Annotated in this window: 60 protein-coding genes and 1 tRNA gene (2 of these 61 only partly in view); 31 read left to right on the forward strand and 30 right to left on the reverse strand. The window is 63.2% G+C overall.

Going from position 1 to position 54726, the window contains the following annotated elements; genetic code table 11:
• On the reverse strand, nucleotides 1–68 hold the 5' portion of the coding sequence (locus tag NHF53_RS10925) for a DUF2059 domain-containing protein (RefSeq protein ID WP_114361562.1). It extends 466 nt beyond the left edge of the window; 68 of the gene's 534 nt are visible here — the first part of the coding sequence; the start codon lies at nucleotides 66–68; its stop codon lies beyond the left edge, outside the window.
• A gap of 24 nt (nucleotides 69–92) precedes the next feature.
• On the reverse strand, nucleotides 93–785 hold the full coding sequence (rpiA, locus tag NHF53_RS10930; protein ID WP_252834195.1) for a ribose-5-phosphate isomerase RpiA: 693 nt from the start codon (nucleotides 783–785) through the stop codon (nucleotides 93–95).
• 152 nt (nucleotides 786–937) lie between these two features.
• On the opposite strand from rpiA, the gene NHF53_RS10935 reads away from it, so the two are divergent.
• The gene (locus tag NHF53_RS10935) at nucleotides 938–1615 is read left to right on the forward strand and encodes an HAD family hydrolase (protein WP_252834196.1); all 678 of its coding nucleotides are present in this window, start codon (nucleotides 938–940) and stop codon (nucleotides 1613–1615) included.
• Between the two features lie 18 nt (nucleotides 1616–1633).
• On the opposite strand, the gene NHF53_RS10940 is transcribed toward NHF53_RS10935, so the two are convergent.
• On the reverse strand, nucleotides 1634–3532 hold the full coding sequence (locus NHF53_RS10940) for a murein L,D-transpeptidase (protein WP_252834197.1): 1899 nt from the start codon (nucleotides 3530–3532) through the stop codon (nucleotides 1634–1636).
• A 382-nt stretch (nucleotides 3533–3914) separates the two neighbouring features.
• On the opposite strand from NHF53_RS10940, the gene fumC reads away from it, so the two are divergent.
• The 3 genes from fumC to NHF53_RS10955 all read left to right on the forward strand — a co-directional run bounded on the left by fumC (nucleotide 3915) and on the right by NHF53_RS10955 (nucleotide 8367).
• Nucleotides 3915–5306 carry a class II fumarate hydratase gene (gene fumC / locus NHF53_RS10945; protein WP_252834198.1) on the forward strand — a complete coding sequence of 464 codons (1392 nt, stop codon included), beginning with the start codon at nucleotides 3915–3917 and terminating at the stop codon, nucleotides 5304–5306.
• Nucleotides 5307–5464: 158 nt separating this feature from the next.
• A complete protein-coding gene (locus NHF53_RS10950) occupies nucleotides 5465–7072 on the forward strand; it encodes a fumarate hydratase (RefSeq protein ID WP_252834199.1) in 1608 nt (535 codons plus the stop codon).
• Between the two features lie 224 nt (nucleotides 7073–7296).
• On the forward strand, nucleotides 7297–8367 hold the full coding sequence (locus NHF53_RS10955; RefSeq protein WP_114361557.1) for a GGDEF domain-containing protein: 1071 nt from the start codon (nucleotides 7297–7299) through the stop codon (nucleotides 8365–8367).
• A gap of 10 nt (nucleotides 8368–8377) precedes the next feature.
• On the opposite strand, the gene NHF53_RS10960 is transcribed toward NHF53_RS10955, so the two are convergent.
• Both NHF53_RS10960 and NHF53_RS10965 read right to left on the reverse strand, forming a co-directional pair.
• A complete protein-coding gene (locus NHF53_RS10960) occupies nucleotides 8378–8986 on the reverse strand; it encodes a pyridoxamine 5'-phosphate oxidase family protein (protein WP_252834200.1) in 609 nt (202 codons plus the stop codon).
• A gap of 45 nt (nucleotides 8987–9031) precedes the next feature.
• Nucleotides 9032–9964, reverse strand: a complete 933-nt coding sequence (locus tag NHF53_RS10965; protein ID WP_252834201.1) for an alpha/beta fold hydrolase — start codon at nucleotides 9962–9964, stop codon at nucleotides 9032–9034.
• A gap of 48 nt (nucleotides 9965–10012) precedes the next feature.
• On the opposite strand from NHF53_RS10965, the gene NHF53_RS10970 reads away from it, so the two are divergent.
• Entirely contained in the window at nucleotides 10013–10480 is a 468-nt protein-coding gene (locus tag NHF53_RS10970) for a MarR family winged helix-turn-helix transcriptional regulator (RefSeq protein WP_252834202.1), read from the forward strand.
• Nucleotides 10481–10520: 40 nt separating this feature from the next.
• On the opposite strand, the gene NHF53_RS10975 is transcribed toward NHF53_RS10970, so the two are convergent.
• Nucleotides 10521–10883, reverse strand: coding sequence for a gamma-butyrobetaine hydroxylase-like domain-containing protein (locus tag NHF53_RS10975; RefSeq protein WP_252834203.1), 363 nt, complete (start codon nucleotides 10881–10883; stop codon nucleotides 10521–10523).
• Nucleotides 10884–10992: 109 nt separating this feature from the next.
• On the opposite strand from NHF53_RS10975, the gene moaA reads away from it, so the two are divergent.
• The 4 genes from moaA (at nucleotide 10993) to mobB (ending at nucleotide 14316) form a co-directional block, all read left to right on the forward strand.
• Nucleotides 10993–12078 (forward strand): GTP 3',8-cyclase MoaA, encoded by a 1086-nt coding sequence (gene moaA, locus NHF53_RS10980; RefSeq protein ID WP_374591067.1) that lies wholly within the window; start codon nucleotides 10993–10995, stop codon nucleotides 12076–12078.
• Nucleotides 12079–12293: 215 nt separating this feature from the next.
• Nucleotides 12294–13169, forward strand: coding sequence for a DMT family transporter (locus NHF53_RS10985; RefSeq protein ID WP_252834205.1), 876 nt, complete (start codon nucleotides 12294–12296; stop codon nucleotides 13167–13169).
• Entirely contained in the window at nucleotides 13166–13786 is a 621-nt protein-coding gene (mobA, locus tag NHF53_RS10990) for a molybdenum cofactor guanylyltransferase MobA (RefSeq protein ID WP_252834206.1), read from the forward strand. The genes NHF53_RS10985 and mobA overlap by 4 nt, the downstream gene beginning before the upstream one ends.
• Nucleotides 13783–14316, forward strand: a complete 534-nt coding sequence (mobB, locus tag NHF53_RS10995; RefSeq protein ID WP_252834207.1) for a molybdopterin-guanine dinucleotide biosynthesis protein B — start codon at nucleotides 13783–13785, stop codon at nucleotides 14314–14316. The genes mobA and mobB overlap by 4 nt, the downstream gene beginning before the upstream one ends.
• A 62-nt stretch (nucleotides 14317–14378) precedes the next feature.
• On the opposite strand, the gene NHF53_RS11000 is transcribed toward mobB, so the two are convergent.
• Nucleotides 14379–16370, reverse strand: coding sequence for an OmpA family protein (locus NHF53_RS11000; RefSeq protein WP_252834208.1), 1992 nt, complete (start codon nucleotides 16368–16370; stop codon nucleotides 14379–14381).
• 364 nt (nucleotides 16371–16734) lie between these two features.
• Here NHF53_RS11000 and NHF53_RS11005 point away from each other — a divergent pair, with 364 nt between their 5' ends.
• The 7 genes from NHF53_RS11005 to NHF53_RS11035 all read left to right on the forward strand — a co-directional run bounded on the left by NHF53_RS11005 (nucleotide 16735) and on the right by NHF53_RS11035 (nucleotide 22553).
• Nucleotides 16735–17511: an ABC transporter substrate-binding protein gene (locus NHF53_RS11005; RefSeq protein WP_252834209.1), complete on the forward strand. Its 777-nt coding sequence runs from the start codon at nucleotides 16735–16737 to the stop codon at nucleotides 17509–17511.
• 112 nt (nucleotides 17512–17623) lie between these two features.
• Complete coding sequence (locus tag NHF53_RS11010; RefSeq protein ID WP_252834210.1) at nucleotides 17624–18424, forward strand: ABC transporter permease; 801 nt, start codon at nucleotides 17624–17626, stop codon at nucleotides 18422–18424.
• Complete coding sequence (locus NHF53_RS11015; protein WP_252834211.1) at nucleotides 18421–19251, forward strand: ABC transporter permease; 831 nt, start codon at nucleotides 18421–18423, stop codon at nucleotides 19249–19251. The genes NHF53_RS11010 and NHF53_RS11015 overlap by 4 nt, the downstream gene beginning before the upstream one ends.
• Before the next feature lie 242 nt (nucleotides 19252–19493).
• A complete protein-coding gene (locus NHF53_RS11020; protein WP_112685169.1) occupies nucleotides 19494–19760 on the forward strand; it encodes an usg protein in 267 nt (88 codons plus the stop codon).
• A gap of 324 nt (nucleotides 19761–20084) precedes the next feature.
• The gene (locus NHF53_RS11025; protein ID WP_252834212.1) at nucleotides 20085–20894 is read left to right on the forward strand and encodes a methyltransferase domain-containing protein; all 810 of its coding nucleotides are present in this window, start codon (nucleotides 20085–20087) and stop codon (nucleotides 20892–20894) included.
• Between the two features lie 103 nt (nucleotides 20895–20997).
• Nucleotides 20998–21867 (forward strand): NAD(P)-dependent oxidoreductase, encoded by an 870-nt coding sequence (locus NHF53_RS11030; RefSeq protein WP_252834213.1) that lies wholly within the window; start codon nucleotides 20998–21000, stop codon nucleotides 21865–21867.
• A complete protein-coding gene (locus NHF53_RS11035; protein WP_252834214.1) occupies nucleotides 21864–22553 on the forward strand; it encodes a DNA alkylation repair protein in 690 nt (229 codons plus the stop codon). Before NHF53_RS11030 ends, NHF53_RS11035 begins: the two co-directional genes overlap by 4 nt.
• Nucleotides 22554–22566: 13 nt before the next feature.
• Here the strand turns inward: NHF53_RS11035 and NHF53_RS11040 are convergent, their stop codons facing one another.
• Genes NHF53_RS11040 through NHF53_RS11055 form a run of 4 tightly spaced genes read right to left on the reverse strand, consistent with a single transcriptional unit; the run spans nucleotide 22567 to nucleotide 24977 of the window.
• The gene (locus NHF53_RS11040; protein WP_112685178.1) at nucleotides 22567–23055 is read right to left on the reverse strand and encodes an Lrp/AsnC family transcriptional regulator; all 489 of its coding nucleotides are present in this window, start codon (nucleotides 23053–23055) and stop codon (nucleotides 22567–22569) included.
• Between the two features lie 57 nt (nucleotides 23056–23112).
• Nucleotides 23113–23757, reverse strand: a complete 645-nt coding sequence (locus NHF53_RS11045) for a uracil-DNA glycosylase family protein (protein ID WP_252834215.1) — start codon at nucleotides 23755–23757, stop codon at nucleotides 23113–23115.
• Nucleotides 23758–23767: 10 nt separating this feature from the next.
• On the reverse strand, nucleotides 23768–24379 hold the full coding sequence (locus NHF53_RS11050; RefSeq protein ID WP_252834216.1) for a glutathione S-transferase: 612 nt from the start codon (nucleotides 24377–24379) through the stop codon (nucleotides 23768–23770).
• Nucleotides 24380–24398: 19 nt separating this feature from the next.
• Nucleotides 24399–24977 (reverse strand): thermonuclease family protein, encoded by a 579-nt coding sequence (locus NHF53_RS11055; RefSeq protein WP_252834217.1) that lies wholly within the window; start codon nucleotides 24975–24977, stop codon nucleotides 24399–24401.
• A gap of 122 nt (nucleotides 24978–25099) precedes the next feature.
• Between NHF53_RS11055 and NHF53_RS11060 the strand changes: the two genes are divergently transcribed.
• Entirely contained in the window at nucleotides 25100–26635 is a 1536-nt protein-coding gene (locus NHF53_RS11060; RefSeq protein WP_252834218.1) for a HAMP domain-containing sensor histidine kinase, read from the forward strand.
• Between the two features lie 110 nt (nucleotides 26636–26745).
• Nucleotides 26746–27720 (forward strand): endonuclease/exonuclease/phosphatase family protein, encoded by a 975-nt coding sequence (locus NHF53_RS11065; RefSeq protein WP_252834219.1) that lies wholly within the window; start codon nucleotides 26746–26748, stop codon nucleotides 27718–27720.
• A gap of 34 nt (nucleotides 27721–27754) precedes the next feature.
• Here the strand turns inward: NHF53_RS11065 and NHF53_RS11070 are convergent, their stop codons facing one another.
• Both NHF53_RS11070 and cobT read right to left on the reverse strand, forming a co-directional pair.
• Nucleotides 27755–28162, reverse strand: a complete 408-nt coding sequence (locus tag NHF53_RS11070) for a diacylglycerol kinase (protein ID WP_252834220.1) — start codon at nucleotides 28160–28162, stop codon at nucleotides 27755–27757.
• Nucleotides 28155–29177: a nicotinate-nucleotide--dimethylbenzimidazole phosphoribosyltransferase gene (gene cobT / locus NHF53_RS11075; RefSeq protein WP_252834221.1), complete on the reverse strand. Its 1023-nt coding sequence runs from the start codon at nucleotides 29175–29177 to the stop codon at nucleotides 28155–28157. The genes NHF53_RS11070 and cobT overlap by 8 nt, the downstream gene beginning before the upstream one ends.
• A gap of 128 nt (nucleotides 29178–29305) precedes the next feature.
• On the opposite strand from cobT, the gene NHF53_RS11080 reads away from it, so the two are divergent.
• The 3 genes from NHF53_RS11080 to NHF53_RS11090 are packed head-to-tail and all read left to right on the forward strand — an operon-like array spanning nucleotide 29306 to nucleotide 31044.
• Complete coding sequence (locus tag NHF53_RS11080) at nucleotides 29306–30088, forward strand: adenosylcobinamide-GDP ribazoletransferase (RefSeq protein WP_252834222.1); 783 nt, start codon at nucleotides 29306–29308, stop codon at nucleotides 30086–30088.
• Between the two features lie 36 nt (nucleotides 30089–30124).
• Nucleotides 30125–30346 (forward strand): DUF1289 domain-containing protein, encoded by a 222-nt coding sequence (locus NHF53_RS11085; protein ID WP_252834963.1) that lies wholly within the window; start codon nucleotides 30125–30127, stop codon nucleotides 30344–30346.
• Nucleotides 30343–31044: a TIGR02281 family clan AA aspartic protease gene (locus tag NHF53_RS11090; protein ID WP_252834964.1), complete on the forward strand. Its 702-nt coding sequence runs from the start codon at nucleotides 30343–30345 to the stop codon at nucleotides 31042–31044. The genes NHF53_RS11085 and NHF53_RS11090 overlap by 4 nt, the downstream gene beginning before the upstream one ends.
• A 16-nt stretch (nucleotides 31045–31060) precedes the next feature.
• On the opposite strand, the gene NHF53_RS11095 is transcribed toward NHF53_RS11090, so the two are convergent.
• The 10 genes from NHF53_RS11095 to NHF53_RS11140 form a co-directional block, all read right to left on the reverse strand.
• On the reverse strand, nucleotides 31061–31822 hold the full coding sequence (locus NHF53_RS11095; protein ID WP_252834223.1) for an ABC transporter permease: 762 nt from the start codon (nucleotides 31820–31822) through the stop codon (nucleotides 31061–31063).
• Entirely contained in the window at nucleotides 31819–32745 is a 927-nt protein-coding gene (locus tag NHF53_RS11100) for an ABC transporter ATP-binding protein (RefSeq protein ID WP_252834224.1), read from the reverse strand. The genes NHF53_RS11095 and NHF53_RS11100 overlap by 4 nt, the downstream gene beginning before the upstream one ends.
• 107 nt (nucleotides 32746–32852) lie before the next feature.
• Nucleotides 32853–34199, reverse strand: a complete 1347-nt coding sequence (locus NHF53_RS11105) for a diguanylate cyclase (protein WP_252834225.1) — start codon at nucleotides 34197–34199, stop codon at nucleotides 32853–32855.
• Between the two features lie 109 nt (nucleotides 34200–34308).
• Entirely contained in the window at nucleotides 34309–35133 is an 825-nt protein-coding gene (locus NHF53_RS11110) for a response regulator (RefSeq protein ID WP_114361532.1), read from the reverse strand.
• Between the two features lie 182 nt (nucleotides 35134–35315).
• Nucleotides 35316–35579 (reverse strand): hypothetical protein, encoded by a 264-nt coding sequence (locus tag NHF53_RS11115; RefSeq protein ID WP_252834226.1) that lies wholly within the window; start codon nucleotides 35577–35579, stop codon nucleotides 35316–35318.
• 112 nt (nucleotides 35580–35691) lie between these two features.
• On the reverse strand, nucleotides 35692–38208 hold the full coding sequence (locus NHF53_RS11120) for a mechanosensitive ion channel family protein (protein WP_252834227.1): 2517 nt from the start codon (nucleotides 38206–38208) through the stop codon (nucleotides 35692–35694).
• Between the two features lie 384 nt (nucleotides 38209–38592).
• Nucleotides 38593–38982, reverse strand: coding sequence for a hypothetical protein (locus tag NHF53_RS11125; protein WP_252834228.1), 390 nt, complete (start codon nucleotides 38980–38982; stop codon nucleotides 38593–38595).
• Nucleotides 38983–39135: 153 nt separating this feature from the next.
• Nucleotides 39136–39211 (reverse strand) — tRNA-Lys (locus NHF53_RS11130).
• A gap of 127 nt (nucleotides 39212–39338) precedes the next feature.
• Nucleotides 39339–40271, reverse strand: a complete 933-nt coding sequence (locus NHF53_RS11135) for a PhzF family phenazine biosynthesis protein (protein WP_374591070.1) — start codon at nucleotides 40269–40271, stop codon at nucleotides 39339–39341.
• Between the two features lie 50 nt (nucleotides 40272–40321).
• A complete protein-coding gene (locus NHF53_RS11140; RefSeq protein ID WP_252834230.1) occupies nucleotides 40322–41062 on the reverse strand; it encodes an NUDIX hydrolase in 741 nt (246 codons plus the stop codon).
• A 326-nt stretch (nucleotides 41063–41388) separates the two neighbouring features.
• On the opposite strand from NHF53_RS11140, the gene NHF53_RS11145 reads away from it, so the two are divergent.
• Nucleotides 41389–43290: a hypothetical protein gene (locus tag NHF53_RS11145; RefSeq protein ID WP_252834231.1), complete on the forward strand. Its 1902-nt coding sequence runs from the start codon at nucleotides 41389–41391 to the stop codon at nucleotides 43288–43290.
• A gap of 98 nt (nucleotides 43291–43388) precedes the next feature.
• Here NHF53_RS11145 and NHF53_RS11150 read toward each other — a convergent pair whose 3' ends face one another.
• Both NHF53_RS11150 and NHF53_RS11155 read right to left on the reverse strand, forming a co-directional pair.
• Entirely contained in the window at nucleotides 43389–44615 is a 1227-nt protein-coding gene (locus NHF53_RS11150; RefSeq protein ID WP_252834232.1) for a PLP-dependent aminotransferase family protein, read from the reverse strand.
• A gap of 185 nt (nucleotides 44616–44800) precedes the next feature.
• Nucleotides 44801–45439, reverse strand: coding sequence for a TetR/AcrR family transcriptional regulator (locus tag NHF53_RS11155; protein WP_252834233.1), 639 nt, complete (start codon nucleotides 45437–45439; stop codon nucleotides 44801–44803).
• 69 nt (nucleotides 45440–45508) lie between these two features.
• Between NHF53_RS11155 and NHF53_RS11160 the strand changes: the two genes are divergently transcribed.
• Both NHF53_RS11160 and NHF53_RS11165 read left to right on the forward strand, forming a co-directional pair.
• Nucleotides 45509–45994 (forward strand): cupin domain-containing protein, encoded by a 486-nt coding sequence (locus NHF53_RS11160; RefSeq protein WP_114361525.1) that lies wholly within the window; start codon nucleotides 45509–45511, stop codon nucleotides 45992–45994.
• 228 nt (nucleotides 45995–46222) lie between these two features.
• A complete protein-coding gene (locus tag NHF53_RS11165; RefSeq protein WP_252834234.1) occupies nucleotides 46223–46594 on the forward strand; it encodes a hypothetical protein in 372 nt (123 codons plus the stop codon).
• 103 nt (nucleotides 46595–46697) lie between these two features.
• Here the strand turns inward: NHF53_RS11165 and ilvC are convergent, their stop codons facing one another.
• Both ilvC and NHF53_RS11175 read right to left on the reverse strand, forming a co-directional pair.
• Nucleotides 46698–47717 carry a ketol-acid reductoisomerase gene (gene ilvC / locus NHF53_RS11170; protein ID WP_114361523.1) on the reverse strand — a complete coding sequence of 340 codons (1020 nt, stop codon included), beginning with the start codon at nucleotides 47715–47717 and terminating at the stop codon, nucleotides 46698–46700.
• Nucleotides 47718–47783: 66 nt separating this feature from the next.
• Complete coding sequence (locus NHF53_RS11175) at nucleotides 47784–48422, reverse strand: TetR/AcrR family transcriptional regulator C-terminal domain-containing protein (protein WP_114361522.1); 639 nt, start codon at nucleotides 48420–48422, stop codon at nucleotides 47784–47786.
• Nucleotides 48423–48796: 374 nt separating this feature from the next.
• Here NHF53_RS11175 and NHF53_RS11180 point away from each other — a divergent pair, with 374 nt between their 5' ends.
• The 4 genes from NHF53_RS11180 to NHF53_RS11195 all read left to right on the forward strand — a co-directional run bounded on the left by NHF53_RS11180 (nucleotide 48797) and on the right by NHF53_RS11195 (nucleotide 50227).
• Nucleotides 48797–49045, forward strand: a complete 249-nt coding sequence (locus tag NHF53_RS11180) for a hypothetical protein (protein WP_252834235.1) — start codon at nucleotides 48797–48799, stop codon at nucleotides 49043–49045.
• A 105-nt stretch (nucleotides 49046–49150) separates the two neighbouring features.
• Nucleotides 49151–49387 (forward strand): hypothetical protein, encoded by a 237-nt coding sequence (locus tag NHF53_RS11185; protein WP_252834236.1) that lies wholly within the window; start codon nucleotides 49151–49153, stop codon nucleotides 49385–49387.
• Nucleotides 49388–49445: 58 nt separating this feature from the next.
• The gene (locus NHF53_RS11190; protein WP_252834237.1) at nucleotides 49446–49685 is read left to right on the forward strand and encodes a hypothetical protein; all 240 of its coding nucleotides are present in this window, start codon (nucleotides 49446–49448) and stop codon (nucleotides 49683–49685) included.
• A gap of 152 nt (nucleotides 49686–49837) precedes the next feature.
• A complete protein-coding gene (locus NHF53_RS11195) occupies nucleotides 49838–50227 on the forward strand; it encodes a DUF4087 domain-containing protein (protein ID WP_252834238.1) in 390 nt (129 codons plus the stop codon).
• 19 nt (nucleotides 50228–50246) lie between these two features.
• Here NHF53_RS11195 and NHF53_RS11200 read toward each other — a convergent pair whose 3' ends face one another.
• Nucleotides 50247–50711 carry an Lrp/AsnC family transcriptional regulator gene (locus tag NHF53_RS11200; protein ID WP_112688210.1) on the reverse strand — a complete coding sequence of 155 codons (465 nt, stop codon included), beginning with the start codon at nucleotides 50709–50711 and terminating at the stop codon, nucleotides 50247–50249.
• Nucleotides 50712–50872: 161 nt separating this feature from the next.
• On the opposite strand from NHF53_RS11200, the gene NHF53_RS11205 reads away from it, so the two are divergent.
• Together NHF53_RS11205 and NHF53_RS11210 are read left to right on the forward strand one after the other, a co-directional pair.
• A complete protein-coding gene (locus NHF53_RS11205) occupies nucleotides 50873–51592 on the forward strand; it encodes an aspartate/glutamate racemase family protein (protein WP_252834239.1) in 720 nt (239 codons plus the stop codon).
• A gap of 61 nt (nucleotides 51593–51653) precedes the next feature.
• Entirely contained in the window at nucleotides 51654–52583 is a 930-nt protein-coding gene (locus NHF53_RS11210) for a helix-turn-helix domain-containing GNAT family N-acetyltransferase (protein ID WP_252834240.1), read from the forward strand.
• Between the two features lie 12 nt (nucleotides 52584–52595).
• Here the strand turns inward: NHF53_RS11210 and NHF53_RS11215 are convergent, their stop codons facing one another.
• On the reverse strand, nucleotides 52596–52967 hold the full coding sequence (locus NHF53_RS11215; RefSeq protein ID WP_252834965.1) for a helix-turn-helix domain-containing protein: 372 nt from the start codon (nucleotides 52965–52967) through the stop codon (nucleotides 52596–52598).
• Nucleotides 52968–53140: 173 nt separating this feature from the next.
• Between NHF53_RS11215 and NHF53_RS11220 the strand changes: the two genes are divergently transcribed.
• The gene (locus NHF53_RS11220; RefSeq protein ID WP_252834241.1) at nucleotides 53141–54022 is read left to right on the forward strand and encodes an SDR family oxidoreductase; all 882 of its coding nucleotides are present in this window, start codon (nucleotides 53141–53143) and stop codon (nucleotides 54020–54022) included.
• A 45-nt stretch (nucleotides 54023–54067) separates the two neighbouring features.
• Here NHF53_RS11220 and NHF53_RS11225 read toward each other — a convergent pair whose 3' ends face one another.
• Nucleotides 54068–54726, reverse strand: the 3' portion of a protein-coding gene (locus NHF53_RS11225; RefSeq protein WP_112688200.1) for a pyridoxine 5'-phosphate synthase. It continues 94 nt past the right edge of the window; only the last 659 of its 753 coding nucleotides appear in the window; its start codon lies beyond the right edge, outside the window; it ends in the stop codon at nucleotides 54068–54070.

Genomic DNA, 54726 nt, shown 5'->3' on the forward strand with positions numbered 1-54726 from the left:
CCGAGCATGAGCCCTCCGAGAACGACGGCGGCAGATGCAAGACGGCCGAAACCGGAATACTTGATCATGAAATTCAATGCTCCTGTCTAGTATTATGCCTCAAGCACACGCGCGCCGGCCGGACCAGCGATGATGGCGAGCGTTGCCAGATTGATGAACAACCCGTGTTCCACGACGCCGGGGATGGAATTCAATTCTCTCGCCAAGGCCTCTGCATCAGGAATGCGGCCAAAAGATGCGTCGACGATGAAGTGTCCGCCGTCCGTCTTGAAAAGTCCGTCGCCGGAAGCGCGCATCTTGAGTTCGCCGGAAAGACCGAGTCTGGACGCGGTCTTTTCGATGGCGATGAGGGTAGCGGCCTGGCCGAAAGGATTGATCTCGATCGGCAGCGGGAAGCGGCCGAGCGTGTCGACGACCTTGCTCTCGTCAGCGATCACGATCATGCGCTGCGAGGCCGCGGCGACGATCTTTTCGCGCAGAAGCGCGCCGCCGCCGCCCTTGATGAGGCGCAGCCGGCCGTCCACTTCGTCCGCGCCGTCGATGGTGAGGTCGAGTTCCGGAAGTTCGTCCAGCGACTTCAGCGGCACCCCGAGCTCAAGGCAGAGCCGTGCCGTCCGCTCGGATGTCGGAACCCCTTCGACCCGAAGGCCCGCGGAGACCTTTTCCGCAAGAAGCCGGACGAACTCTTCCGCGGTGGAACCGGTTCCGATGCCGAGACGCATCCCGTCGCGCACATGCTCCAGTGCCGCCGCCGCGGCTTTGATCTTCATTTCGCGGGCGTCCATACGCCGTCAGCTCCAGTCTGTTTCGTCGTGAAGCTGTTTACACGGCTCATGGAACAAACGAAAGCCCCCAGCATGCGGCATCGTGGTTGCAATTCGCCTGTCCATGCCATAACCGGCTCTGTGGAACACCCTCGTACCAGCGGAGACCCGGATTGACCGCCCCCATCATCGTCTTCGATCTCGACGGCACCCTGATCGACACTGCACCGGACCTGATCAGCAGCCTCAACCACACCATCGCCGCCGCCGGGCTCGCCCCCGTCGGCTATGAGGACGTCACGCACCTCGTCGGGTATGGCGCGCGCGTGATGATCGAGCGTGCCTTCCGGCTTCGCGACGTGCCGGTGACGCAGGAGGATTTGGGGCCTCTGCTGGACCGCTTCATCGCCCATTACAAATCGGAAATTCCCGGCGAGAGCCGACCTTTTCCCGGACTTGCCGAGGCTCTCGCCAGACTTGCCGAAGCGGGCTACGGGCTCGCGGTCTGCACCAACAAGATCGAGGAACTGGCGATCCCGCTGATCGAGAAGCTCGGCCTTTCCGGACATTTTTCGGTGATCGCCGGCGGCGATACCTTCGCGGTCCGCAAGCCGGACGCGGGCCACCTGACCGGCACGATCGAGAAGGCGGGCGGCGATCCACGGCGCGCCATCATGGTCGGCGACAGCATCAACGACGTGCTCGCCGCGAAAAACGCCGGCGTCCCGTCGATTGTCGTGCCCTTCGGCTATTCGGACAAGCCGGTCGAGGAGCTGGGCGCGGACCGTCTCATCAACCATTTCGACGAGCTGACGCCCGCCCTGATCGAGGACATGCTCGCGGGGAGATGACCTCCCCGCGGCGCCCGCTCAGCTGCGCGCCGAACGAGCCTCGCTCGTCACCGCAAAGGCCTTGCGGGTGTACTCGTCGCGGCCGTAGACGTCGTCGAAATATTCCACCACGCCGTCCTTGTTCGGCCATGCCGTGAAATACGAGACATAAACCGGGATCTTCTGCGGCACCTGGACCGCACGGTTCTGGCCGGCCGCGATCTGCGCGCCGATGTCCTCGACGGTCGTCCCCATCACCGCGGCAGCCATCCGGCGCGGCTCGGAGAGACGCACGCAGCCATGGCTCAGCGCCCGCATGTCACGCTTGAAGAAGCTCTTCGACGGCGTGTCGTGCATGTAGATCGAATGCGCGTTCGGGAAGAGGATCTTCAGCTCGCCGAGCGCATTGTCGCTTCCCGGCGGCTGGCGAACGTCGACATTGTGCGTGGAATTCCAGTCGACGGCGCTCGAGGAAACCTTGCGACCACCATAGCTCACCTCGTAGCCCAGACGATCGAGATAGCTCGGATCCCGGCGGAGCTTCGGCAGCATCTCGTTGATGATGATCGACTTCGGCACGCCCCAGTAGGGGTTGAACTCGACGGTCTCGATCTGGTCGTTGAAGAAGTAGGTCTGGTTCGCCTTGGAGCCGACCACGACCCGCATCGACAGTTCCGGCCGCCCCTCGTTCACGTAGTAGGCCATGAAGGCCGGCTGGTTGATGAAGACGTAGCGGGAGCCGAGATCGGCGGGCAGCCAGCGCAGCTCCTCCATCGCCACCACGAGCTTCTCGATCTTGGCGGCATTGCTGTCACCCATCAGCGTCCGGATGGTCGCCTTGCCGACGACGCCGTCGGGATGCAGGCCACTTTCCTTCTGGAAGCCTTCGACGAGCGCCACGAGTTCCGGCGTGTATTCCGGCGTCCCCGTATAGGCGGCAAGCGTCGCGGCATGCTCCGTCTTCAGTGTCTCGGAGGCCCGCAGCCTGATGGCGGCGACGACGTTCGCGAGCTCGGGATTGCTGACGCCGGGCTTCAGGAGCGTGCCCGGGGCGATCGAGATCGTCTGCGCCGGATCGTTCTGCGCGGCCTTGAGGCGGGCGAGCTCCGCCTGCAACGCCTGGAACTGCGGGTTCGCCGGCATGCGGCTCTTGAGGTAGGCGCCAACATCGGGGCTGAGCCGCATCATGTTGAGGAGCGGCTTGAAGTTGGCCGTCTTGCGCTTGATGTCGTGGTAGCCGGAGAGCTTGTTCGGATCGATGCGGCCGCGCACCGTGTCGCCGACATAGGTCAGCGCCTTGATCGACATCGAAAGCTCGAAGGCCGCGAGTTCGCGCTGGCGGGCCAGCGGGTCCGTATCCGCAGTCGCTTCGGCCGGCTCGGCGACGAGGTAGTCCTCGGGGACCAGCCCGACGAGATCCGCCTCGGCGAAGGCGGCGAGCGCCGAACGGGCACGTTCCGATATGCCGTTTTCGGTCACCCAGATCATCGGGCGGCCGGCATTGTAATAAGCCTCGGCGGCAGCGGCGATATCGTCAGGCGCACGCAACTTCGTTTCGGAGAGCAGCCGGCGCTGCTCCGACTGCGGATCGACCGGCGCGATGCTCGCGGTCGTCGAAGCCTCGGAACCGGTGACTGCAGGCTGAGCGGCGACTGTGGCTGGCGCGGCGATCGTCACAAGGCGCGTCGCTTCCGGCTTGTAGGTGTAGTAGCGCGGTCCGCTGACCTTCGGCAGCGGTTCGGGATCGGCCGTCGGATCGGAGACACCGGGAATACGCCGGCCGAAGAAGGTATCGTTGCTCCGCTGGCGATTGTCGGCGCCCGGACCACCGCGCAGCATGTCGAGCAGGGTGACTGCGGACGCGGGGCGCGGCGCGGCACTCATGGCCGTGAACGCAGCAAATGCCGCCGTCAGCGCGATGATCTTGTATCGGGTCATTCGTTCTCTCAATTTCCAGTCAGGTGCTGCGGCAAGCCGGATTCGCCCATGATCGACGTTTCGCGGACGACTAGCCCAACGGCTCTCCAATGAAAAGGTCGCGCGGGCTGGTCAGGGCCGTCGGCCCCGTAAGAATTATGTGACTGCCCGCGCGGCGTTCAGGGGAAACAGCGCGTATTCTAGTCGAATATATCGTTAATTTTTCCCAAACAACCGACCGGACCGGGTCGTCGCCGCAGGATGACGGCAACCCTGGATGGAAATTGAGAACGACCGCGGCCATGGTCACTCCTCAAATTCACGTCAGGCGATTGCGCCCGCGCGACGCCGGACTAGATTAACAACTGAAGGACGCGACAATCTCGGGCGAGAAGGTGCAGTCATGACGAAAACACGCACGGAAACCGACACTTTCGGCCCCGTCGAGGTGGCGGATGATCGTTATTGGGGCGCTCAGGCTGAGCGTTCGCGCGGCAACTTCAGGATCGGCTGGGAGAAGCAGCCAAAGTCGATCGTGCGGGCGCTCGGCATCGTCAAGCAGGCGGCGGCGCGCGCCAACATGGCCCTCGGCATCCTCGATCCGGTCCTCGGCAACGCGATCGTCGATGCGGCCCAGGAGGTGATCGAAGGAAAGCTCGACGACCATTTTCCGCTCGTCGTCTGGCAGACAGGGTCCGGCACGCAGTCCAACATGAACGCCAACGAGGTGATCTCCAACCGGGCGATCGAGATGCTCAGCGGCACGAAGGGCTCGAAGAAGCCGGTGCATCCGAACGACCACGTCAACATGAGCCAGTCGTCGAACGACACCTATCCGACAGCGATGCACATCGCCTGTGCGGAGCAGATCGTTCGCCACCTGATTCCAAATCTCAAACATCTGCACCAGGCCCTTGATGCCAAGGCGAAATCCTTCTCGCACATCATCAAGATCGGCCGCACGCACACGCAGGATGCCACCCCGCTCACCCTCGGCCAGGAATTCTCCGGCTATGCCGCACAGGTCGCCTCGGCGATCGGGCGGATCGAGCTCACGCTTCCGGGTCTCTACGAACTCGCCCAGGGCGGCACCGCCGTCGGAACCGGCCTCAACGCGCCGAAAGGCTTCGCCGAGAAGGTTGCGGAGGAGATCGCCACGATCACCGCCCTGCCCTTCGTCACGGCGCCGAACAAGTTCGAGGCGCTCGCCGCCCACGACGCCATGGTCTTCGCCCACGGCGCGATCAACGCCGCTGCCGCCGCCTGCTTCAAGATCGCCAACGACATCCGCTTCCTCGGCTCCGGCCCGCGCGCCGGTCTCGGCGAACTCGCCCTGCCGGAAAACGAGCCGGGCTCGTCGATCATGCCGGGCAAGGTGAACCCCACCCAGTCGGAAGCGATGACCCAGGTCTGCGCCCACATCTTCGGCAATCACGCGGCGATCACCTTCGCCGGCAGCCAGGGCCATTTCGAACTCAACGTCTACAATCCGATGATGGCCTACAACTTCCTGCAGTCGGTGCAGCTTCTCGGCGATGCCGCCCTTTCGTTCACCGACAACTGCGTCACCGGCATCGAGGCCCGCGAGGATAACATCCGCGCCGGGGTCGAGCGTTCGCTGATGCTGGTGACCGCGCTTGCCCCGGTGATCGGCTACGACAATGCCGCCAAGATCGCCAAGACCGCTCACCGGAACGGAACGACACTGAAGGAGGAAGCGCTCGCGAGCGGGCTGGTCAGCGAAGAGCAGTATGATGCGATCGTGCGCCCGGAGAAGATGATCGGCCCCTCCTGACCGGCCACCTTGCCGCGATCCGGCAAGACAACCGCGACAGGCGTCCCCGCGGCGTCGCAAGGCGTGGGCGGCACCGCAACCTTAGAATCATTGATCTTTGCGGTGCGTGCCCTTAAACCACCGCCATCGCATCCCATCCCTTCCAAGGTTTTCCGAAAATGGCTGACGATCTTTTCCCGCTTGGCGAAGACAAGACCCCCTATCGCAAGATTTCCTCGGACTACGTGTCCACGGCCACCTTCAACGGTCAGGAAATCCTCACCGTCGATCCCGAGGGCCTGCGCCTGCTCGCCGAGACGGCCTTCGCCGATATCAACCACCTGCTGCGCCCGGGACACCTGAAGCAGCTCGCTTCGATCCTCTCGGACCCGGAAGCGACCGACAACGACCGTTTCGTTGCCTATGACCTTCTAAAGAACGCCAATATCGCCGCCGGCGGCGTGCTGCCGATGTGCCAGGATACCGGCACCGCGATCATCATGGCCAAGAAGGGTCGCAAGGTCTGGACCGAAGGCGGCGACTACGAGGCGCTGGCGCATGGCGTGCGCGATGCCTACGAGAAGAAGAACCTGCGCTATTCGCAGCTCGCGCCCTTGAAGATGTTCGAGGAGAAGAATACCCGCACCAACCTTCCCGCGCAGATCGATATCTACGAGGAAGGCGAAGACGCCTACAAGTTCCTGTTCATGGCCAAGGGCGGCGGTTCGGCCAACAAGACCTACCTCTATCAGGGCACGCCGTCGCTCCTGACCCACGACCGCCTGATCGACTTCCTCAAGGAGAAGATCCTGACGCTCGGCACGGCCGCCTGTCCGCCCTATCATCTGGCGATCGTCGTCGGCGGCCTCTCAGCCGAGATGAACCTGAAGACGGTCAAGCTCGCCTCCGCCCGCTATCTCGACGACCTGCCGACTGAGGGGTCCGAATCCGGTCACGCCTTCCGCGACCTCGAGATGGAAAAGGAAATCCACAAGCTCACCCAGCAGATGGGTGTCGGCGCGCAGTTCGGAGGCAAGTATTTCTGCCACGACGTCCGCGTGATCCGCCTGCCGCGCCACGGCGCCTCGCTGCCGATCGGCCTCGGTGTATCCTGTTCCGCCGACCGCCAGGCCGTCGGCAAGATCACCAAGGACGGCATCTTCATCGAGCAGCTCGAAACCGATCCCTCGAAATACATGCCGGAGATCGACGAGAAGGCTCTTTCGTCGAATGTCGTGAAGGTCGATCTCAACCAGCCGATGAGCGCCATCCTCGGTGAGCTCACGAAACACCCGATCAAGACCCGCCTTTCGCTCACCGGCACCATCATCGTCGCCCGCGACCTCGCCCACGCCAAGATCCGCGAACGGCTGGAAAAGGGCGAAGGCATGCCGGACTACATGAAGAACCACCCGGTCTATTACGCCGGTCCGGCAAAGACCCCGGCCGGCTACGCCTCCGGCTCCTTCGGCCCGACGACGGCCGGCCGCATGGACAGCTATGTCGACCAGTTCCAGTCTTTCGGCGGTTCGATGGTGATGCTCGCCAAGGGCAACCGCTCGCGCGCAGTGCGTGAGGCCTGCAACAAGCATGGCGGCTTCTACCTCGGCTCGATCGGCGGCCCGGCCGCCCGTCTGGCCAAGGACTGCATCAAGAAGGTGGAGGTCCTCGAGTATCCGGAGCTCGGCATGGAAGCCGTCTGGAAGATCGAAGTCGAGGACTTCCCGGCCTTCATCGTCACCGACGACAAGGGCAACGATTTCTTCCAGGAGTTCAAGCTCGACTGAAAATACAACTCGGAAGAGATTAACAGCGGAGTGCCAGACGGCGCTCCGCTGTTTTCTAACTGAAGACGCGATGCCAACATTATCAGCAGCTTAAAGAATTTCCATAGATACTTATAAGCATGAAACCCGACTATAATTGGGGCTTGCGAAATTAAGCATTTCCAAAGAGTTGAAGTTTATCTTAACAAGACGAATCAAGGGACTCGGAAAGGGGGGATTTCGCGATGAACACGGGCGTGACGCCGAAGGCGCCGGTTCCGGACATCGCCGCACAGATTACCTACGCCATGCGCACCATGGGCGTGGCTCCGATCCCGCGCAACTACGAGCTGTTCTATGAAGCCTATATCGGCTCCAATCCAGCGCTGACGCGCGACCTCTCGGCACTCGGCAGCAAGGCGACGCAGGAAGAACTCGACACACTCGGTGAACAGTATTTCGGCCGCCACCACCAGTCCCGCCTGATCGAGAACGTTCACAGCCGGATCGTAACCGAGCTCGACGGACTGATGGGGCTCCTGAAGCAGGAGCAGAGTTCGCTCGAAAGCTACAACAAGCTTCTCGGCGAAACCTGCAATCGCATCGATGCCAAGAACAAGAACAGCGCCGAACTTCTGCGCAGCGCGATCGCGCTCCTGCAGGAGGCGACCGGCGACACGATGGCGCACGGCGAGAAGACCGTCGAGAGTGTCGAGCAGAAGTCCCAGGAGATGGCCGAGGTCCGCAAGGAGCTCGACGAGTACAAGCGCATCGCCAACACCGACTCCCTGACGCGGATCGCGAACCGACGCGCCTTCGACGAGAAGCTCGCGGCAATCTATGACGGAAGCTTCAATCTGCCGCTGACCGGCCTCGTGCTCGCCGACATCGACCATTTCAAGAAGATCAACGATGGCTACGGCCATCCCGTCGGCGACAAGATCCTCGCCTCCGTCGCCACCGTCATCCGCACGAATGTCCGCAAGGATGTCTTCGTGTCCCGTACCGGCGGCGAGGAATTCGCCATCATCGTCGACGGAAATACGCCGGACGAGATCATACAGATGTGCGAGCGCGTGCGCCTGGCGCTGGAGACGACCCCGTTCAAGAACTCCAGGACCGGCGTCAATTACGGTCCGATCACGATCTCCCTCGGCCTATGCATGGCGAACGCCGCCGAGGACCCGGGCGAGCTTTACGCCAAGGCGGACGTCGCCCTTTATTGCGCCAAGAATGCCGGCCGCAACTGCACCCGGCAGTTCGAGGACGGCATGAAGAAGGACTTCACCAAGAGCTGGCTCATCTACCGTCGCTGACGGAGGCCAACTACCACATCGTCCTGGCGGCGCGTGCCGGCCATTCCCTGTCATAGGCATCCTTGTCGAAATCGGCCTTCGCCGCCTGCAGCATCTCACCCGGCGTCGGCAGGCTCTTTGGATCGACGAAGCGGTCGACATTCCACAGGTCCGCGCGCATGACTGCCCGGGCACACTGGAAATAGACCTCTCCGATGGTGACGACCACGACGCTGCGCGGATGCTTGCCCTCCATCTCGAAACTGTCGATCAGTGCCTCGTCGACCGAAACCACTGCCGTGCCGTTGACCCGCACCACGCTGTTCGAGCCCGGTATCAGGAACATCAGCGCGACGCGCGGGTCCCGCACGATGTTCCTGAGAGAATCGATACGGTTGTTGCCGCGCCAGTCCGGCAGGGCGAGATGGCGTTCGTCCTCGATGCGGACGGCACCGCCGAGGTCCCCGCGCGGCGAGCAGTCGAGCCCTTCCGGCCCGACAGTCGCAAGGGCGACGAAGGGCGCGGCTTCGATCATCCGCCGATAGGCCGGCGTGAGGAACGATGTCACCTTCACCAGAGAGGCCTCGCCCGGCTCGCCGTAGCGAGCCACGAGTTCTTCGACGGTGCGGATCGTCTTCATCGGAACCTCCCGGAGATACAAGCGTCCCGATCTATAGCCGATTCCCTAACGGGACGACGACAGTCGCCACTCCGGTTCGTCAGCGATCCCTTCGTTGTCATCGAAGACGAAGGACGCGACCTCGGCGATGATTTCCGGAGCCGCCACGATCCTTCGGTGACCAAGGCCGTTCGCCCACCGCACAGTCACATGATTACCGGCCCCTTCCAAGCGGCGGGCATGCTCGGCACGCACCTCCTTGTCCTCTTCGGCATGCAGGACAAGGATGTCGCGCCCGATCCGCGCTGCAATCGGGACGGTGTCGAGTGCATCGACCGGGCAGCCCGCAACCGCTTCGGCGCGCTTCACCATGGCCTGCCGCACGGCGGGGCGAAGCTTCAGCATCCCGCAGAAGCCGTCGATCACCCAGTGTATGTTGCTCGGCGCAGCAAGGAGCACCACCCTGCCCGGCTCGAAGCGACAGGCACCGGGAAAGACGCCGCCGATCGCGGTCATCACCGCGGCCCCGCCGAAGGAATGGCCGATGGCGACGTCGAAGAAGCCGAGCCGTTCCTGGACAGCGCAGATCGCCTCCGCAGCGAGACGCAGGTTCAGCAGCCGACCCGAGGAATGCCCGTGCCCCGGCAGATCGAGCAGCACGACCTCTGCCCCGCCCCGGTGGAGACCGGTCGCGAGCGTCGCGAGATATTCGGCGCGCGAGCCCCAGCCGTGTACGATAAGCACCCGCGGCGCGTCGGCATTCTCTGCACCCAGACGGCGGGCGGCGATGTTACCCGAGGAGACCGGCAGCATGATCCGCTCGGCTCCCGTCAGTTGCTCGGCGCCACTGGCAAGCGCGGACACGGCCTTGCCGTCTTTCGGCCGGCGGGGCGGCGTGCGGCAGAAGAGCGAGAACGCCAGTCTCCCGGCGAGATCGGGAGACACGAAACCGGCGAACGAAAAGCCGAAGCGGGTGACCTCTAGCGCGAAGGATGCCATAGTGGGATTCCCCTGAAATGTTCAATGCTGAACGATAAAAGTACAACGATGAACAAAAATCAATCCCTCCCCTGGGACCATCCGCGTTTTCGAAGCTGGATCGCCGTCGGCCGTGCCTGCCAGATGATGCAGACGGCGCTCGGCCGTGCGCTGGCGCCGCTCGACATCAAAACGCCGCATCTCGATATCCTGATCAATCTCTATCGGCACGAAGGCATTTCGCAGCAGGAGTTGGCGCACAAACTGCTGGTCGGCCGCTCGAACATGAGCATGCTGCTGCCGCAGATGGAAAAGCGCGGGCTGATCTCCCGGCGCGACGATCCGAAGGACAAGCGCGTATTGCGCCTGTTCCTGACCGAGAAGGGTCGTGACGTCACCGAACGGGCCATGACGATCCAGACCGACCTGATTGAAAGGACGCTTTCGGTGACGCCGATCGACGAATGCCTGCGGCTTGCAACTCACATGGAAGCGCTGATCGCGAGACTTCACGCGGACAGTATTGAGGAAGACTAGGGCATTTCCGCCAATTCGGGCCGGACAGGTCGCCGAAAGGTCACCGCCCGTCCCGGCTCAGCCCCTTCTCGGAAAGCTTGCGTTCGTATTCGGCGAAGAGCTCGGCGCCCTTCTCCCCGAGTTCCCGGAGATACGACCAGGTGAAGATGCCGCTGTCATGGCCGTCGTCGAAAGCGATGCGCACGGCGTAATTGCCGGTCGGATGCACCGCGGTGATCGCAACATTGCGCTTTCCGGGCACCGTTACCTCCTGCCCCGGTCCGTGCCCCTTGACTTCGGCGGATGGCGACAGAACCCGCAGCATCTCCGCCGGCAGCGAGTACGCCGCACCGTCGTCGAATGCGACCGACAACTGCCGGCGATCCTTCGAAACCTTCAGTTCGGTCGGCCAGAATTCACTCATGATCGGTTCTCTCGCATGGCAGGGGGACCAGAACTAAGCGGCACTCCTTGCCCATGCAAGCCATTTTGCCGTCGTCCTGCCCGACCTGGTTGCTTGACGAGCGGAGAGGATGCCACCAAATTACCCTCAATATGGAGGAGACACATTGAACTACAGCCCAGGTTCGTTCGGAAAGGCCGCAGGCCCGGCGCCTACAAACGCGCCCATAGTCGACCCGTTCGGCCGCTCGATCTCCTATCTGCGTGTCTCGGTCACCGACCGGTGCGATTTCCGCTGTACCTACTGCATGGCGGAAAACATGAATTTCCTGCCGAAGAAAGATCTCCTCACGCTGGAGGAGCTCGACAGGCTGTGCTCGGCCTTCATTGCCAAGGGCGTGCGCAAGCTGAGGCTCACCGGCGGAGAGCCGCTGGTGCGCAAGAACATCATGTTCCTCGTGCGCAACCTTGCGCGGCACCTGGACGGCGGCGGCCTCGACGAACTGACGCTGACGACCAACGGTTCGCAACTCGCCCGTTTCGCCGGCGAGCTTGCCGACTGCGGCGTGCGGCGCATCAACGTCTCGCTCGATACGCTCGATCCGCGGAAATTCGCCGAGATCACCCGCTGGGGCGATTTTGCCAAGGTGATGGAGGGCATAGACGCCGCACGCAGAGCGGGCATTCGCGTCAAGATCAACGCCGTTGCGCTGAAGGATTTCAACGAGGACGAGATTGCCGACCTGCTGCGCTATGCCCACGGCAACGGCATGGACCTGACGCTCATTGAAACCATGCCGATGGGCGAAACCGGCGAGGACCGCACGGACCGCTACCTGCCGCTCTCGACCGTTCGGCAACGGCTGGAGACCCAGTTCACGCTCTCCGACATCCCCTATCGCACCGGCGGCCCTGCCCGCTATGTCGAGGTGAAGGAGACCGGCGGGCGCCTCGGCTTCATCACGCCGCTCACCCACAATTTCTGCGAGAGCTGCAACCGGGTGCGCCTCACCTGCACCGGCACGCTCTACATGTGCCTCGGCCAGGAGGATGCCGCCGACCTCAGGGCGGCGCTGAGGGCCTCCGACGACAATACCCTGCTCGCTGCGGCGATTGACGAGGCCATTTCCCGCAAGCCGAAGGGCCATGACTTCGTCATCGACCGCGATCACCGCCGCCCTGCCGTCGCCCGCCACATGAGCGTGACCGGCGGTTGACCCTGCCCGTTCCGCCTGCCATTCCTTCTCCGCCGCGATGCTCGCGATCGCGGCCTGCAAGCAAATTCGAAATTGGTGTTGCACGACGCGGCATTGCCGTGTCCTCTCCACGGCGTGACGATTTCGGAGATTCGCCGGTGGGCGGTCTGCGCTCTTCGTTGCCGAAGAACACATCCAGATCCCGGAAGCGGGGTCCTCCCCCGGAAAGACGACGCATGGCACTGTCCAGCAATACCAAGGGCGCCATCCTGATGATGCTGTCGATGGCGGGCTTCACCTGCAACGATGCCGTGATCAAGGCCGTGACCCCTTACATGAATGTCGGCCAGATCATGCTGATCCGCGGGGTGATGACGAGCCTGCTCGTCTACATGATCGCCCGGCGCATGAATGCGCTCGATCACATCCGAACGCTCTTCCAGCCGATGGTTGCGCTGCGCGTTCTCTTCGAGGTGACCGCGGCGATTGCCTATCTCTCGGCACTGGGGCAGATCCCGCTCGGCAACGCCGCGTCCATCCTGCAGTCCCTGCCGCTTGCCGTCACGCTCGGGGCCGCCCTTTTCCTCGGCGAGCCGGTCGGCTGGCGGCGCTGGACGGCGATCATCGTCGGCTTCATCGGCGTCATGATCATCATCCGCCCCGGACCTGAAGGCTTCACGCTTGCCTCCCTCTACGTCGTCAGCAGCGTCTTTTCCGCCGCTGCCCGCGATCTTGTGACGAAGCGCATCCATGCGGGTGTGTCCTCGCTCAGCGTCACACTCTTCTCGGCGGCGGGAAACGCCGTGGCGGGCGCCCTGCTCGTCCAGCCCTTCGGTGGATGGCAGCCGATGTCCGGCGAGTTGTTCGGGCTTCTCGCACTCGCCTCGGTGCTCGTCTTGATCGGCTACCAGGCGATCATCATGGCGATGCGCACCGGCGAGATCTCCTTTATCGCGCCATTCCGCTACACCAGTCTCCTCTGGGCGGTCGGCCTCGGAATTCTCGTCTTCGGCGAAGTACCCGACGTCTGGATGATGACCGGAACAACGATCGTCATCGCTTCGGGGCTCTATGCCTTCTATCGTGAAAACAAGCGAAGGATGGGCGGATGACCAGGCCGCCGGGCATCATTCTCGCAGGCGGTCTCTCCCGTCGCATGGGTGAGAACAAGGCGGCCGTGCGGCTCGGGGGCAAGGCGATGATCCGGCATGTCGCCGAGAGGCTCGCTCCGCAGGTTTCGTCGCTCGCCGTCAATGCGCCCGAAGGGGCCGATGCCGGCCTCGGCCTGCCGCTCGTACCGGATACCATCGCCGGCCATCCGGGACCGCTCGCGGGCGTGCTCGCCGGTCTGCGTCATGCCCAAAAGCTGGCGCGACCGCCCCGACACATCGTGACGGCGCCCGCGGATACGCCCTTCCTGCCGCGTGATCTTGTGGAACGACTGGAAGCCGCCCTGCCCACCGCGGATGCGATTGTCGTCGCCTCGTCTGCGGGACGAGGACATCCGGTCGTTGCGCTCTGGCCGCTTGCGCTCGCCGACGATCTCGAAAACTGGCTCGCCAATCCCGAGAACCGCCGGCTCCAGGCCTTCATCGCGCGCCATCCCTCAGCCTCCGTCGATTTTGCGCCGATCGAAACACGACAGGGACCGCTCGATCCGTTCTTCAACGTCAACACGCCGGACGATCTCGCCCTCGCGAAAGCCCTTCTGGAGGAGGAAGACGGATGACCGCAACGCCAAGGATCTTCGGCATTTCCGGCTGGAAGAACTCCGGCAAGACCGGACTCGCCGTCCGCCTGGTCGCAGAATTCACCCGCCGCGGCTACCGGATCTCGACGATCAAGCACGCCCACCACGACTTCGACATCGACAAGGTCGGCGCCGACAGCTACCGCCATCGCGAGGCGGGCGCCCACGAGGTGACGATCGTCTCGGGAACGCGCTACGCCATCATGCACGAGTTGCGCGGGGCACCGGAACCGAGCTTTGCGGAAATCCTCGCGCGGATCGCACCCTGCGATCTCGTCCTGATCGAGGGATACAAACGCGAGCCTGTCCCCAAGATCGAGGCACGGAGGATGGAGGCCAAGAGCCGCGAGCCGCTGGCGCCCACCGATCCGCATATCGTCGCAATTGCGGCGGACCATCCGGTCACCGATACCGAGCTGCCGGTGTTCGACCTCGACGACACGGTGGCGATCGCGGATTTCGTCGCCCGCGTCACCGGGCTGCCGCCGCTCCCCTCCGCCGCCGCCTGAACAGACGAAAGGGCCGCCGGCGGATGCCGACGGCCCTTTTCTTTTGCCTGGCCGGTGTGTGCTTACCGGTTCGCCGCGACCGGCCGGACCAGCGGCGTCACACGACGGATCGTCACGCGCCGGTTCTGCTGTTCGGCAGCCTGCGTGCGGATCTTGAGGTATCGCTCGCCATAGCCCTGGACCGACATGTTCTCCGGAGGAATGCCGTAGACTTCGGTGAGCAGGTTGGCGACCGTCTCGGCACGACGGTCCGAAAGCACGAGGTTCGAGCGGTCGGAACCGACGGCGTCGGTATGGCCTTCGATGAGGAACACCTCGCCGGGGTCCTTCGCCAGCACCTTCTCCATCGCATCGGCGACCTTGCGGAGCGTCTTGGCCTGAGAAAGCGGCACTTCGGCCGACCCCGAGGCAAACGTGACGGTATCCAGATCGATGCGGCGGACCTTGTCGCGCAGGCGGGCCGACGACTTCACTTCCTCGATCGAATAGACGCGCTCCACCCGCTCGACCGGCGGCTGGGCGAGGAAGTCGTAGTAGTCGCGGTCCGGAGCGTCCGACATCGTGACGATATAGTCGTCGAGCGGGACGGTGAGACGCATCGGCGGCAGGCTGTAGCCGACATCGACATAGACGCGCGGGCGATCCGTATCCGCCTCCGGAGCGTAGAACAGGACGTATTCGTCGCCATCCTCGGTGATCCGCGAGCGCTGGATGATGTCGCCGTAACGGCTATAGACGGTCACGATGCGAGAGCCGTTCGGCCGGACGATGGTTTCGCGAACCCGGCCGCGCGGCAGTTCCTCATAGTAGCTCTCCTCAGCATCGTAGCGAATACGCTGACGCTCATCGCCGCGAACGACCACCTGGTTGCCGACGTTGATGATCGTGCGGTCGTCGACCTGATCGATAACCTTTACCTCGGTGACCTGGTTGGACACGTTGTTCTGGATCACCGTGTTGTTGGTCACATTGGTGACGTTGGTCACGTTGTTGATGACCGTCGGCGGAACCTGGAAGGTGGGGGCGGCCTTGAGCCTCGTTCCCTCTTCCTTGATCGCCGCATCGAGGGTCTGTTGCTCGACCTGAATCGCTTCGGCCTGAGCCGCGGCGTCGCTTTCCGGCGGCGGCGCAACCGGCTCCGCCGACCTCAACTGCATACGCTGCTGGCGTACGCCCTCGCCTCCGGTGTTGTCGGCATCCTTGTCGCTGTCGAGAACGGCGGCACCATTGTCGACCGGCAGGACAACCGTCTCGGCCGTTTTTGACGGGTCCTCGGCGATCTGCTGCTTCTCTTCTTCGCTCCGGGTGTCGACGATTTCCGGAACAGGAGCCTCTTCCGGGGGCTCGACGGCCGGGATCACGGCCTGCTCGCCCTGCTGCTCCGGAACCTGGTCGGCGGTCGACTGCTCGGGAGCGGCCGGAGCCTCGCCCTGCGTCGCGTCCGGCGCAGGTGCCGGCTGCTCCTCTACCGGGGCCTGTTCCTCGGCCGGAGTTTGCTGCTCTTCGGCAGGAGCCTGCTGTTCCTCAGCCGGGGCCTGCTCCTCGGTTGGAGCCTGTTCCTCTACGGGCGGCGGCTCCTCGACTGGCGCCTGTTCTTCAGCGGGGGCCGGCTCTTCGACCGGGGCCTGCGGCTCCTCGGCCGGCGCCTGCTCTTCTACGGGCGCCTGCTCTTCTGCCGGAGCCTGCGGCTCCTCCGCAGGTGCCTGTTGTTCCTCAACCGGGGCCTGTTCTTCCGCAGGTGCCTGCTCCTCGGCAGGCGTTTGCTCTTCGATTGGAGCCTGCTCCTCTACGGGCGGCGGCTCCTCGACCGGAGCCAGCTCTTCAGCGGGCGCTTGCTCTTCGGCGGGCGCCTGCGGGCAGGCGTCAGCAGACTCGGCCTCGCTACCGTCGCCGCAGGTTACCTGCGCGACCAGTATGCCCTGCTCCTCGGCGCGGGAGGGGGTGCTAGCCTCATGGGTCTGCGACACGGCCCGCGCCGCGACCGGCTCCACGATGACGGCCGCCGAGAGAACCGGCAGGGCGACCGTGGCAAACAATTTGGATCTCAAAGTCATTTTGTCTTCCTTGTGACGCGTGTCTCCACGCACGTCCGAGGAGCGAACAAGAAAGGACGGCATTGTTGTGTCCGCCCCACTAGTCCTCCCGCTCCTGATCAACGGACCCTAGTTCGCGGCAAATTAACCGTAGCTGAACGGAAAACGTTTCATGCTCCGCCGGAATTGGGCGCCAGAAGCAATACTGTTGCTCGACATGCCGCGAACTCGACAGTCTCATGCGTTTTTTGGATAACCGCGTCTTTGCTGTTGATTTTCCGTAAAAAAGAGTAGGAATATCCTCGCAGGCCGGGCACGCTCGGTGCCGCCTTCCCAGTTAGCGCGGGAATGACAACCGCGCGGATGACCAACAGAGAGGATCACTATGCGTATCTCCACCCGTTTCTTTGCAGCGGTGTCCATTGCCGCGTTGTCGCTTTTCGCGGGCAGCGCCATGGCCGAAGGCGAAAAGCTGATCATCGGCACTGAAGGTGCCTACCCGCCCTTCAACAACCTGGAATCTGACGGTACCCTGGTCGGCTTCGACATCGATATTGCCAAGGCTCTCTGCGAAGAAATGAAGGTCGAATGCGAGTTCGTCACCCAGGACTGGGACGGCATCATCCCCGCCCTGCAGGCGAAGAAGTTCGATGCCATCATCGCCTCAATGTCGATCACGCCGGAACGGCTTGAAAAGGTCGACTTCTCGAAGAAATATTACAACACCCCTCCGGCGATCGCTGTTGCGAAGGACTCGCCGATCAAGACGGTCGAGGACCTGAAGGGCAAGGTTCTCGGTGCACAGTCCTCGACGACTCACTCCAACTATGCCGAAAAGCACCTCGCCGATTCGGAACTGAAGCTCTACCCGACCGCAGACGAATACAAGCTCGACCTCGAAGGCGGTCGCGCCGATGCCGTCATCGACGACATCGTCGTCCTGTCGGAATGGGTCAAGAGCGACGCCGGTTCCTGCTGCAAGATCCTCCAGCCGATGCCGGTCGACATTGAAATCAACGGCGAAGGCGCCGGCATCGCCGTCCGCAAGGGCGAAACCGAACTTGCCGACAAGTTCACGGCAGCGATCGCCGCGATCCGCGCCAACGGCAAGTACAAGGAAATCAACGACAAGTACTTCGACTTCGACGTCTACGGCGAATAATCGCCGGACTCGGAAATTGCACAGGAGTGGCGGAAGGCAGGTTCTTCCGCCACTTATGTTACGTTAAGCAGACAAAAAGACAAAGCGGCGCAGACCGCAACAGGGGACAGGCATGAGCGGATTGCTCTCCGCCATCGGCGCACTCTGGGCCTGGGTGCAGTATACGTTTGATCCGCTTTGCGGACCGGCAGGCCTCTTCACGCTCTTCGGATCTTCACTGGTGTCCTGCGGCCCCGAGGGCTGGGGAGACGAGATCGCCTTCGGCGTCAAGGTGACGGTGACGCTGTCGCTGGCGACGTTGCCCGTCGGGCTTCTGACGGGTTTCCTGATCGCGCTCTCCATGCAATCGCAGGACAAGGTCCTGAGACTGGCCGGCGGCATCTACACGACGATCTTCCGCGGCCTTCCGGAACTTCTGACGCTCTTCATCGTCTATTACGGCCTGCAAATGGCGATCCAGGCTTTTCTCAACGCCTTCGGCTATGACGGGCGCGTCGAGATCAACGCCTTCGTCTCCGGCATGATCGCATTGTCGGTCGTGTTTTCCTCCTACTGTTCGGAAGTCCTGCTTTCGGCTTTCCGCGCCATTCCGCAGGGACAGTACGAGGCCGGCGACGCGCTTGGCCTGCGTCGGGGGCGCACGATGCGGCTCGTCATCCTGCCGCAACTGATCCGGATCGCCCTTCCCGGCCTCGGAAACCTCTGGATGAACCTTCTGAAGGACACCGCTCTCGTCTCGGTGATCGGCCTCACCGACATCCTGCGCCAGACGGGCGTCGCGGCAAAGGTCAGCAAGGAAGCCTTCTTCTTCTATGTGCTCGCCTGCGGCCTCTATCTCGGGCTCGCCGTTCTTTCGTCGGGTGGCCTCAGTCTGATCGACCGCTGGAGCCACCGTGCGGAGGCCCGCCGATGAGCTACGCGACCGAACTCATCGCTCCCCGCCCAGCCCCCGTCGTGCCGCCCAAGCCGCCGACTGCGGGTCGCATGATCGGCTATGCGGGGCTTGCCCTCTGGGCCCTCCTGGCGCTCTCGCTGATCTACATGATGGTCAGCAACTGGGACACCGACAAATTCGTCAAGTACGGGCCACGCTACCTTTCCGGCCTCTGGGTGACGGCAACCCTCGTCTTCGCCTCCATCCTCTTCGGCGCCCTCCTTTCGATGCCGATCGCCTTTGCCAGGATGTCGAAGAACCAGGTGCTGAACGCGATTTCCTACGCCTACGTCTACGTGTTCCGCGGGACGCCGCTGCTTGCCCAGATCTACCTCATCTACTACGGGTTCGGCAGTTTCCGTCCGCAGATCGAGGCAGTCGGGCTCTGGTGGTTCTTCCGCGAGGCCTGGTATTGCGCCCTCCTCTCGATGACCATGAACACCGCCGCCTACCAGGCCGAGATCCTGCGCGGCGCCATCCAGAGCGTTCCGAACGGCCAGATCGAGGGGGCCAAATCGCTCGGCCTTTCGCCGTTCGTCACCTTCTGGAAGGTCATCCTGCCGCAGGCCCTCATCGTGGCGCTTCGCCCTTACGGCAACGAGATCGTGCTGATGATCAAGGGCTCGGCGGTCGTCGCGGTCGTTACCGTGCTCGATCTCATGGGCCAGACCCGCTACACCTTCTCGCGCACCTTCGACTATCAGGCCTATCTCTGGGCCGCGGTCTTCTATCTCTCGATCGTCGAAACGATGCGGCACGTCTGGGCCGCCCTCGAAGCCCGCCTGACCCGCCACCTGAAGCGCTGACGCCCCCCACATCCGCCCTGCACGAAACAGCGGGGCGGGTGTGGCAGCACTCGCGTCGCACTGCTGCTATCCAGCTGAGTGAAAACGGTATTTTTCGTCACCCCTCCGGACATTAAGCGTCGATTAAGCAAGCCGGTGCTTCCATGATCATGTCTGGGAAAGACCCCGTCGGGGTGCGACAGAAGCGGCAAACGCCATTCGTTCCGGCGGGAAAGCAATGGGAACAGCGTTGCGAGGCTGCGATGAACCACGACATGGAAATGATGCTGAAAGGCTACGGCCTGACGACCGCACAAATCCTCTACCGGATGCCCGATCACCCCGCCGTACTGCAAACCTATGTCTGGCAGCACTATGATCTCGCGCCGGAATTTCCGGAGATGAAGAGCTTCCTGAAATTCTGGCAGGAGAAGCTCGACGGCCCGCTTCATTCGGTCTGCTACGTCCACCGCCGGCTGATCGGCGCCAACGAATGGCGCGCACTGAAGGGCGAATTCATCCTCCACTGAGAGAATGTCACACATGAACCTCGCCGTGGGCGAAGTCGCCCTCGTCGGGTTCCCTGAGGAGGGAGGCGTAGAAGATTCCGGCGCCAGGGGCCGACGATCGCCGGCACGACCCGGACGGGCACGGCTCCGAGCGCCGTCATCCCGATGATGCTTCGTCCGCCAAAGCGCCTCCAATCGGAGGCGTTCTCTGGCCACCATCCGCCCGACGGATGGGCCGCCCCTGTGGTTCCATGCGCCCGCATTGCCAAATGCGCCCGGAGTCTGTAGACCCGGGCCACGCGGCGCCAGGCGCCGGAGAACGAACGCCTTTCGAGGAGCTCCCCCATGGCAAAGATCGACGAAGAAGCACTGGCGGAGGCCTACAACCGCGCACTGGCGCTCGAAAAGGCCGGCGATATCGACGCCGCCGTCGAGGCCTACCGGCGCGTTCTCGAACTCGATCCCGAAGACCATGGCGGAGCAGCCGTCCGCATCGCCGCCCTCGGCCGTGGTGAGACTCCGCCGAAGGCCCCGGACGCCTATGTCGAGACGCTTTTCGACCAGCATGCCGAGGCCTTCGAGGACATCCTCGTCGAACAGCTCGGCTATGCCGTGCCGATGATGGTGCGCCAGCGCCTGCAGGCGCTCGGACTCGGTCCGTTCCGGCGCATGCTCGATCTCGGCTGCGGCACTGGGCTTACCGGCGGCGCGCTGCGCGACATGGTCGGCGACATCACCGGCATCGACATCTCGGAGAACATGGTCGAGCTCGCCCACGAGAAGGACCTCTACGAAACCCTCTACGTCGCCGAAGTGGAGGATTTTCTCGAAGACAACGACGAAGAAGCCTTCGACCTCATCACCGCGACGGATGTGCTGCCCTATCTCGGCGCACTCGAGCCGCTCTTCTTCGGCGCCGCCGAAAACATGGTGCCGGGCGGCATCTTCGTCTTTTCCTCCGAGACGCTCTCCGCCGAAGACGGCCGAGCCTACATCGTCGGCCCGCACCAGCGGTTCCTGCACACCGAGGCCTACATCCGCGAACGCCTGGAACAGACCGGCTTCGAGATCGTCGAGATCGGTGAGATCAACGTGCGCATGCAGGACGGCGAGCCGAGCCCCGGCCATCTGGTCATCGCGCGCCTGAAGGGCTGAACGGTCGCCAACCGTCGGTCCGTCTCTGCCGGAGATCGCGATTGAGGAGCCGACGTCTTTCCTCTAAAGCTTTCGCTGCAAACGAACTTTCGGGAGAGACGGCATGGCCAAGATTGCATTCATCGGACTGGGCGTCATGGGGTATCCCATGGCCGGACACCTGAAGGCGAAGGGGGGCCATGACGTCACCGTCTACAACCGGACAGCCACCAAGGCCGAGAGCTGGGTGAAGCAGCACGGCGGCCGGTCGGCGGCCACGCCGGCGGACGCAGCGCGCGATGCCGATTTCGTCTTCACCTGCGTCGGCAACGACGACGACCTCCGTTCCGTGACTATCGGGCCGGACGGCGTTCTTGCCGGCATGAAGGCCGGCGCCGTGCTGATCGACAACACCACCGCCTCTGCCGAGGTCGCCCGCGAGCTCTACGAGGCTGCGAAGGCCAGAGGCTGCGACTTCATCGACGCCCCTGTCTCCGGCGGTCAGGCGGGTGCCGAGAACGGCGTGCTGACCGTGATGTGCGGCGGTGATGAAGCGGTCTTCGAGCGCGCCCGGCCGGTCATCGACGCCTACGCGCGGATGGTCGGGCTCATGGGCCCTGCCGGTGCGGGCCAGCTCACCAAGATGGTCAACCAGATCTGCATCGCCGGTCTCGTCCAGGGCCTCGCCGAAGGGATTCACTTTGGCAAGAAAGCCGGCTTGGACATTGAAAAGGTTATCGAAGTCATCTCCAAGGGCGCGGCCGGCTCGTGGCAGATGGAAAACCGCTACAAGACCATGAACCAGGGCAAGTACGATTTCGGCTTCGCCGTCGACTGGATGCGCAAGGACCTCGACATCGTGCTCTCCGAAGCCCGCCGCAACGGCGCCGCCCTGCCCGTCACCGCGCTCGTCGACCAGTTCTACGGCGAGGTGCAGAAGCTCGGCGGCAAGCGCTGGGATACCTCCTCTCTTCTCGCGCGGCTGGAAAAATGACCCTCGGGCCGGCGTCCTCCGTCGATGAAATCGTCACGTTCCTGAGGACGCTCAGAAACGACGAGAACATTGCCGGCATGGGCAGGTTCGGTATCGCGACCGACAATGCGCTCGGCATCTCCAATCCGGTGATGCAGAAGATCGCCCGGCAGGTGAAGAAGAACCCTGCCCGTGCGCTCGAACTCTGGGAGACCGGCATCCGTGAAGCACGGATGCTGGCACTCTATACGCTGGACCCGAAGACGCTGGAGGCCGCAACGGCGCGCCGTCTCGCCGGCGATTTCGTATCCTGGGAGATCGTCGACGCTGCCGCCGACCTCTTCGTAACCGCCCGACTCGAAGACCTCATTCCCGAATTCGCCGCGGACGCGCGCGAGTTCGTGCGCCGCACCGCCTTTTCGATGATCGCCTCGGCGGCGGTCCATCTGAAACGGGAGCCCGACGGCTTGATCCTCGGCTATCTGGCACTGGTCGAAGCGCATGCTACGGACGAGCGCAACTTCGTCCGCAAGGCGGTGAACTGGGCACTCCGCAACATCGGCAAGCGCAACCGGGCCTGCCACGGGCCGGCGCTGGCACTCGCGGAAAAGCTCGCCGCCAGCGAAGACAGGACCGCCCGCTGGATCGGCAAGGATGCCGTGCGCGAGCTTACGAGCGAAAAGGTGCTGGAACGCCTGAAGGACTGAGCCTCGAACGAGATCAGTCCTCCTGGGACTTCTGATTGTCGAGGATCATGTAGTCGAGCGGCAGCTCGGTCGTGTACTTGATCTGCTCCATGGCGAAGGCCGAGGAGACGTCGCGGATCTCGATGCGGGCGATCAGGCGCTTGTAGAAAGCGTCGTAGGCGGCGATGTCCGGAACGACGACACGCAGGAGATAGTCGACGTCGCCGCTCATGCGGTAGAATTCGACGACTTCCGGAAAATCCACCACCACTTCGGAGAAGCGCTTCAGCCATTCGATCGAATGGGTGTTGGTGCGGATCGACACGAAGACGGTGACCTTGGTGTTGACCTTGCCGGGATCGAGCAACGCTACCCGACGGCGAATGACGCCGTCCTCCTCCATCTTCTGGATACGGCGCCAGCAGGGGGTCGTGGAAAGCCCGACCTTCTTGGCGAGATCGGCCACGGCGAGCGTGGAGTCTTCCTGGAGTATGCGCAAAATCTTTCGGTCGAGACGGTCCATGCCCTGATCCTTCGGAAAATTATTTCCGGTATAGCGGAGATTTTCCGTTTTGAAAGCTCACAAAGGCGAAGAACACAAACGATCCACTTCCTCGCGCAGGACCGAAAGCAACTCCTGCTCGAACCACGGATTTTTCTTCAGCCAACCCGTGTTTCGCCAGCTCGGATGCGGCAGCGGCAATACGGGCAGCGCCGGCGATTCGACGTCGTTGCAGTACTCTCGCCAATGTCGCACCGTCTCGTCGAGCGTTCGCTTGCGCCGGCTACCGAGATGCCACGCCTGCGCATACTGTCCGACAGCGAGGACGAGCTCGATCTGCGGCATCGCGGCGATCACGCGGTCGCGCCAGGCAGGTGCGCATTCACGCCGCGGCGGCAGGTCGTGACCCTGACTGTTGTAGCCGGGAAAGCAGAAACCCATCGGAACGATGGCGAAACGATCGGGGTCGTAGAAGGCCTCGCGATCCACCCCCATCCATTGCCGCAAGCGATCGCCGGAGGCGTCGTTGAAGGGCAACCCCGTTTCGTGGACCCGAAGACCGGGTGCCTGACCGGCAATCAGGATGCGCGCCGTCCCGGAAAGGACGGCGACCGGGCGCGGCTCGTGCGGCAGGCGGTGCGCCATGCCGCCTCGCGGCCGGTCACGGCAGATACGGCAAAGCGCGATCTCCCTGCGCAACGTCTCCAACCCGTCGTCCGCCATCGGCAGGCCGTCAGAGCGCCGCACTCGGACGAGAGGCGACCTCGCGGTACCAGCGCCACACATGGGTGAACTCGTCCGGACAGGTGATGCGCGCCGGCTTCATGAAGTCGAATGCGATCATCGTCGTGATGTCGGCGATGGTATAGCGCTCGCCGGCGACATAGGGCCGGCCGGCAAGCTCGTCGTTCAGGAACCGCAGGAACTCGACCGCCTTCGGCTTGTTGACCTGGCCCCATTCCGGCACCTGCGGCACTTCCCACGACACCATCGCCGGATGGATGTGCCGGAAGGCCGCGGCGACGGCCGTCAAGTAGATGAGTTCGGCGCGGCGGTTCCACATCTCGACGATCGCCCGGTCCTTGGCATCGATCCCGAAGAGCGGCGGATCGGGTTGAAGCTCCTCGAAATAGCGGCAGATCGCGACGGATTCGCAAAGGACCGTACCGTCGTCGAGTTCGAGGATCGGAAGGCGCTGCAGAGGGTTCTTGGCGGTGAGTTCCGGCGCCCTGTGACCGAGGGCATTCATGTCCACCGGTACGGTCTCGACCTCGATGCCCTTTTCTTTCAAAAACACCGTCACCCGGCGCGGATTGGGCGCCCGTCCGCCGTCGTAAAGCTTCATCGGTTTCCTCCGTGGTCGGTCAATTGATACCAAAGAGCCGCCGGAGAAAAGCAAGAAGAAGGTCACCCGCATCGGCGGCCGCCATCTCGCCGGCATCCAGGCTGTTCGCCCGTCGCCACACCTCCGGCCGGTTGAAGGAGCCGTTCCAGATGCCGACACCCGCTCGGCGGGCCACGGCTTCCTCCGCCGAATAGTCGCCGTAGGAAACGGCAAACCCCTCCCTGACCATGAGCGCGTTGACATCGGTCTCACCTGACCGGCAGCGCACCAGCCGCCGTCCGTAGCGGTCGTCGGCCCTCCCCGTGCAGACGAAACCGGGGCTCGCCAGAAACGTGGCAAGGCGGCGCTTCGCCTCGACACCGCAGGGCCAGGTCCGGCGGTCGGGTCGCCGGCATTTCTGCGAGAGCTCGGGCGCATCGATGCCTTCGAGCCTCGCCCGGCCCTTGCCATTGGCGAGCGTATCCCCGTCGATGGCGACGAGGTCGCCGGAGAAGTCCCGTTCCCAGTCCCGATCGAGTTTGGCGATGATCAGCAGCGCGAGCAGCAACATGGCGACGCCGACCACGCCGTCGCGAAAGACGCGCCGAAACCCGGTCACAATCCCGCCTTCTTCACAAACGAAGGCTTTTCGAGCATGGCAAACAAATCCTTTTCGAGAGCATCTTCTTAATCTTTTGCCTCTAGTCTCGCATGATCGCGCGACAGATGACATTTTGAAGCATGAGTAAAGGCGTCCCGACCACGGCCGACAAGAACATCGTCGACCTTTCCCGCAGCCACCGAAACAAGGCTGTGTCGAAAGCGGTTCGCACGATGCGCGAACGGCTACAATCGAGCCATTCCGGCTCCCCGGCCTTTGATCGCGAATTGCTCGGAATGCACGTCGACTCGGCCCTGCAGGGAGCGGCGGTCGTGCCGTTCATGGTCCTGCTCGCCGGCGGCCTCGGGGCCTATGTCAGCCTTGCGCCCTGGATCTATTCCTGGGCACTGCTGACCCTCACGGTCCACTCGCTCAACATCCTGCTCGCCCGTCACATCTCAAAACGCGATCGGGCGACGCTTGCGATCAAGAAATGGCGTCGCCTTCTGCTCCTCGGCCAGGCCGGCATGGGAATGTGCTGGGCGATCTTTGCCCTGCAGGGCTGCGACAGTTGTACGGGCGACACCTTCGTCCTTTTCAAGGGCGCGGTGCTGCTCATCGTCCTGTCCGTTACGGCGATGGCCAACATACTCCTGCGTGGCGCTGTTGTGTTCGGGTTCCTGCCGACGGTGGCAGCCCTCATCTACACCACCTCTGCGACGCGCGCGCCGCTCGAGGCGGGCCTCCTCGGCATGTTCACGATCGCGCTGGTGTTCTTCTTCTTCATCACGCTCCGCCTCTACCAGAACAACCTGAAGCTCCTCTCCTTCCAGAGCGAGAAGGACGATCTCATCGCGGAACTCGAAGTCGCGAAATCCCTTTCCGACGAGGCGCGCCGGCGGGCGGAAGAGGCGAACCTCGCAAAATCGCGCTTCCTCGCCTCGATGTCGCACGAGCTGCGCACGCCGCTCAACGCCATTCTCGGCTTTTCCGAGGTCATGGCCACCGAAGTGCTCGGACCGCTCAACAACCCGCTCTACAAGGAATATTCCGACGATATCCACCGCTCGGGCCAGCATCTCCTCAACCTGATCAACGAGATTCTCGACCTGTCGCGCATCGAGGCCGGCAAGTTCGAACTGAACGAAGAGGCGGTGTCGCTGCTCGATCTCGCGGAAGACTGCATCGGCATGGTGCAGCTGCGCGCCAAGGGCAAGAGCATCACCATCGAAGAGCAGTTCGAGCAGGCCCTGCCCGACGTCTGGGCCGACGAGAAGGCGATCCGTCAAGTCATCCTGAACCTGCTGTCGAACGCGGTGAAGTTCACGCCGCAGGGCGGTGAAGTTCTGGTGAAGGCCGGCTGGACAGCGGGCGGCGGCCAGTACGTGTCGATCCGTGACAACGGCCCCGGCATTCCCGAAAACGAAATCCCGATCGTGCTTTCGGCCTTCGGACAGGGCTCGGTTGCGATCAAGAGCGCAGAACAGGGTACCGGTCTCGGCCTGCCGATCGTGCAGGCGATCCTTGCCAAGCACGGTGGCGAGTTCAAGCTGAAGTCGAAGCTGCGGGAAGGCACCGAGGTGATCGCCATCCTGCCGGCACGCCGCGTGCTGCAGAGCATCCCCGCCTTCTCCGAAACGCAGGCCGTCCAGCCGCGCAGGCGCCAGTTCGCCTGAACATGAGGGCCTGACAGCGATCGCGCAGTATCCCCGGAAGGCTTCGCGCATCTGTCATCGAAACGCGGTAGCGTCACGCTGTCTCGTTCATCACCCTTCCCGGAGCTACCATGAATACCTACCTGAGCGCGGTCGCGCTGAGCGCCACTCTCCTCGCATCCACCGTGTCCCCGTGCCACGCCCAGGGTGCCGTCACGGAACTGACCGTAATGAGTTTCAACATCTGGGGCGGTGGCGCCAACGAGGGAAAGGACGTCGCGGAAACGGCGGCGGTCATTCGCGCCGCCGGCGCCGATATCATCGGCATTCAGGAAACCAAGCCCGAGCCGGAGGTTTGTGAAGCGGATGACTGCAAGCCGGTCGGCGAGAGCGTCGCGGCAAAGCTCGCTGAAGCGCTCGGCTTCCACTACTACGACCAGGCGCAGGACAATCCGGCACTCTGGGCAAACGCCATCCTGAGCCGCTACCCGATCGGCAAGGCGACCGCCCACGACACCGGCGCGGCAATCAACGTCAACGGCCGCAAGGTCTATGTGTTCAACATCCACCCGACCGACTACCCCTACCAGCCCTACCAGCTTCTCAACATCGAGTATGGTCCGGCGCCGTTCCTGAAGACGGCTGAGGAAGCGGTCGCAGCCGCCCGAGCCGCCCGCGGCCCGGCGATCGACCTCCTGATGAGCGATCTCAAGGAGGCCGACGACGCGGACGCCGTATTCCTGTTCGGTGATTTCAACGAGCCGTCCTTCCGCGACTGGACCGACGCCTCCGTAAAGGCCGGCCACCAGCCGATGGCCGTGCGATACCCGACCACGTTGCGCGTCGAGGAAGAAGGCGGCTTTACCGACCTCTACCGCGCAGCCTTCCCCGAGGAAGTCGCCAAGCCCGCCTATACATGGACCCCGACGAGTGAAACGACGGATCCGGAGGACCATCACGACCGGATCGACTTCACCTTCGGCAAGGCGAAAAACCTGACGGTGGTAAAGGCCGGCATCGTCGGCGAGAAGGCGCCCGAAGCGGACATCGTCGTCACGCCCTGGCCTTCGGATCACCGCGCCTCCGTCGCCACGGTCCGCTTCTGAGGAGCGACGACGCGCGAAGGCTCGCGGCGGGCAGTCAAAAGAAGATCACGGCCGCCGCGAAGATGCTGTTTACGAGGATCAGGCAGAAGACTGCGAAGGAGCCCAAGTCCTTGGCGTTGCGTCCGACGGTCGAAATCTCCGGGGATACCCGGTCGACAAGTTCCTCGATCGCCGTGTTGAGGGCCTCGACGGCAAAGAGCAGCAGCATCAGGACCGCATAGGTCACGATCTCGCTGAAGCTCGCACCGACCAGCCAGAACAGGACGAACCCGGCGGCGAACGCCAGGAGTTCATGGCGGAAGGCCGATTCCTCGTAGAGTCTCAGAAAGCCCTGCAGCGAATAGCGTGCGGCCGCAAAGAAATGCGCGACGCCCGTTTCCTTGCGGACAGAACTGGAGCGGTCCTCTGCCGAGGCGGCGCTTCGGTGCTCTTCCTCAGCCATCGGTCTGATTGCTCACGCCCGCGCTCTCGAATGTCGCCATGCCGGAGTGGCAGGCGGCAGCAGCCTTGACGATCCCGGCGGCGAGAGCAGCACCCGAGCCTTCGCCGAGGCGCATGCCGAGCGCCAGAAGCGGCGTCTTGCCGAGCTTCTCGATGGCCTTCAGGTGGCCCGGCTCCCCGGAAACGTGGCCGATCAGGCAGTGGTCGAGCGCCGAAGGGTTGGCGGCCTTGAGGATCGCTGCGGCCGAGGTCGCGACGTAGCCGTCGATCAGGACCGGAATGCGCTGCACGCGGGCAGCCAGGATGGCGCCGGCCATGGCGGCGATCTCGCGTCCCCCGAGTCGCCTCAGAACCTCGAGCGGGTCGTCGAGATGGGCGCGATGGAACTCGACGGCCGTCTTCACGGCGTTGATCTTGCGCTCCAGCAGCTCGCCGTGCGAGCCGGTGCCGGGACCGACCCATTCCTCGGCCGTGCCGCCGTAGAGCGCGAGGTTGATCGCCGCGGCGATCGTCGTGTTGCCTATCCCCATCTCACCGATGCAGAGAAGATCGGTGCCGCCGGCGATCGCTTCCATGCCGAAAGCCATGGTCGCGGCGCAGTCGCGTTCCGAGAGTGCGGCCTCGCAGGTGATGTCCCCGGTCGGGTATTCAAGCGCAAGGTCGAAGATCTTGAGGCCAAGGTCGTAGGTCGCGCAGATCTGGTTGATCGCAGCACCGCCGGCAGCGAAGTTCTCGACCATCTGCTGGGTGACGGACGGCGGGAACGGCGTGATGCCATGCTTGGTGACGCCGTGATTGCCGGCGAAGATCGCCACCAGCGGACGATTGACCGCCGGCGGCCGACCGGTCCAGGCGGCAAGCCACATGGCGATTTCCTCGAGCCGGCCGAGCGCGCCCGGCGGCTTGGTCAACTGCTTGTCCCGATCACGCGCCGCAACGAGGGCGGTCGTCTCCGGCCCCGGGAGATCGCGCAGCAGCGCACGGAAATCGTCGAACGGCAGGCCGGTCACAGTCATGAAGGAGGCTTCCTTGTCTTTTTCCGCCAAATCGGCTTTGTGGGTTCCTCTAATACTGAGCGCCGGCCACCGCAACACCCGAAATTGCGGCCAATGCTGTCGCGAACAAAACGGAGCACGGACCGGCGATGGCTTTGCGCGCATTCCTGAACGACACGGCAAGGGCAGTCGGCTTCCTGAGCCGTATTCCCGTTCCGGCTTATGTCTTCGAGGGAGACGACGGCAGGCTCTCTCGAACGGTGCGCGCCTTTGCCGCTGCCGGGGTTGTGATCGCGCTGCCCGGAGCGGCGGTGCTCGCCGTCATGCTTGCGGCAGGCGCCGGCCCGCTGCTCGCAGCGGTCTGCGCCGTCACGGCGCAGGTGCTGACGATCGGCGCCCTCCACGAAGATGCCCTCGGCGACGCAGCCGACGGTTTCGGTGGCGGTCGCGACCGCGAACACGCCCTTCAGATCATGAAGGACAGCCGCGTCGGCTCCTATGGCGCGGTCGCCCTCGTCCTCATTCTCGGCCTCAGGATCACCGCGCTTTCCGAGCTCGTGACGGCAACCTCGCCGCTCGCCGCAGCGGCTTGCGTGATCGGCGTTGCCGCGCTCAGCCGGACGCTGATGGTCTGGCATTGGTCCGCGCTGCCCTCGGCCCGCACGCAAGGGGTGGCCGCCGGTGCGGGCACGCCGGAGAAGCCCGCCCTGCAGACGGCGCTCGTGAGCGGCGCGATCCTCGCCATCCTCTTCGTTCTGCCCGCCACGTCGCTGTTCACGACGATCGTCACCCTGGCGACAGCGGCCTTCGCCGCCGCCGTCTTCACCTCCCTGACCAGGAAGAAGCTCCAGGGCCATACCGGCGATACGATCGGCGCGACGCAGCAGGTCTGCGAGGCCGCAGCGCTCATCGCCCTTGCAGTGAGTTCCTGACCGGACGATATAGAGGACGCACCACAAGGAACGCCGATGGAATCGCCCTGCATCCTCGTCTGCTCGATCGACATGAAGACCGGCTTCTGCTTCGGCTGCGGCCGGACCAGGGACGAGATTGCACTCTGGACCTCCTATACGGATACCGAGCGCCGGGAGATCATGGCCACTTTGCCCGCGAGGCTCGAGACCGTCGAGCGCAAGCCGCGCCGAGAAACCCGCCGCAGCCGCATGGCGCGGGAGCGCGAGAACGGCTGATGCGGCTTCTCGTCGTCTTTCTCATTCTCGGCTTCGGCCTCGTCGTCCTCCTGTTTACCAACGGCGGCGCCCGCAACTTCGGCATGGACGATGACAGCTTCGGCGAGATGATCCGGCTGCTGCCGTTCGCCCTGCTGCTCTCGGCCGGCATACTCGCAAGCCGGCGAAGCCTCGGCGAAACGGTGCGCCAGATGGCGCTCTGGCTGTTGATCATCCTCGCACTGGTCACGGGCTATCTCTATCGCGGCGAGCTCCGCTCGGTCGGCGAACGGCTGCTTGCCGGGCTCGTCCCCGGCCGGGCGGTCGTCGTGACCGCGAGCGACGGCGGCAATGAAGTCGTGCTGCATAAATCGCTTGGCGGCCATTTCGTGACGCGCGTCGATGTCGACGGCGTATCCGTGCCGATGGTCGTCGACACGGGCGCGAGCTCGGTCGCCCTGAGTTACGAGGATGCCTTGCGGATCGGCATCGATCCGGCGAGCCTCAGCTTCACCCGGACGATCCTGACGGCCAACGGCCGCGCCATGGCCGCCCCGGCGCGGCTCCGGCAGGTGGCGATCGGTCCGATTCTTCGCACAGATGTCGAAGGACTGGTGGTCGAGGAAGGCAAGCTCGACCAGAGCCTGCTCGGCATGAGCTTCTTGTCCACCCTGCACTCGTTGCAGATGCAGTCGGACGAGCTGCGTCTCAGAGACTGAGGAAATCACTCCCCCGTCAGTTGCGAAGCTTGTAGCCCGTCCTGAAAACCCACGAGAGAAAGCCGAGGCAGAGCGAGAGGAAGACGCCGATCATCAGGACGCTGATCAGCGGGTCGACGTCCGATACCTCGAAGAAGCTCCAGCGGAAGCCGCTCACCAGGTAGAGAACCGGGTTGAAATGGCTGACGCTCTGCCAGAACGGCGGCAGGACATCGACTGAATAGAAGGTGCCGCCGAGAAAGGTGAGCGGCGGAACGACCAGCATCGGAACGAGGCTCAGCTGCTCGAAATTCTTGGCCCAGATGCCGATGATGAAGCCGGCGAGACTGAAGGTGACGGCGGTCATCAGCATGAAGAACAGCATGAGGAACGGATGTGCGATCGACAGGTCGACGAAGAAGGCGGCCGTCGCCAGGATGATGAGCCCGATGATCATGCCCTTGGTGGTCGCCGCCCCGACATAGCCGATCAGGACTTCCGTCATCGCGACCGGGGACGAGAGAACCTCGTAGATCGTGCCGGTGAACTTCGGGAAATAGATGCCGCTCGATCCGTTCGCCACGCATTGCGAGATCAGCGTCAGCATGATGAGACCGGGCGTGATGAAACCGCCGTATGCGACGCCGCCGATCTCCTGCATGCGTGAGCCGACGGCCGCACCGAAGACGATGAAGTAGAGCGCCGTGGAGACCACCGGCGACACCACGCTCTGAAGCAGAGTCCGGCGGGTACGTGCCATCTCGTAGAAATAGATCGCCTTGATCGCCTCGACGTTCATGCCTTTTCTCCGATGAGCGAAACGAAGATGTCCTCGAGCGACGACTGCCGCGTCGAAAGGTCGGCAAACCGCACCCCTGCCGCCTCGATGGCGGAGAGGAGGCCGGTGATGCCCCCGTGATTGGTCTGCCGGTCGTAATCGTAGATGAGTTGCGTGCCGCCGGGGGAAAGCTCAAGCTGCCAGGCGGCGAGATGCGGCGGCACGGCATCGAGCGGCTCGACGAGATCAATGGCGAGCTGTTTGCGCCCGAGCTTGCGCATCAGCGTGTCCTTGTCCTCGACCAGGAGCAACTCGCCGTGGTTGATGATGCCGATCCGGTCGGCGATCTCCTCAGCCTCCTCGATATAGTGCGTCGTCAGGATCACCGTCACGCCACCCTCGCGCAGCCGCGCGACGAGCTGCCACATGTCCTTGCGCAGGTTGACGTCGACGCCGGCCGTCGGCTCGTCGAGGAAGAGAAGGCGCGGCTGGTGCGCCAGTGCCTTTGCGATCAGCACGCGCCGCTTCATGCCGCCGGAAAGTTCACGCAGCGCGTTGTTGCGCTTGTCCCAGAGCGACAGCTCGCGGAGGATGCTCTCGATATAGGCGGGATCCGGCTTCTTGCCATGGAGCCCCCGCGAGAAGCTCACGGTGTTGAACACGGTCTCGAAAAGATCGGTCGTCAGTTCCTGCGGAACGAGGCCGATGATCGACCGCGTCTTCCGGAACTCGCTGACGACATCATGGCCGGCCACCAGCACCTGACCGCCGCTCGGATTGGCAATGCCGCAGGCGATCGAGATCAGCGTGGTCTTGCCGGCGCCATTCGGGCCGAGAAGTGCGATGATCTCCCCTTCCGCGATGTCGAGGGAGACGCCCTTGAGGGCTTCGAAACCGTTGGCATAGGTCTTCTTGAGATCACGAATGGATAGGATCGGAGACATGGGGGAAGAAGCTCCTGGAGGGTCGTGAACCCTCTATATAGAGACCTCGATGCCGGATGCCAGCCCCACCCCTCCGGTCGCTTCGCTCCGTTTCGCGGTCGCCGGCTTCAGGTCCCGACGGGCTTCAGCGTCAGTTCCTGCAGGATCGCGAGCTCGGAATAGACACGATTTCGGCCGTAGCGCTTGGCGAGATAGAGGAATTGATCCGCGGCGTTGAGGTAGTTGCTGAAGTTCTCGTGCCCCTCGACCTGCGCCACGCCGATCGACGCGGTCACGCCGAGGTCGGCGTCGTCGAGGGCGACCCTCACCTCCGCGATCTGGTGGCGCAGCATCTCGCAGAAATCGCTCGCCTGCTGGATGTCCTTGCCCGTCAGCAGGATGCCGAACTCCTCGCCGCCGAGCCGGGCGAGCATGTGATCCGTATCGTCGAGCGTCTCCCGCAGCCGGGTCGCCACCGCCTTCAGCACCCGGTCGCCGATCTCGTGGCCGTAGGTATCGTTCAGCCGCTTGAAATGGTCGATATCGAGCATCGCCATACTGCAGGCCTCGCCGCGATCAAGGCAGGAGGCGACGATCGCAGGTCCCTCGTCGAAGAAATGGCGACGGTTGCGCAGGCCCGTGAGGTAGTCACTGAAGGCTGCCAGCCGCAATTGCCGGATCTGCGACAGCGTCTCGACATTGTGCCCGATCCTGCACTGCAACTCCTCGACGACGAAAGGCCGGTAGACGAAATCGTTGGCGCCGGCCTTCAGGAAGCTTGCCGAGAGCAGGCGGTCGGACGAAGAGGAAATGCCGATGATCCGCACCCGGTCGGAGGTATGCACACGCCGGATGCGGCGCGTCAGTTCGTAACCGTCCATATCGGGCATGTTGTAGTCGGTAACGACGAGTTCGATGCCGGGATGCTGCTCGAGCATCGTCATCGCCTCCGTTCCCGTCGAGGCCTCAAAAACCTGGAACTGCTGCAGCCTGAGGAGATCGGCGAGCATCTTGCGGGCGGACGGAACGTCGTCGACGACGAGAACGCGCACGCTGCGGTTGGCGAGAATGCGGTCGACAGCGGCGATCACCATGTCGATCGCCCGTTCGTTGTTCTTGATGACGTAATCGGCGACGCCGCGCGCAACCACCCGCTCGCGCATGTGGCGATTGAAGTCGGCCGTGAAGACGACGGCCGGGATATCGTGTTGAACCACCTGATCGAGGATCTGGCCGTCGGGCGAGTCGGGCAGGTTCAGATCCACCACCGCGACGTCGTATTGCCGGGCCCTCCCGGCGACGGCGTGCCGGAAGTCCTCGGTCGTCGCGCAGTGGGTGACCCTGAGGCCATGTTCCTTTTCGAACCGGTGCGACAGGATCGAGGAGAGCGTTCGCGAGTCCTCTATGACCAGAACATGCCCCTTCTTTCGCGAGGGAGGTCTGGTATCCGCAGTCATTTCGGTTGGCAAAGACATTGCTCTTACTTCCATAAGCCGAATGAGTGGCACTACGTCGATAGATGCAGGTATCGGTCGGGCGCTCGCGCACCCGACCCCATTCTCGTCATTTGCGTGCGGCCAGCGCTCAGGGGAGTCTTTGCTGTGCCGCCTTTATCTGGGTCAGAGTGTCGAGATTCTGGTTCACCCGGCAGTAGAACTCCTCGTCGATGAACGGCCGCAACATGAAGTCGTTGCCGCCCACCTTGAGGAAACGTGCCGACAGCAGGCGATCATTCGAGGAGGACACCCCGATGATCCGCAGTTCGTGAGACCCCCTCGCCCCCCTTATACGTCTCGTCAGTTCGAAGCCGTCTACATCCGGCATGTTGTAATCAGTGATGACCAGCCCGATATCCTGATTTGCCTTAAGTATTTCCAGCGCCTTCGCCCCGCTTTCCGCCAGACTGACGCGAAAGTTGTAGCGTTTCAACCGGCTAGACAACAAAGCCCGCGCTGTCGGACTGTCATCCACAACAAGAACGTGGTGACGATGATTCGTGAGGAAGCGACAGACCGATTCCGCGAGCATTTCGACCGCGAAAATATTGTCCTTCAAAATATAGTCGACGATGTCCTTGGCGAGCAATTTTTCCCGCAACTGCTCCTGGAAGGTGCCGGTGAAGATGATCGTCGGAATGTTGAGATCGATCAGGTATTCCAGCGCCTCACCCTTCTCGGCCCCAGGCAGATTGATGTTGGAAATCGCCAGGGTCACCGGCTCATCCGAAAGCTCGTTCGCGGCCTGCAAGTCCTCGAAAGAGCGACAGATTTCCACATCGATGTTGAAGAGCTCCTTGAGCCTGGTGCGGATCATCGAGGTGAAAACGTTCGAATCTTCCGCGACGATGATACGCGCATCCGGAAAGGATTCTCCGGTATACTGCATGCCCGAAATACCAAGGAAAGTCATGGAGCGCCTTTGCTGCTTTTTATCGACGCCGGACGTTAGACCGAATGGTTTGCGGAACTATTAATCGGAGATCATTCAGACAACACTTGCCGACAAGCCGAGGAGCGGCATTTGGCCGCTCCTCGTTTGCTCCCGTCGGAAAATGCTGTCTCGGATTCGTTCGGCGCAGCAGCGCGCCCTTCTCACTTGACGGTGGCTGCGCCGTCCTTGATCTCGATGGTCTCCCCACCCTCGAGACCGACGCGATCACCGCTCGGCAGCGTCACGAAACAGCCGGAAGGGCAGAAACTCTCGGTCTCGCCGGCGTCGACGGCAAGCTCGACGCGCGAACCATCCTCCACGACCTGCAGAACCACGGTCGACGATCCGCTGTTGGTTACCGTTGCCGCCAGGGCAGCGGAGGCCATGCACGTCGAAAGGAGAACACTCAGTACCAGTTTCGTCATCTTTTCGCGGCGTCTCGCGGACGCCTCCCCCTGCTCGTCGTCGGAGTCCGGTCATCCCTTCATCCGACACTCCTCTTTTATCGCGGCCAGCCTGAACGCCGCCTGAACACCCTTACCGTGGCAAACTGCCACTCGCCTCGTCGGCCGGCAACCCGTCGCCCGCCATCCGCGGTAATACGTCGACCGCAGCAAGCATCGGGCCGCCGCTCCCCGGCGTCTCGCCCGGACGTCTTGCGTCGCCGGCGGAGCGCACGTGCAGGTGAACATCCTGCTGCGGGAACGGTATTTCCACCCCTTCGGCCCGGAACCGCTCCAGGATCATGACATGGATGTCGTTCTTGACGCCGCGGGCATTCAGCACATCGCCGATGAAGAAGCAGAGGCGGAAATCGAGCGAGGACGCGCCGAAGCCGTCGAAAATGACGAAGGGCTCGGGGTTGCGCAGGACACCCTCGTGCGTCCGGGCGATTTCCTCGAGGATCGCCATCACCTTTCGGGGATCGCTGTCGTAGCCGACACCGACCGGGATATCCACGCGGCCGAGACTGTTGCGATGCGTCCAGTTGCCGACCGAAGCATTGATGAGTTCGGAGTTCGGCACGATGATCGACTGGCGCTGGAAGGTCTCGATTTCGGTCGCACGCACGGAAATACGCCGAACGAATCCTTCCGTCGTGCCGGTGGCGACCCAGTCACCGACCTTGAACGGCCGTTCCGCCAGGAGGATGAGCCCGGAGACGAAATTCGACACGATGTTCTGGAGACCAAAGCCGATGCCGAGAGAGAGCGCACCGGCAACAAGCGCCAGACTCGACAGATCGATGCCGGCGGCCGAGACACCGATGAGCCCGGCCAGCGCCGTACCCAGGTAGCCGATCGCGGTGCGGACCGAATTGCGCACACCGGGATCGACCTGCGAACGCGCCATGATGCTGCCGTCCAGCCACTTCTGGAACCACCGGGTGCCCACGAGGCCGAGGACGAAGAGCAGGATACCGCCGAGGATACCGAACACCGAAAAGCGGATGCTGCCGACATTGACCTCGGTGAACATGGTGAAGAGCCATGCCTCGATGTCGCGCGGCTGAAAGCCCCAGGAGATCAGGATCAGCGGAATGCCGATCGAGAGGGCAAAGAGGTAGATCAGCAGACCAGCCGCCATGCCGGTCTGGTCGAGAGCCACGGGATGCAGCAGAAAACGCCGCTCGAGATAGCGGCCGACCCGCGTGTCGCCGAAGCGATCGGGCTCGGAGATCGCCTTTCCCGACAGGATGCCGATATACATCGTGACGACCACCGCGCCGTTGACGATGATCTGCGTCGCGAGGAAGCGCGCGAGGCCGACATAGCCGACGGCGCTCAGGAAGATCAGCCCGAGACCGACGAGCCGCAGCAATATCGCCACCCATCGCGGCCACGGCCGGCCCGGCGCGCGAGGATCGCCTGTCTCCGCGACAATCGGCGTCATGAAGGAGACGGCGAAGATGATGAGACCGACCAGCGTCGACGACAGAAAGCTCTTGAACACCGTCAGAACGATCGGCGATCCAAGTGCCTCGCTGACGGTTCCGAAGACATAGTCGAGGCCGTTGATAACCGCCATCAGGAGGACGGCCGTCACCAGGTGTCGCGCGCCGCGGTCGGAGACCCGGATCAGCCTCCAGCTCGGCGCTTTCGGCGCCAGCACCGCTTGCGTCAGCAGGCCGACGAATACGACGAGCCCCACGAAGGCGAGCGTGACCGCCATCATCGGCGCGATGTCCTGCCGGAGCACCTTGAACGTATCGAGAAAGAAGTAGGTCGCCGCCAGGAAGACGCAAAGCGCCAGCGTCGGCAGGATGGTCGACCAGAATGCGACCGACAGGCGGCTCATGTAGCTCGGCGCCTCGTTCGCCGGATCGCGCTTTATCAGCCGCCCGAACAGCCGATACTCGACGAACATCAAAACGAGAGCGAGCGACAGCGACAGCATCACGGCGATACCGAGCGGCGCGCGCTTGAACTTCAGGATGAAGGTCACCCAGCTGCTGAGCGTGCGCTGGAAGTCCAAGGCTTCCTGAGAGAACGAACTCGCCGCCTCCGAGAACACGTCCATCGATATCTCTGTATGGGCGAACAACTGCTCGGCAAACAGATCACGGCGCATCTTCGTGATTCTGTTCGACAACTCAGAGGCCTTGATCGAGATATCCTCGGCCTGTCCCGTCAGCGTGTTGATCTCCAGCCGTCCGGCCGTCAGCCTGTGCCGCTCCTGGGTAACTGCCGCTGCCTCCGGCGGCTGCCCGTCCTTCGGCGGTTCGCCGAGCTGGTCGAGCCGCGACTTGATCTCGTTCAGGCGCGGCCGCAGATCGACGGACACCTTCAGGACGTCGCGGATCAGCGAATCGACGCGCGCCTTGATATCGGTCAGTGCGGCATCGTCGCTCGCCCGGCGCTCGACGTCCGCGGCGAGCGCGTCCAGCCGCTTCCTTACGTCCGCGATGTGATCGGCCGCCTCCTGCTCCGGGGTTGCGTCCGGTGCAACAACCGCCTCCTGCGCCTGTGCGAGGCGTGTCCCGACGGGTGACAGGAGAAAAGCCCCCGCCCCCGCCGTCAGCAGGAGGAGGAAGAGAATGCGGAGAAACGACAAGGCTGATCCTTCATTCGCTGGTGGCGGAACGAGGCGGACAATAGTACCGGACGCCGCGAAAGAAAAGAAACGGCTCCACGATCCCGGCAGCATCATGGCGCAAACGACGCGCCATCGGAGAATCGGCATGGAGAGCGCCGGCAACGGCGGACACGAAGTTATCCACAGTTATCCACAGGCAAAAATCATGAATTCGGGGAGAATGGCGAGAACGCAGCATGAACATCAAGAAGGCAATGAGAACATAAGGCGACCATCCGCCAGCGACCGGCTTCCTCCCCGACAGCACTACCCGGACGCAAAAAAGGGGTGGCTGATTGCCACCCCTCGAATTCCATCTCCGCACCAGTGTCGGAAATCTTGTCCTGCCCGACCTGCTGTCGATCAGTCGTCGTCGCCACCATCGTGGTCGCCACCGTCATGATCGCCGCCACCGTGGTCGCCGCCATCATGGCTGCCGCTGTCGTGACTGTCGCTGTCGTGGCTGCCGCTGTCGTGGTCGTCACCGCTATCGTCGGAACCGTTGTCGTCGGAACCATTATCGTCGTCCGAACCGTTGTGGTCGTCGTCGGAGCCGTTCACATCGTCGTCGGTACCGTTGTCGTCGTTGCTTGCGGTAACCCGATCACCACCGCCGGAACCGTCCGTGCTGGACGAAGACGACAGACCGAGACATGCAGCAACCGTCGAACAGCTGCCGGCATGGGCCGGGCCGGAGACGAGAGCGGAAGCCATCAGGGTGAGCATTGCAGTGGTTGCCAGAAACTTGTTCATTTTGTGTACTCCTCGTTGAACACGGGAGCCGTTATAAGGAACAGAAGCTGACAGATAGCTGACCGAAAAACATAGAATTTTTCATAACCGTCGATTTTCTTCACTCGACGGTCCTCAGCGGAAATGATGAAATTTCAATGATTAAGAGAAAACTGGTGGGTGATGTAGGGCTCGAACCTACGACCCGCTGATTAAGAGTCAGCTGCTCTACCAACTGAGCTAATCACCCGACCGTTGCGCCGTCTGGCGGCGTGAGGGGGCGTATAAACAGGATCGGAGAACTTGTCCAGCGCCGAAGCGAAAAAACTTTCGCCACGGCGGGAAAAAATTCACACCATCAACGTAACCATTTGTTTTTACAGATCTAAAAACCCGGACGCCACGCGCACGGCCTGACCGCCGATACGCGCCCGCGCAATTTCGCCGTCCGCGACGTCAATATGGAGATGGATGTAGGAAGGCCGGCCCATTTCTACGCCTTGCTCCACCAGCAGCGGGTGGTGACCGTCGGGAAGCGCATCGAAATGGTGGATGGCGCCGGAGAGCGCCGCGACCGCCGAACCCGTCGCCGGATCCTCGCCGATGCCCATGTCGGCACTGAACATGCGTGCGTGAAACTTTGCTCCGTGATGAATGCCGCCGCGGCAATAGACATAGGCCGAAGCGAGGCCTCCCTCCGCAAACGGCGCGATCCTCTCCCAGAACTGCGGATCGAAATCGACCCTCTCGACCGCGCCAATGTTCTGGACGGGAATCATGATGAAGGGAACGCCGGCGCTCCAGAGCGAGGGTACGTGGTTCTCGAACCCGATCTGCTGCGGCTTGAGCGAGAGTGCTTCGGCGAGGGCCTGCCGGTCGAAGGCGAGATCGATCCGGCTCGAATTGCGCGGCAGGTCGAATTCGGCAAAGCTCGCCTCGCCTTCCCGCAGCCTGATGGCGCAGCGCACCGGCCCGACATTTTCCTCCAGCACCGAGACGAGTTCGGTGGCACCGTTCTTCGCCCCTTCCCTTTCGGCGAGCGCGATCGCCGTTCCCACCGTCGGATGTCCTGCGAAGGGCAGCTCCCGCGCCGGCGTGAAGATGCGGATGCGCGCGGTATGCGTCGCATTTGCCGCCGGCATCACGAAAACCGTTTCGGAGAGGTTCGTCTCGCGGGCGATCGCCTGCATTTCCGGATCGGACAACCCCTCGCCGTCGAAGACGACACAAAGCGGATTGCCCGCAAGTCTGCTGTCGGTGAAAACGTCATAGATGCAGTATTGCCGCACCAATCTCTCTCCTCGCCGCATTTCGTCGCCTGCACACTGCCCCAGCCGCAGCGGCGGTGCAAGCGAGGGCGTCAGCGGTCCCCGGAGAAGAACCAGTGGATGAGCGGCAGCATGGCGGCGGCGTAACGATGGGCGGACGGATCGGCCGAACGGATCGCGATGGCACCGGCAATCTCCGCCCGTTCTTCGCCGCGCATGTGCTCCTCGATTCGCTCGACCAGCTCGCGGGCGTTCTCGCGCCGCCGGAAGAACTGATAGATCGTCACCCGCCGCCGCTGATGGCTGGCGAACAGCCGGTCGTCGGTCTCGTCAGCCGCAAGCTCGAGACCGGTCTCTTCCCTGACTTCGCGCAGCATGTTGCCGAGGAGGTCGCAGTGTCCATCGACGACATCACCGTCGTCGAGCGAGCCTGCAGCGCAGTAGACCTGTCCGGGATTGGCCGTGTGTTCAGACATCCTGACGGCGATGATCGCCCCGTCCGAGGAAACGATCACCGGGAAGGCGAAGAGATGAAAACCGCTCGTCGGGGCGGGCTGGCTGCGCCACCAGAGAAAGGTCGAATAGGGAATGATGTGTCCTGTCCCGCAGATCGTTCCCTCCTGAAGATCCAGGCGCCGCTGGAACACGATCTTCCCGTCGAACAGGGCCGGATTGCGCGAAACCTCCTCGCGCCAGTTGCGCGCCGCCGCCTCTCGCTCCGCCAGATGAAAGGGATGATCCCCCGGCTCCACCGCCAGCGTGACCTGCCGCACCGGAAAGAGCGTCTTCTCCGGCGGCCACAGGACTTCGGCATGATCCGGCGCAAGGTTCATAGGACAAGTCCCGATGTAAAGAAGTGAGCTGGCGAAGGCACCGCCGGAAGCGGAGCCCGAACGGTCCGGGGTGGAACACGCGAACGAAAGGTGATGAGGCCGGGAGCAAATGTCAAATCATGCGTCGCCGCACCTCGGATCGCCACCTTTTCATCCGGCCCCGCAGGGCGCCCGGATGAGGGATTGCGACACGGTCGCCCGACAGGTCTCCGCCGGTCCCGGACTTTTATTGGGCCGATATCGCCCCGGAGCGGCTATCCTGTTGATGTGGGGAGAAAATTCCTGCGATCACCTTCTCTATCCGAAAAATGGACGAAGGCACGAGCATGGGGACGAACACCAACTGGCGGGCGCGGTTGCGCTACGAATTCGACAAGAGCATGGCGGCAGGAACCGTCGCGCTGATCGGCTGGCTGGCGCTCGTCTCGCTTGTCGTCATCATCATCGCGGCAGCGTTCCTCTCATTGAGCGAAATTGGCCCCGACGACGGCTCGCCCGTCACCTTCATCGAGGCGGCGTGGGAATCGCTGATGCGTACCATGGACGCCGGCACGATGGGCGGCGACCAGGGCTGGAGCTTCCGCGGGGTGTCGCTCGCCGTGACGTTCGCCGGCATCTTCGTCTTCTCCGCCCTCATCAGCGTGATCAGCTCCGGCCTCGAGGGCAAGCTCGACGAGCTGCGCAAGGGCCGCTCCCACGTGATCGAGAACGACCACACGATCATTCTCAACTGGTCGGCCTCGATCTTCGACATCATTTCGGAACTGGTGATCGCCAACCAGAGCCGCAAACGCCCCCGCATCGTCGTCATGGCAGGAAAGGACAAGGTGGAGATGGAGGAGGAGATCGCCGCCAAGGTCGGCGACCTCAAGAACACCAGGATCATCTGCCGCAGCGGCGATCCGACCGACCTCTACGACCTTGCCATCCTGAGCCCGCAAACCTCGCGATCGGTGATCGTCCTCTCGCCGGAAACCGCCGATCCGGACTCGCAGGTCATCAAGACCGTACTCGCCCTCGTCAACGATCCGAACCGCCGTGCGGCACCCTACAAGATAGCCGCCGAAATCCGTGACGCGGCGAATGCCGAAGTCGCGACGATCGTCGGTGGACGCGAAATGCAGCTCGTGCTCGCCGACGACCTGATCTCGCGGATCGTCGTCCATTCCAGCCGCCAGTCCGGCCTGAGCGCCGTCTATTCGGAACTCCTCGACTTCGACGGATGCGAGATCTACACGCTCGACCAGCCGGACCTCGTGGGCAAGCCGTTCGGCGCCGCCGCGATGGCGTATGACAGCTCGACGCTGATCGGCATCTGCGACACGGAAGGCAAGGTGCATCTCAATCCGTCGCCGAACCGCGTCTTCGGGGTCGGAGAGAAGGCGATCGTCATTGCCGAAGACGACGCCTCGATCAGAATATCGGCCGCACCGGCCGTCTGTGCCAAGGATGCGATCCTGCCCGTCGTCGTACGCGAGCGCCGCCCCGAGCGGACGCTCATTCTCGGCTGGAACCGGCGCGGCCCGCTGATCGCCACGGAGCTGGCGCGCTACGTTGCTCCCGGCTCGCTACTGACGATCGCCGCCGACACACCGCAGTTCGAACTGGAGGCGTCTTCACTCGTCGCCGCCGGCTCGAGTTTCTCGGTCGAATACCGGGTGATCGACACCAGCAGCCGCGCCGCCCTCGATGCTCTCGACGTACCCTCCTACGACCACGTCCTCGTGCTCGGCTATAGCGATCACATGAGCGCCCAGTCGGCTGACACCCGGACGCTCGTCACCCTCCTGCAGCTTCGCAAGATCGCCGAACGGGCCGGCAGGCACGTCAGCGTCGTCAGCGAGATGATCGACGTGCGCAACCGCGAGCTCGCGGAAGTGACGCGCGCGGACGATTTCGTCGTCAGCAACAAGCTGGTCAGCCTGATGCTCGCGCAGGCCTCGGAGAACGAGTACATGGCGGCGATCTTCGGTGAACTGCTCGACGAGGAAGGATCGGAAATCTACCTCCGTCCGCTGTCGGACTATGTCGCGATCGACAGGCCGGTGAACTTCCACACGATCGCGCTCTCGGCGCTGCGCCGCGGCGAAATCGCGATCGGTTATCGTCGTCAGCGCGAGAACGATCCCGACGAGCGTAATCTCGGCGGCGTTACAGTCAATCCGAACCGCAGTGACATGATCTCTTTCGACAAGAACGACATGGTGATCGTCCTCGCCCGCGACTGACCGACGCCATCGTCACGGCGGTTCTCCGCAACGTCCCGCATGACAAGGGCCCGTCGTCTCCGGCGGGCCTTTGTCGCATCTGCTTGCCTGCAATGAACTCAGGCGGCGGCGGCGATCGCTCCGCCGATCAGCCGCCCGAGCCGCCTGATGCCTTCGTCGATCATCGCCTCGTCGGCGCAGGAGAAGGAGAGCCGGATCGTGTTGGTACCCGAACGATCGGCAAAGAACGCCTGACCCGGCACGAAGGCCACCTTTTCCGTCTCGACGGAGCGGGCGAGAAGCGCGGCCCCGTCCATGCCTTCCGGCAGCGTGACCCAGATGAACATGCCGCCCTCCGGCCTGGTCCAGACCGTGCCGGCGGGCATGTAGCGGTCGAGCGCGGCGAGCATGGCGTTGCGACGGGCGCTGTAGGCGGCCCTGATCTTGGCGACCTGCTCATGGAAATAGCGCTCGGCGACGTGCGCGATGGCGATCTGGTTGATGGTCGAGGAATGCAGGTCGGCTGCCTGCTTGATCAGGACCAGCTTGCGAATGACCGGCGTGGCGGCGACGACATAGCCGACCCGCAGGCCCGGCGCGAGCGTCTTGGAAAAACTGCCGCAATAGATCGTGCGCGTATTCTCGATCGAGCCCTTCCGCGCGATCTCGAGCGAAAGGATGGGCGGGATCGCCTCGCCCTCGTAGCGCAGGTGCTGGTAGGCGGCGTCCTCGATGACCGCGACGTTGAGTTCCTCGGCCATGTCGAGAAGACGCTCGCGTCCCGCACGATCGACCGTCTCCCCGGTCGGATTGGCGAAGTCGGACGAGAGATAGGTGAACTTGACCTCGCCGCCCGCCTTCTGCGCCGCCGTCCGGTAGCTCTCCGGTGTCCGGTTGCCGGAAAGGGTCAGCTGATCGAAGGTCGGCTCGTAGGCATTGAAGGCCTGCAGGGCGCCGAGATAGGTCGGCCAGGTGACGAGCGCCGTGTCCTTCGGCGACAGGAAGAGCTTGCCGATGTAATCGAGCGCCTGCTGCGAACCTGAGGTGATGAAGATGTTGTCGGCCGTGCAGTCGATGCCGATCCGGCCCATCTCGCGCTGCAGCCATTCGCGCAACGGCTTGTAGCCTTCGCTCACCGAATATTGCAGTGCCGCGCCGACACCCTCGCCCGAAAAAATGTCGGCATAGGCCGCCCTGAACTGCTCGTCCGGAAAGAGCTTCGGATCTGGAATCCCGCCGGCGAACGAAATGATGTCCGGCTTGTCGAGCAGTTTCAGGAGTTCTCGGATTTCTGATGCGCGCATACGCGTCGAACGCGTCGCGAAGATCGCTTCCCAGTTCAGCATGGGTGTTTCCTCGGTATGTTCTGGAAGCTCAACAAGACCATGGATGCTTCATTAAGTCAACAATACTGACCTATATTGCAGCACAACCAAAACGATGTGACTCGTGGTCTGGAGCGGCTCCTGACGCGACGCGGTGGCAGCGGCAACACTCCGGAGAACGCGGCGCCCGGATCCGCCGGTCGGGCCTACCGCGGGCCATGCGACGCCCCCTCTCCCGCTGTTTCGACGGCCCCACCCAACGCACCCGCGAGCAAAGCCTTTGCCGCCCAGAGGACGACCTCCTGCGCCTCGCCGGATTTCAGGTCGCAGACATCCTTCAGAACCACGAGCGTTTCAATCCCGGTCATCAGGGCCAGGCCGTGAACCAGCCGCCGAAGTTCGTCAGGCGGAAGCGTCTGTCGTAGAGGTTCGAGTGCCGCGGTGAGCCATGCAATGCGACGTGCACCTCTCTTGGCCTCGCCCTTGCCGCTGACGCTGCTTGCCAGCAGCGCCCTGAACATCGCTTCGTTCGTTTCCACCATGTCGTAGACTTGCCGGACGACGCTCTCCACCCGGAGGGGCACCGAAGCAACCCCGTCGCCCTCCTTCGGAAGTTCGATGCTGATACCGCTTGCCACCGCGTCGAGCGCCGCCTCCCGGATCATATCTTCCGGGGTCGAGAAATAGCGGTAGGCAGTCGCCCGGGAGATGCCGGCATGATCGGCCACGTCGGCGACCGACGGCTGCTGGCCCTTCGCAGTCAGGTCCTGCGCAGCGCGCAGCAACTCGGCGCGGGTCCGACGCTTCTGGTTTACACGTTCGAAACTTTTCTCTTGACCGGTCATTTCCACCTCTTTATGAGACACAAATCTCATTACGATGCAAATGTAGCATAAAGCCAGGAGGACGCAACCATGGATGCCACAGTTGAAAATCCGGACGGCATGACCGTTCCGTCGAAGACACTTCACTTTCTCGGCAATCTTCTCACCTTCCGTGCGCGGTCGGCCCAGACCGGCGGCAGTTTCTCTCTCACGGAATGCCTGACGGCGCCCGGCGCCGGTTCACCACCCCACACGCAGAAGGACGAGGAGGCCTTTCTGGTCATCGAGGGGCAGTTCGAGTTCATGCTCGATGGAAAGACGCGCCTCTGCGGCCCGGGCGATTTCGTCCATGTTGCGCCGAACACGCCACACGCCTTCCGCAACCCCGGCGACAGGCCGGCAAGAATGCTGATCATCAACCTTCCGGGCGGTTTCCACGAAGGCTTCTTCGACGCAGTCGGCGACGTCGTTGACGCGGCGACGACGAGCTTTCCGCCGATGTCGCCCCCCGACATCGCCATGATCGCAGCCGCAGCTTCACGCTACGGGATCGAGCTTCTGCCGCCGTCAGCGTGACCGGCAACGGCAGTCGGGCCGAAACGCTTAGGGAAGTTTTAGGAAGCGTCCGAAGCCGCCAGCGGCTAAGAGCCCTTCGCCCGGCGGCGCGTCCGTCCTTTGGAAGTCCTCGGGCCGAGAAAATGGGACGAAGACGCCGCGAAAACCTTGTTGTACAGTAAAAATCCGGGGGTCGATAAGCAGAGGGGATCCTCCGGCGCCTCCGCAAAAAGGAGAGGAGAAATCACAATGCGTGGACTACCGTTCTTCTGTCTGGCAAGCGCCAGCCTTTACGCTCTCGTGGCGATGTCGCTCGGCATCTACATGGGGGCCAGCCATGACCATGCGCTCGCCCCCGCCCACGCCCACCTGAACCTCGTGGGCTGGGTTTCGGTGGCGCTTTACGGCCTCTATTACCACGCCGTCCCGACGGCAGCGGAAAGAAGACTGGCGAAGATTCATGTCGCCGTCGCCTCACTCGGCGTCGTGCTGCTGGCGCCCGGAATTGCGCTGGCGGTTCTCGGCATCACGGAAGGCCTGGCCTCGATCGGCTCGCTGGTCACCATCCTGTCGATGCTGCTGTTTACGACCGTGATCTTCACCGGTCGCAAGACCGCCTGAGACGAGCAGCCCCGGCGAGACGCCACCCCCGATTTACGAGAAAGGCCGGAGAAGTCACCCTCTCCGGCCTTTTGTCTGTCGTCTCGCTGTCGGCAAGAACCGCTTAGTTCTTCGACTTGTCGACGAGCTTGTTCTTGCCGATCCACGGCATCATGCCGCGCAGCTTTTCGCCAACTTCCTCGATCTGATGCTTGTCGTTCATGCGGCGGATACCCTTGAAGCGGGCAGCACCCGAGTGCCATTCCTGCATCCACTCGGAGGTGAACTTGCCGGTCTGGATGTCGTGCAGGACGCGCTTCATTTCGGCCTTGGTTTCAGCCGTGATGATGCGCGGGCCGGTGACGTATTCGCCCCACTCGGCGGTGTTGGAGATCGAGTAGTTCATGTTGGCGATGCCGCCTTCGTAGATCAGGTCGACGATCAGCTTCACTTCGTGCAGGCACTCGAAATAGGCCATTTCCGGTGCGTAACCGCCTTCGACCAGCGTTTCGAAGCCGGCGCGGATGAGTTCGACCAGACCGCCGCAGAGAACGACCTGTTCGCCGAAGAGGTCGGTTTCGCACTCCTCCTGGAAAGTGGTTTCGATGATGCCCGAACGGCCGCCGCCGACGCCGCAGGCGTAGGAGAGAGCGAGTTCAAGGGCATTGCCTGAGGCGTTCTGGTGAACGGCGACGAGGCACGGCACGCCGCCGCCCTTCTGGTATTCGCCGCGAACGGTGTGGCCCGGGCCCTTCGGCGCGATCATCACGACATCGATGGAGGCCTTCGGCTCGATCAGGCCGAAGTGGACGTTGAGGCCGTGGGCGAAGGCGATTGCCGCGCCGTCACGGATGTTCGGGGCGATTTCCGACTTGTAGATGCCGGCCTGGAGTTCGTCCGGGGTCGCCATCATCATCAGGTCGGCCCAGCCGGCCGCTTCGGCGACCGTCATGACCTTGAAGCCGTCGGCTTCGGCCTTCTTGGCGGTCGCAGAGCCCGCCTTGAGGGCGATGGCGACGTTCTGCGCACCGGAATCCTTGAGGTTCAGCGCATGCGCACGGCCCTGCGAGCCGTAGCCGATGATGGCAACCTTCTTCGACTTGATGAGGTTCAAGTCGGCATCACGATCGTAATAGACGCGCATTGTCTTTTCCTTCCCTATGCTTTGTCCGTTTATACCTGTTTGTGTCCGGCGACCTTCGGGAAAACCTCAGTCCGCCAGCATCTTCTCCGTGCCGTAGAGCGTCAGGAAGGACGAAACCGCCCTCGCCGCCCGGGCTCCGAAACTTTCGACATCCGGCTTCTCGCCGAGCAGCATGCGCACATGCATGTCCGAGACGATCAGGCCGTAGAGGGTTCGATAGGCTTCCTCGCCGTCGGAAAAGCGCAGCAAGCCGTCACGCTGCCCGCTCTCCAGAAGCGCGCGCGCGCGCCGGTCGATCTGGCGCCGGCCGCGCTCGAGCAGCATCCGGCCGAGCTTCGATCCATCCCGGCTCGTCTGGCCGATCGCCAGCCGGTTGAGCGCGAGCGAAACGTCGCCGGCGAGCACGCCGAGGAGATCCCGGGCGAAGAGCTCGAGATGCTGCGTCAGGCTTTCGCCCGTCAGTCGCTCGCCGGAACGCTCGAAGGTTCGCACCTTGCTCGCCTGATAAGAGATCATCGCCGAAAGCAGGCCGTCGCGATCGCCGAACCACTTGTAGAGGCTCTCCTTCGAGCAGTTGGCCGCCCGCGCCAGTCCCGCCGTCGTCAGGGCCTTGTCGCCGCCCTCGACCAGAAGACGCAACGCCTCCGCCAGCACGGCGCTCTGGCGCGGCGTGAACTCGGTGGACGTGGAGTCGTCGGTCTGCAAGGCTACCCCCTCAAGTACCGTACTGTACTGTACGGTACTGTCTATTTACCGCCTCACCTCCATCCCGTCAAGGGGCATGGCGAAGAGGCGGCCGCCGACGGAAAAACCATCAATGAGAACGGGCGTCGCAGTCACATTAAGTTGAAATCGATTTGTGAAAAATCAGTCATATTCAATAACAAAATGCATGCATCGCAACTTTACACCATTGTTTTTGTTTCATTTTCTTTTCAAGAGGAAACGAATGAAACAAGTTACGGGATCGAACCAGGCGGTTCTATGGCGCGCAATTCGATCTTGTAAATGCAGAAGAACGGAGCCAGATATCTCTCATCGAACCGACGAGTTCGATAAGACGACGAAAGGAATTGGCCATGAAGACTCTCGCAACGGCAACCGCACTGGTCGCCTTCCTCGCAGGTGCCTCCATGGCCTTCGCCATCGAACCGATCCCCGGAAGCCTCACCTATAGCGGTCACGTATCCGTCCTTGAAGAGGCCCCGGCCGGCTCGAACTTCCAGCACACCTTCTTCGCCGCGAACGGCGACAGGGTACAGGAAGTCTACCGCGTGAATGTCGACCACACGGTCGAACTGGTCGCCCGCACTTACGTCGACAGGTGACCCCGATCAGAGCGTACGGACGATCTTCGCCCGTCACCACAACGCTAGATTTTATTCATGCGGAAGAATTACCCGCATGACGAAAAAACGAAAAGGAATGACATCATGAAGACCATCATCGCAGCAGCAACCGTCCTTGCTACTCTCGCCACCTCCGCCTTCGCGCTCGAGCCGACCAAGGGCCGCACCGTCTCCGGCGAACCCCAGGCGAGCTACGAAAAGGCACCGGCCGGCACCAGCCTCTTCCGCACCGGCTCCATCACCAACCAGGGCCGCAACGACTACCAGACCACGGACGACCAGGGCGCCTTGTCGCTGGAACCCAGCCACGGCCACAACTGACTTGTTTCATGCGGGAGAACTGCCCGCATGACGAAAAACACCGAAAAGGAATGACATCATGAAGACCATCATCGCAGCAGCAACCGTCCTTGCTACTCTCGCCACCTCCGCCTTCGCGCTCGAGCCGACCAACGGCCGCACCGTCTCCGGCGAACCCCAGGCGAGCTCTGAGCAGGCACCGGCCGGCACCAGCCTCTTCCACACCGGCTCCATCAGCAACCAGAACCGTGACGACTACCGTTACACGAACGACCGCAGCGCCACATCGCTGGAACCCAGCCACGGCCACGAAGGCTGATCCTCCCCGGTCTGAATCGGCCCACGGCCCCGGAGCGCAAGCCCCGGGGCCCAAAGATGTCCGCTGAGCTTCGCCCCAGTTTTGGCATTTGGCGAGGCACCGGTTCCGCGCTATGGCTTCTCCCCGACGTCAATCCTCCACGGAGCACATCGATGCGGACCCAAATCTCTTCATTGTTGATCGCCGCCGCCCTCGCCGCACTGCCGACCTCGGTCTTCGCGGCCGAAAACCGTTGCGGCTGGGTCCAGAACCCCACCCCCGGCAACTACTGGCTCGACGACCGCGACGGCACCTGGATCATAGCGACCCAGGGCTCGGAGAACGAAGCGCTCGGCATGGAGAACATGGGCGATCTCTCCGCCGGCGATTTCGTCAAGACCAACGGCTATTACGGTTATGCCTGCGGCTGCATGAAGGTCGAGACGGAGCGCAACACCGATCCGCAGGACTCCTCGGCCGGCCGGATCACCGCGATCTATTCGTTCAAGCAGCTCAAGATCGCCAAGTGCCAGGCTGACAAGAGCCTGCCCAAGCCGGAATAGGGCCGATCGGCCCTACTCCTCATTCCGCATAGTTGACCGGGACCGCCTCGCCGGCCTTCAGGGTCTCCATCGAGATGAAAGCCGAGACGTCGAAGAGTTCGATACGGCGCACCAGTCGCCGGTAGACGACATCATACTGCTCGACCCGAGGAACGGCGATCTTCAGCAGGTAGTCATAGCTGCCTGTCAGCCGATGCGCCTCCACGACCTCCGGAATGTCGCTGATTGCCCGACGGAAGGCTTCCGTCCAGTCTTCCGAATGGTGCGAGGTCTTGACGAGCGCGAAGACGGTGGTCGGCACGCCGACCCTGTCACGATCGAGGATCGCGACCCGCCGCGCGATATACCCGGCCTCCTCCAGCCGCTGGATGCGGCGCGAGCAGGCCGAAGGTGACAGCGAAACCAGATCGGCAAGCTCGGAAACCTGTATTGCCGCATCATGCTGCAGCGCATCCAGAATCTTTCGATCACGTTCGTCCAGCATCTCCCACCTCGATTCGAGACAGTTCACGCACACCGCGCGCGCGTTCAATGTTTCTTGCGCAATCCTGATGCATACATTAGCAGCCCACATCCGAAGTTTGCAATCCGGTTGCTCGGAATCGGCCGGATAATTCCGGCGAAGTCCAGCAAGGGAACGCAACCATGAAGACAATCGGCCTCATCGGCGGCATGAGCTTCGAAAGCTCGGCAGTCTACTATCGTCACATCAACGAGATGGTTCGCAACCGTCTGGGCGGCATCGCCTCGGCCGAAGTCCTGATGCACTCGGTCAACTTCGCCGAAATCGTCGGCTACCAGAAGGCCGGGCGCTGGGATCTCGCCGAAAACCGCCTGGCCGAATGCGCCCGCGGCCTCGAAAGGGCAGGCGCCGATTGCGTTCTGATCTGCACCAACACCATGCATCTCGTCGCGGATGCGGTGGCCGCGCGCGTCGATATTCCCCTCATCAACATCATCGACGAGACGGCGGCGGCGATCCGCGCCGCGGGCTTCAAGCGCCCGCTCCTCCTTGCCACCCGCTACACGATGGAGCACGGCTTCTACACCGAGCGCATGCGCAAGCAGGGCCTCGACCCAATGGTGCCCGGCGAGGCGGACCGGCAGACCGTGCACGACGTCATCTTCGACGAACTCTGTGCCGGCAAGGTCAACGATGCCTCCCGCGAGGCCTATCTCGCGATCATCGACAAGGCGAAGGCGTCAGGCGCCGATTGCGTCATTCTCGGCTGCACCGAGATCTGCCTGCTGATTGACCCGGACCAGCTCTCGCTGCCCGGCTTTGATTCCACGCGGATTCATGCCGCCGCCGCCGTCGAATTCGCCATGTCCGAGGTCGAACCCGGCAAACAGTTGGTTGCCTAAGTCAACTAATTAGTTGCCAACGTCTCATTTCTGTTTTATCCGGCATTCGAGGGAGAAAATGATGCCGGACAGACGAGACCTGACGACCATAGATGCCGTACGTGCCTTCAACCGGTTCTACACCGACCGCATCGGCATTCTCGACCGCGCCTATCTCAAGGCGAACTGCACGCTGGCGGAAGCGCGCGTGATCTACGAACTCGGCGCCCGCGGGCGAGCCTCGGCCGCCGAGCTCGTCCGCGACCTGCACTTCGATCCCGCCTATCTCAGCCGCATCCTCAAGGCCTTCCGGACGAGAAGGCTGGTCGAGCAGACCCGCGACCCCGCCGACGGTCGCAGCCAAGTCATCACGCTGACGCCGGACGGCATGGCCGAATTCGAGGCTCTCGCAAATCTGTCCAGAGAACAGCTCGCAACCATGCTGGAGGAGCTCGGCCCCGCCGAGCGAGGAACGCTTGTCGAGGCGATGGCGACCATCTCCCGTCTGCTCGACGGCGACAGGCGCAACGCCGCCCCGCCCGTGGTGCGGCCGCACCGGCCCGGCGATCTCGGCTGGATCGTGCAGTCGCAGGCGGAGTTCTACACCCGCGAATTCGGCTGGAACGACCAGTTCGAGGCGCTCGTCAGCGATGTCGCCTCGAAGTTCCTGGCGAATTTCGATGCCGCGAAGGAGCGTTGCTGGATCGCCGAGCGGAGCGGCGTCCGGATCGGCTCAGTGCTGGTGATGAACGGCGGCGACGGCGTCGCCAAGCTGCGACTGCTCTACATCGACGAAGCCGCCCGCGGGCTCGGACTCGGGCGCCTGCTGGTCGACCAGTGCATCGAATTCGCGCGCCGCAGCGGCTATCGGCGCATGACGCTTTGGACCAACGACATTCTGCACGCGGCGAGGCACATCTACGTCAAGGCCGGGTTCACGCTCGAATCGGAGCAACGTCACACACTGTTCGGCCCGGAGCTGAACGGCCAGACCTGGACACTCGATCTCTAGCGCCGCCGGACTTCAGGCACCCTCGACGTCGAACCGCTGCCTTGCCTCACGCACGGTGAGGTAATTGTCCTCCGCCCATTGCAGCAGGCCCGTCAGCGCGCCGTAGAGCGAGCGCCCGAGGTCGGTCAGGCGATACTCGACGCTCGGCGGCTTCGTCGGAAACACGGTCCGGTGAACATAGCCGTCGCGCTGCAGGTCGCGTAGCGTCTGGGTGAGCATGCGCTGCGAGATATCTGGAACGAGCCGCCGCAACTCACCGAAACGATAGGGTTTTTCGGACAGCGCCAACAGGATGAGCGTCGACCATTTGCCGCCGATATGGTCGATGACCGTCCGCACCGGGCAGTTTTCCAAGGGAGAGTCTTCGCCGCCGAAACCGGACATCTTGGTTTTGAAATCGAAGCTCGCGACGGTCATGGTGGTTCCCTTTCGGTAACGTGGTCACGAAAAACTGCCTTCTTTACAAGCGCACGTCAATTCCCAAATTAGCGCTACTCTCTTTTTGAGAGCACCAAATCGCGGACGGCGTCGCCGTCCAAGCATCAAGGGAAGTTACCATGAGCAAGATCCTCGTCAGCGGCGCCTCCGGTCATCTCGGCCGCCTCGTCATCCAGAACCTTCTCGAGTCCGGCAAGGTCGCCCCGACCGACATCGTCGCCGGCAGCCGCGATACGACGAAGCTCGCCGACCTTGCCGCGAAGGGCGTCGAAACCCGCCGCGTCGACTTCGACGACGCAAACCTCGCCGCCGCCTTTTCCGGCATCGACCGGCTGCTGGTCATCTCGACAGACGTGCTCGACCGCCCCGGTCACCGCATCGGCCAGCACCGCGCGGCCGTCGCCGCCGCCAAGGCCGCCGGCGTCGGGCGGATCTATTACACGTCGATGATCAACCCCGAGACCAGCCTCGTCAGCTTCGCGCCGGACCATGCCGGGACGGAACAGGCGATCCGCGAAAGCGGCCTCGCCTACACCATCTTCCGCAACGCCTGGTACATGGAAAACCTCTTCATGAGCCTGCCGCATGCGCTGGCGTCCGGTAGCTGGTACACCTCGGCCGGCAAGGGTCGCAACGCGCATGCAGCCCGCGCCGACATCGCCGGCGCCATCGCCGGCGCGCTCGTGTCGGAGGCATCCGCGAACGCCGTCTACAATCTCACCGGTCCGGCCGCACTCACCACCGACGAGATCGCCGCCCTCGTGCGCGAGGTCACCGGCAAGTCGCTCGCCGTCGTCCACCTGACCGACGAACAGCTTGCGGGCGGAATGAAGGCAGCCGGCGTGCCCGAACCCTTCGTTCCGGTTCTCGTCTCGTTCGATGCGAACGCCCGCGAAGGCGGCTTTGATGTCGCCACGAAGGATATCGAGACGCTTTCGGGCAAGGCGTCGCAGGACCTGAAAAGCTTCCTCGTGACCAACAAGACAGCACTTATCGGCTGATCTTCGACCTTGCGACGGAGGGCCCGGGACGATCAAGCCGCCGTCTCAGACCTTCTGACCGCAGGCATGGCGGAAACGGCGTACCGTTTCCGCCATGCCGTATTCCAGCGCATCGGCCGTCAGCCCGTGGCCGATCGAGACCTCGGCGAGCTGCGGGATGCGACGGGCGAGCGGCGGCAGGTTCGCGACCGTCAGGTCATGCCCCGCGTTGACGGCAAGGCCGTGGGCGATCGCCGCATCTGCGGTCCGCCCGAGAAGATCGATCTCGTTGGCCGCACGCTCCGGATCGTCGTAGCAGCCACCGTAGGGGCCGGTATAGAGTTCCACCCGGTCTGCACCGGTCTGCGCGGCGAGCGCCATGGCTTCTGCATTGCCGTCGCCGTCGGCGAAGAGCGAAACGCGCATGCCCTTCCCTTTGAGGCGACCGACGACATTCTTCAGAAAATCCTGCTGCCCGGCGAAATCCCAGCCATGGTCCGACGTCGCCTGGCTCGGATCGTCCGGCACCAGCGTCACCTGTTCCGGCTCGGTCGCCTCGCAGAGCGCCAGGAATTCCTCCGTCGGATAACCTTCGATGTTGAATTCGGCCTCGGGGAACTCGTCGTCGATCAGCGCCCGCAGGACCGGCAGATCGCTGAAGCGGATGTGACGCTGATCCGGACGCGGATGAACCGTGAGCCCGCTTGCGCCGGCCGCAAGCGCAA

This window comes from Ciceribacter sp. RN22, from assembly GCF_024054295.1.
GTDB lineage: Bacteria > Pseudomonadota > Alphaproteobacteria > Rhizobiales > Rhizobiaceae > Allorhizobium > Allorhizobium lividum.

Coding starts and splice junctions, on each gene's coding strand:
- NHF53_RS11085 (WP_252834963.1), top strand. CDS start 30,125: ATGGAATCGCCCTGCATCCTCGTCTGCTCGATCGACATGAAGACCGGC.
- NHF53_RS11135 (WP_374591070.1), bottom strand. CDS start 40,271: ATGCGGCGAGGAGAGAGATTGGTGCGGCAATACTGCATCTATGACGTT.
- NHF53_RS11160 (WP_114361525.1), top strand. CDS start 45,509: ATGGATGCCACAGTTGAAAATCCGGACGGCATGACCGTTCCGTCGAAG.
- NHF53_RS11195 (WP_252834238.1), top strand. CDS start 49,838: ATGCGGACCCAAATCTCTTCATTGTTGATCGCCGCCGCCCTCGCCGCA.
- NHF53_RS11070 (WP_252834220.1), bottom strand. CDS start 28,162: ATGGCTGAGGAAGAGCACCGAAGCGCCGCCTCGGCAGAGGACCGCTCC.
- NHF53_RS11050 (WP_252834216.1), bottom strand. CDS start 24,379: ATGAAGCTTTACGACGGCGGACGGGCGCCCAATCCGCGCCGGGTGACG.
- NHF53_RS11005 (WP_252834209.1), top strand. CDS start 16,735: ATGCGTATCTCCACCCGTTTCTTTGCAGCGGTGTCCATTGCCGCGTTG.
- NHF53_RS11060 (WP_252834218.1), top strand. CDS start 25,100: ATGAGTAAAGGCGTCCCGACCACGGCCGACAAGAACATCGTCGACCTT.
- NHF53_RS11150 (WP_252834232.1), bottom strand. CDS start 44,615: ATGCTGAACTGGGAAGCGATCTTCGCGACGCGTTCGACGCGTATGCGC.
- NHF53_RS11025 (WP_252834212.1), top strand. CDS start 20,085: ATGGCAAAGATCGACGAAGAAGCACTGGCGGAGGCCTACAACCGCGCA.
- NHF53_RS11015 (WP_252834211.1), top strand. CDS start 18,421: ATGAGCTACGCGACCGAACTCATCGCTCCCCGCCCAGCCCCCGTCGTG.
- NHF53_RS11035 (WP_252834214.1), top strand. CDS start 21,864: ATGACCCTCGGGCCGGCGTCCTCCGTCGATGAAATCGTCACGTTCCTG.
- NHF53_RS11105 (WP_252834225.1), bottom strand. CDS start 34,199: ATGTCTTTGCCAACCGAAATGACTGCGGATACCAGACCTCCCTCGCGA.
- NHF53_RS10955 (WP_114361557.1), top strand. CDS start 7,297: ATGAACACGGGCGTGACGCCGAAGGCGCCGGTTCCGGACATCGCCGCA.
- mobB (WP_252834207.1), top strand. CDS start 13,783: ATGACCGCAACGCCAAGGATCTTCGGCATTTCCGGCTGGAAGAACTCC.
- moaA (WP_374591067.1), top strand. CDS start 10,993: ATGCCACCAAATTACCCTCAATATGGAGGAGACACATTGAACTACAGC.
- NHF53_RS10970 (WP_252834202.1), top strand. CDS start 10,013: ATGAACAAAAATCAATCCCTCCCCTGGGACCATCCGCGTTTTCGAAGC.
- NHF53_RS11205 (WP_252834239.1), top strand. CDS start 50,873: ATGAAGACAATCGGCCTCATCGGCGGCATGAGCTTCGAAAGCTCGGCA.
- NHF53_RS11095 (WP_252834223.1), bottom strand. CDS start 31,822: ATGAACGTCGAGGCGATCAAGGCGATCTATTTCTACGAGATGGCACGT.
- mobA (WP_252834206.1), top strand. CDS start 13,166: ATGACCAGGCCGCCGGGCATCATTCTCGCAGGCGGTCTCTCCCGTCGC.
- NHF53_RS11210 (WP_252834240.1), top strand. CDS start 51,654: ATGCCGGACAGACGAGACCTGACGACCATAGATGCCGTACGTGCCTTC.
- NHF53_RS11180 (WP_252834235.1), top strand. CDS start 48,797: ATGAAGACTCTCGCAACGGCAACCGCACTGGTCGCCTTCCTCGCAGGT.
- NHF53_RS10985 (WP_252834205.1), top strand. CDS start 12,294: ATGGCACTGTCCAGCAATACCAAGGGCGCCATCCTGATGATGCTGTCG.
- ilvC (WP_114361523.1), bottom strand. CDS start 47,717: ATGCGCGTCTATTACGATCGTGATGCCGACTTGAACCTCATCAAGTCG.
- NHF53_RS11010 (WP_252834210.1), top strand. CDS start 17,624: ATGAGCGGATTGCTCTCCGCCATCGGCGCACTCTGGGCCTGGGTGCAG.
- NHF53_RS11215 (WP_252834965.1), bottom strand. CDS start 52,967: ATGTCCGGTTTCGGCGGCGAAGACTCTCCCTTGGAAAACTGCCCGGTG.
- NHF53_RS11115 (WP_252834226.1), bottom strand. CDS start 35,579: ATGACGAAACTGGTACTGAGTGTTCTCCTTTCGACGTGCATGGCCTCC.
- NHF53_RS11030 (WP_252834213.1), top strand. CDS start 20,998: ATGGCCAAGATTGCATTCATCGGACTGGGCGTCATGGGGTATCCCATG.
- NHF53_RS11145 (WP_252834231.1), top strand. CDS start 41,389: ATGGGGACGAACACCAACTGGCGGGCGCGGTTGCGCTACGAATTCGAC.
- fumC (WP_252834198.1), top strand. CDS start 3,915: ATGACGAAAACACGCACGGAAACCGACACTTTCGGCCCCGTCGAGGTG.
- NHF53_RS11155 (WP_252834233.1), bottom strand. CDS start 45,439: ATGACCGGTCAAGAGAAAAGTTTCGAACGTGTAAACCAGAAGCGTCGG.
- NHF53_RS11110 (WP_114361532.1), bottom strand. CDS start 35,133: ATGACTTTCCTTGGTATTTCGGGCATGCAGTATACCGGAGAATCCTTT.
- NHF53_RS11100 (WP_252834224.1), bottom strand. CDS start 32,745: ATGTCTCCGATCCTATCCATTCGTGATCTCAAGAAGACCTATGCCAAC.
- NHF53_RS11040 (WP_112685178.1), bottom strand. CDS start 23,055: ATGGACCGTCTCGACCGAAAGATTTTGCGCATACTCCAGGAAGACTCC.
- NHF53_RS11220 (WP_252834241.1), top strand. CDS start 53,141: ATGAGCAAGATCCTCGTCAGCGGCGCCTCCGGTCATCTCGGCCGCCTC.
- NHF53_RS11140 (WP_252834230.1), bottom strand. CDS start 41,062: ATGAACCTTGCGCCGGATCATGCCGAAGTCCTGTGGCCGCCGGAGAAG.
- NHF53_RS11080 (WP_252834222.1), top strand. CDS start 29,306: ATGGCTTTGCGCGCATTCCTGAACGACACGGCAAGGGCAGTCGGCTTC.
- cobT (WP_252834221.1), bottom strand. CDS start 29,177: ATGACTGTGACCGGCCTGCCGTTCGACGATTTCCGTGCGCTGCTGCGC.
- NHF53_RS10960 (WP_252834200.1), bottom strand. CDS start 8,986: ATGAAGACGATCCGCACCGTCGAAGAACTCGTGGCTCGCTACGGCGAG.
- NHF53_RS11045 (WP_252834215.1), bottom strand. CDS start 23,757: ATGGCGGACGACGGGTTGGAGACGTTGCGCAGGGAGATCGCGCTTTGC.
- NHF53_RS10950 (WP_252834199.1), top strand. CDS start 5,465: ATGGCTGACGATCTTTTCCCGCTTGGCGAAGACAAGACCCCCTATCGC.
- NHF53_RS10975 (WP_252834203.1), bottom strand. CDS start 10,883: ATGAGTGAATTCTGGCCGACCGAACTGAAGGTTTCGAAGGATCGCCGG.
- NHF53_RS10940 (WP_252834197.1), bottom strand. CDS start 3,532: ATGACCCGATACAAGATCATCGCGCTGACGGCGGCATTTGCTGCGTTC.
- NHF53_RS11125 (WP_252834228.1), bottom strand. CDS start 38,982: ATGAACAAGTTTCTGGCAACCACTGCAATGCTCACCCTGATGGCTTCC.
- NHF53_RS11165 (WP_252834234.1), top strand. CDS start 46,223: ATGCGTGGACTACCGTTCTTCTGTCTGGCAAGCGCCAGCCTTTACGCT.
- NHF53_RS11065 (WP_252834219.1), top strand. CDS start 26,746: ATGAATACCTACCTGAGCGCGGTCGCGCTGAGCGCCACTCTCCTCGCA.
- NHF53_RS11200 (WP_112688210.1), bottom strand. CDS start 50,711: ATGCTGGACGAACGTGATCGAAAGATTCTGGATGCGCTGCAGCATGAT.
- NHF53_RS11000 (WP_252834208.1), bottom strand. CDS start 16,370: ATGACTTTGAGATCCAAATTGTTTGCCACGGTCGCCCTGCCGGTTCTC.
- NHF53_RS11185 (WP_252834236.1), top strand. CDS start 49,151: ATGAAGACCATCATCGCAGCAGCAACCGTCCTTGCTACTCTCGCCACC.
- NHF53_RS11020 (WP_112685169.1), top strand. CDS start 19,494: ATGAACCACGACATGGAAATGATGCTGAAAGGCTACGGCCTGACGACC.
- NHF53_RS10965 (WP_252834201.1), bottom strand. CDS start 9,964: ATGGCATCCTTCGCGCTAGAGGTCACCCGCTTCGGCTTTTCGTTCGCC.
- NHF53_RS11190 (WP_252834237.1), top strand. CDS start 49,446: ATGAAGACCATCATCGCAGCAGCAACCGTCCTTGCTACTCTCGCCACC.
- rpiA (WP_252834195.1), bottom strand. CDS start 785: ATGGACGCCCGCGAAATGAAGATCAAAGCCGCGGCGGCGGCACTGGAG.